The organism is Pseudomonas sp. D(2018), from assembly GCF_005502555.1.
GTDB lineage: Bacteria > Pseudomonadota > Gammaproteobacteria > Pseudomonadales > Pseudomonadaceae > Metapseudomonas > Metapseudomonas resinovorans.
On sequence record NZ_SCOK01000018.1, the window covers coordinates 1 to 56448 of the forward strand.

The window sequence follows — 56448 nt, forward strand, 5'->3', positions numbered from 1 at the left end:
GCCCTCGTCCATCCGCCCCGTTGGCTCACTGCCGCCCAGCTCCACCCCGCTCCGGCCGCCGGCGTCCGCGACTGGCTGTTCGACCAGGGATCGCTGACCCGCCGACTGACTGCCCTCTCGGACAACGCCTTCAGTGTCACGCCGCTGGAAGAGGGCTGGCAGACCCTGCGCGCCGACGAATGCGCGGCACTCGGCATCCCCGCCGGCGGCCAGGGCTGGGTACGCGAGGTCTACCTGCGCGGCCACGGCGAGGCCTGGGTGTTCGCCCGCAGCGTGGCGGCACGTGCCGCCCTGGAAGGCTCCGGGCTGGACCTGCACCAACTCGGTAGCCGCTCCCTCGGCGAACTGCTGTTCAGCGACCGCGCCTTTGACCGTGGCGCCATCGAAGTCACCCGTTATCCGGCCGCCCTGCTGCCGATGGCCGTGCGCGCCGATCGCCTGTGGGGACGGCGCTCGTGCTTCTCGCGGGGTGAACTGGGGGTCCTGGTGGCGGAGATCTTCCTCCCTGCGCTGTGGCGCCAGGCGGGCATCGAGGCCGTATAATCCGGCGCCGAGCCTGTTTACGATCTCGCGAGCTAGAGAAGAACAAGGCGGGAATGGCTGAAGGCGCGGAGTTTACGAGCTGTAAATGAGCAAGCCTGAAGCCATTCCCAACGCCGTTATTCCGACGCGCAGCAGATCAGATTCAGGCTCTTTCAAGGGAGAGCCGCCTGTGTACCTGACCCTGTTGCAATCGCTGAACCGCCTGCACCCGCGCGCCATGGACTTCATCCAGCTGACGCGCCTGGACAAGCCCATCGGCATCTACCTGCTGCTCTGGCCCACGCTCTGGGCCTTGTGGATCGCCGGTGAAGGCGGCCCCAGCCTGGCAAACCTGGTGATCTTCGTGCTTGGCGTGAACCTGATGCGCGCCGCCGGCTGCGTGATCAACGACTACGCCGACCGCAATTTCGACGGCCACGTCAGCCGCACCCGCGCGCGGCCCCTGGCCAGCGGTCGGGTCACCCCGCGTGAGGCGCTGGTGTTCTTCGTCATCCTGGTGGCCATCAGCTTCGTGCTGGTGCTCTTCACCAACGCCACCACCATCTGGCTGTCCTTCGGCGGCCTGGCACTGGCCGCCTGTTACCCCTTCATGAAGCGCTACACCTTCTACCCGCAGGTGGTGCTGGGCGCGGCTTTCTCCTGGGGCATGCCCATGGCCTTCACCGCCGAGACCGGCGAGCTGCCGGCGGCGGCCTGGCTGCTGTACATCGCCAACCTCCTGTGGACGGTGGCCTACGACACCTACTACGCCATGACCGACCGCGAGGACGACCTGAAGATCGGGGTCAAATCCACCGCCATCCTCTTCGGCGACGCCGATCGCCTGATCATCGCCACGCTGCAGGGCCTGGCACTGTTCTGCCTGGTGCTGGCAGGGAACCGCTTCGAACTGGGGCTGTGTTTCTACCTGGGCCTGCTGGCAGCGGCCGCGTGCTTCGCCTGGGAGTTCTACAGCACCCGCACGCGCGATCCGCAGGCCTGCTTCAAGGCCTTCCTGCACAACCACTGGGCGGGTCTGGCAATCTTTGCCGGTATCGTCGCCGACTACGCGCTGCGCTAGGGCGCAGCGCGCCCTCTCTCCTGGTCGGCTAGTAAGCTTCGGGCTTGACGATGTGCCAAACCCCCATCTTTCCGTCTCCGGTCACGTCACCGGCCTTCTTGTCCATGACGAAGGTGTACACCGGCTTGCCGTCATAGGCCCACTGCATGGAGCCATCGTCGCGCTTGATGACGCTCCACTCACCCTCGGCCTCGGCTGCCGCGTCGGCCATCAGCGGCGGCCAGTTCTGTGCGCACTGGCCGTTGCAGGCGGACTTGCCGTCAGCGTCCTTGTCGTAGGTGTAGAGCGTCATGCCGTTTTGATCCACCAGCATGCCGTTCTTCTCCATCGCCGGCTCGGCCGTCAGGCCCAACAATGGCCAACCCAGCAAGGCACCCGCTAGCAGCGGAACGAATCGGGGGGCAATTCTTCTCATTTTCTAACCTCTCCTCGGAATGAACAGCGACAGCCTGGCGGCAGCTGGATCACGGCTTGAGGTCACAGCAATACAGGACGGAAGGAGCCACGAACGCCCATCGTGCCGATGGGGTCCTGTGCCAGACTCCAGGCAGCCCCGCAATAGCGGCGGCCTCAATCAGCTTAGACGAGGCAGGTAGCGGAATCGTTCGGTGCGCTGTCGTGGCCGCAACGAAACCTCAGGGGGTGCCTAACGCTCCCGTGTCACATCCCTGCAATAATTCCGTTATCTAATGCGGCGCAATCAGTCATACACGCGACCTTTCCTGAGGCTTGAACATGGTTGGCAAGAACATCCTGATAGTCGACGACGAAGCGCCGATCCGCGAGATGATCGCCGTCGCCCTCGAGATGGCCGGCTACGACTGTCTGGAAGCTGAGAACACCCAGCAGGCCCACGCCATCATCGTCGACCGCAAACCCGATCTGATCCTCCTTGACTGGATGCTGCCCGGTACCTCCGGCATCGAGCTGGCCCGCCGCCTGAAGCGCGACGACCTGACCAGCGATATCCCGATCATCATGCTCACCGCCAAGGGTGAAGAGGACAACAAGATCCAGGGCCTGGAAGTTGGCGCCGACGACTACATCACCAAGCCCTTCTCCCCCCGTGAACTGGTGGCGCGCCTGAAGGCCGTATTGCGCCGTGCCGGTCCGAGTGACAGTGAAGCGCCCATCGCCATCGGCGGCCTGCTGCTGGACCCCATCAGCCACCGCGTGACCATCGACGGCAAACCCGCCGAGATGGGTCCCACCGAATACCGCCTGCTGCAGTTCTTCATGACTCACCAGGAGCGCGCCTACACCCGTGGTCAACTGCTGGACCAGGTCTGGGGCGGCAACGTCTATGTCGAGGAGCGCACCGTCGACGTGCACATCCGCCGCCTGCGCAAGGCCCTCGGCGAGGTATACGAAAATCTGGTTCAGACCGTTCGCGGCACCGGCTATCGTTTCTCCACCAAAAGCTGACCCGGGCCCGATGGGCCGACCACAAGGACGCGATAGGTGAATCAAGACTGGCGCGGCGTAGTCATCCGCCGCCTGCTGCTGCTGATCGGCGCCTGCCTGCTGGCGGGCCTGGTCACGGGCTATTACGCCTGGGCCCTGGTAATCGGCCTCGGCGCCTACCTGGGCTGGACCCTTGCGCAGCTGCTGCGCCTGTACAAATGGCTCAAAGAGCATCACCCGGACGAACCTCCACCGGACGGTTACGGCCTCTGGGGCGAAGTGTTCGACAGCATTTACCACCTCCAGCGCCGCGATCAGCGCGTGCGCGGCCGTCTGCAAGCAGTGATCGACCGCGTGCAGGAATCCACTGCCGCCCTGAAGGACGCCGTGGTGATGCTCGACAGCGACGGCAACCTCGACTGGTGGAACCGTGCCGCGGAAACCCTGCTGGGTCTGAAGACCCCCCAGGACAGTGGCCAGCCAGTGACCAACCTGATCCGCCATCCGCGCTTCAAGGAATACTTCGAGCAGGGCAAATACAACGAACCCCTGGACCTCCCCTCGCCGGTCAATGATCGCCTGCGCCTGCAGTTCCACATCACCCAGTACGGCAACAGCGAGCACTTGATGCTGGTACGCGATGTCACGCGCCTCCACCAGCTGGAGCAGATGCGCAAGGACTTCGTCGCCAACGTCTCCCACGAACTGCGCACGCCGCTGACGGTGATCGCCGGCTACCTGGAGACCCTGCTGGACAACGTCGAGGACGTGAACCCGCGCTGGACCCGCGCCTTGCAGCAGATGAGCCAGCAGGGCAAGCGCATGCAGAACCTGCTCAACGACCTGCTGCTGCTGGCCAAGCTGGAAGCCACCGACTACCCCTCGGACAACCAGCCAGTGGCGGTCGACCTGCTGCTGTTGCAGATCAAGGCGGACGCAATCGCCCTCTCCGGCAATCGCCACCACCGCATCAGCCTGGAAGCCGATCACAACTTCAGGTTGCGTGGCAGCGAGGCGGAACTGCGCAGCGCCTTCTCCAACCTGGTGTTCAACGCGGTGAAGTACACCCCGGACGAAGGCGAGATCCACATCCGCTGGTGGGGCGACGAAACCGCGGCGCACCTCAGCGTGCAGGACAGCGGCATCGGCATCGAGGCCAAGCACCTGCCGCGCCTGACCGAGCGCTTCTACCGGGTCGACTCCAGCCGCAACAGCAGCACCGGCGGCACCGGCCTGGGCCTGGCCATCGTCAAGCACGTGCTGATCCGCCATCGCGGCCGTCTCGACATCAGCTCCGTGCTCAACCACGGCAGCACATTCACCTGCCACTTCCCGGCCACCCAGGTGGTTCGCCGGACCTGATCGCCCGCGCACCCCGACTTGCAAACTCGGGGTGCAGCCTTCAACCTTAGCCGGTCATCCGTCAGCAAAAACCATCCATGGACCCTTCCCCTAGTTCCAACTTCTTCACGTACTTCGCCGATTTCGGCCTGATTCTCTTCGCCCTCTTCCTCGTGCTGCTCAACGGCTTCTTCGTGGCCGCCGAGTTCGCCATGGTCAAGCTGCGCTCCACTCGCGTCGAATCCATCGCCGGCAAGCACGGCTGGCGCGGCCGCATCCTGCGCACCGTACACAACCAGCTGGACGCCTACCTGTCGGCCTGCCAACTGGGCATCACCCTGGCCTCCCTGGGCCTCGGCTGGGTCGGTGAGCCGGCCTTCGCCCACCTGCTCGGCCCGGTGCTGAGCGCCGTCGGCATCGAGTCGGAGAAGTTGGTCCACGGCATCGCCTTCTTCACCGCCTTCTTCATCATTTCCTACCTGCACATCGTGGTCGGCGAGTTGGCGCCCAAATCCTGGGCCATCCGCAAGCCGGAGCTGCTGTCCCTCTGGACCGCCGCACCGCTCTATCTCTTCTACTGGCTGATGTACCCGGCCATCTGGCTGCTCAACGCCAGCGCCAACGCCATCCTGCGTATCGCAGGGCAAGGCGAGCCAGGCCCGCACCACGAACACCACTACAGCCGCGACGAGCTGAAGCTGATCCTGCACTCCAGCCGCGCCCGCGACCCCAGCGACCAGGACATGCGCGTGCTGGCCTCGGCCGTGGAAATGGGTGAACTGGAAGTGGTGGATTGGGCCAACTCACGGGAAGACCTGATCTTCCTCGAGCACGACGCGCCCCTGAGCGACATCCTCAGCGTGATTCGCCGCCACAAATACAGCCGCTACCCGGTGCATGACGACCAGAAGGGCGAGTTCATCGGGGTGCTGCACATCAAGGACCTGCTGCTGGCGCTGTCGGCCCTGGACAGCCTGCCGGAGTCCTTCGACCTCGCCGAGCTCACCCACCCGCTGGAGCGCGTGACCAAGCACATGCCGCTGTCGCGCCTGCTGGAGCAGTTCCGCCAGGGCGGTTCGCACTTCGCCGTGGTCGAGGAAGCCGACGGCAAGGTCGTGGGCTTCCTGACCATGGAAGACGTGCTGGAAGTCCTGGTGGGCGATATCCAGGACGAACACCGCAAGACCGAACGCGGCGTGCTCGCCTACCAGCCGGGCAAGCTGCTGGTGCGCGGCGACACTCCGCTGTTCAAGGTGGAACGCCTGCTCGGCATCGATCTCGACCACGTCGAAGCCGACACCCTCGCCGGCCTGATCTACGAAACCCTGAACCGGGTGCCGGAAGAGGAAGAAGTGTTGGAAACCGACGGCCTGCGCATCATCGTGAAGAAGATGAAAGGCCCGAAGATTATCCTGGCCAAGGTGCTCAAGCTGGACTGAATCCCCTTGCGCCCGTACCCGTATCTGATGGGTTTCGCGGGCTCGTAGAACGTCGCCCGCCCCATCCTACCGGTGCCTCACCTCCTCAGCCCCGTAGGATGGGTAGAGGAACGAAACCCATCAGGCCTTGCACAGCAAGCACGGATTCGCTCTACAGGGGAGATACAGCCTCTACTCCCCGCCCACCGCGAAATTCGGCAGGGTGTCCACCGGTTGGGCGAAGTCGAAGGGAATGGACTCCAGCGCCAGACCCATGTTGCGCTGGATGACGAAGTGCAGGTGCGGGCCGGTGCTGTTGCCGGTATTGCCGGAGCGGGCGATGCGCTCGCCGACGGCCACCTGCTGGCCCTCGCGCACCTGTACCGAGCCGCGCATCAGGTGCAGGTAGACGCCCATGGTGCCGTCGTCATGCAGGATGCGTACGAAGTTGCCGGAAGGGTTGTTGCCCCGGCCGCTCTGGTCGTTCTCGATCTTGATCACCATGCCGGGCCGCGCAGCCACGATGGGCGTGCCCTCGGGCATGGCGATATCCAGGGCATAGCGCCCCTTGGGCGTGAAGTGGCTGTAGCGGCCATTGGCGCCCTGGGTCAGGCGGAAGGGGCCACCGCGCCAGGGCAGCGGATAGCGATAGAGCACCGGCTGCAGGCGCGGGTCACCCATCGCGTAGCGCAGCTTGGGCTTGTAGCGCATTGGCCGGCTCGGGTCGGCCGGCGCCAGGGTGGCCATGCGCATGCTGCTGCGCGGCGCCAGCACCCAGCGAATCGGCTGGACCGGGACGCCGGACACATTCTCCGCCTGGTCGATGCGCAGCTCCACCTCCACCGGCGCGAACAGCTCATTGCGCAGCAGCAGGGTTTCGCCGGCGTCGTGCTTCTTGGTTTCCAGCTTCACCGACAGGTCCAGGCGCTCCACCATGCGGTCGCGGAAGACGAACACCTGGGCACCGGACACGGCCTTGTCGGTGTAGGTCACCACACCATTGGCGTCGGTGTACTTGTAGATGGTCAATGCAGCCGCCGGCAGGCTCGCGCCAAGCAACAGCAGCAGAGAAATGAATCGCCCCAGCATGTCGGCCCGTTGTTCTTCTGTGCTCCGTGTTGCCGAAGACTAGCAGCGCGAGTTGCGCGCGGCGAGATGTCGCCCGTCGGGCTGTGACGGGGTTGGCTGGACGGTCAGGCGCCGGGGACGAAATGCTTCTGCGCGGTACCGCGGGCGATCAGCCGGGACAGGTAATCAAGCTTCTGCGGATCACGGTCGACGAAGCGGAAGGTCAGCTGCAGCCACTCGCTATCCGGTTTGGGCTCCAGGGCCGCGACCGCATGCAGGTAGCCATTGAGCCGCGCCACTTCGCCACCTTCGCCCTGCTCCAGGTCGAGCACCGCGCTTTCCAGCACCTGCGGCAGGGGCTCGCCACGGCGCACCACCAGTTGCGCGTCCTTCAGGCTCAGGGCCTTGATCACACAGGCCAGCACGCCGGCCGGCAGACGCAGTTGGGCCTGGCCACGGCCACCGGGGGCCTGGGACGCGGACTTGGCCGACGCCGTCGGCGCGGCGGGCTTGGCTGCGGGCGCCGCCGGTGCCGGTGCAGCAGCGGGACGGACCACCTCGGCCTTGCCGCCGGTGAGCGCCGCCAGGGAGTCGTTGGCAAAGCCACCGGCGTTGGGCAGCCTGACCGGCGCACTGGTCATCAGCGCTTCGAGCTTGCCGGTACGCGCCAGCGCCTTCTTCACCTTGGTGACCAGTTGATCGTTGGAGAAGGGTTTACCGATGTAGTCGGAAACGCCGGCCTGGATGGCCTGGATGACGTTCTCCTTGTCGCCGCGGCTGGTGACCATGATGAAGGGCACGGTCTTGAGGTTGTCCTGTTCGCGGCACCAGGTGAGCAGCTCCAGGCCGGACATCTCGGGCATTTCCCAGTCGCAGAGGATCAGGTCGATAGCGGCGCGGGCGAGCAGCTGCTGGGCTTTGCGCCCATTGATCGCTTCCTCGATCTGGATGCCGGGGAAGTTGTCGCGCAGCCCCTTCTTCAGCATGTCGCGAATAAAGGACGCATCATCCACCACCAGCACATTGACCTTGCCCATCGGCTACTCCTTGGAAAACGGAGCTAAGAATAGCCTTGGCTGATAGCCAATTGCCAAGTCTGTTTGCGACGCCCGGGCTGCCTGCGACCGACGGGTCATGCATACCGGTCTTATCCGCAAAGCAGAGCGCCCGGCATGGGCCGGGCGTTCTGGGATCAAGCTGCGGGATCAGGCCTGGGGAGCTTCGTCGCTACCGTTGCCTTTCACTTCCTCAGCCATGCGCGCCAGGCCCAGGTGGCGGACGTCGGTGCCACGCACGAGGTAGATCACCAGCTCGGAGATGTTGCGCGCGTGATCGCCGATGCGCTCCAGGGAACGCAGGGCCCAGATGACGTTGAGCACGCGGCTGATGGCGCGCGGGTCTTCCATCATGTAGGTGACCAGTTCGCGCAGGGCGGTCTTGTACTCGCGGTCTATGGTCTTGTCGTACTGGGCCACGGACAGGGCCAGGTCGGCGTCGAAGCGGGCGAAGGCGTCCAGGGCTTCCTGGACCATCTTGCGCACCTGGTCGCCGATGTGGCGCACCTCGACGTAGCCGCGCGGGGCGACACCTTCCTCGCAAAGCTGGATAGCGCGACGGGCGATCTTCGAGGCTTCATCGCCAATGCGCTCCAGGTCGATCACCGACTTGGAGATGCTGATGATCAGGCGCAGGTCGGAGGCCGCCGGCTGGCGACGGGCGAGAATGCGCACGCATTCTTCGTCGATGTTGCGCTCCATCTGGTTGATCTGGTCGTCGATCTCGCGCACCTGCTGGGCGAGCCCCGAGTCGGCGTCGATCAGCGCGGTGACGGCGTCGTTGACCTGCTTCTCGACCAGGCCGCCCATCGCCAGGAGGTGGCTGCGCACTTCCTCCAGTTCGGCGTTGAACTGCTGGGAGATGTGATGGGTGAGGCTGTCTTTGTCGATCATTTTCTAACCCTTGTTTAACCGAATATTTTCCCAGGTTTCAGTGGCCTTCGACCAATCGTGCTGGGCAAGGAGGCTAAGCGCAGACAGTACGAGTAGTACGGCAAGCGTCGCCGACACAGTCCAGCGCGATTGGGGTTGGCCACTAGCCGTAGCGGCCGGTGATGTAGTCTTCGGTCTGCTTCTTGGCCGGGTTGGTGAACAGGGTATCGGTGTCGCCGAACTCGATCAGCTTGCCCATGTACATGAAGGCGGTGTAGTCGGAAACGCGCGCCGCCTGCTGCATGTTGTGGGTCACGATGACGATGGTGTACTTGCTCTTGAGCTCGTAGATCAGCTCTTCCACCTTCAGGGTGGAGATCGGGTCCAGCGCCGAGCAGGGCTCGTCGAGCAACAGCACTTCCGGCTCCACGGCGATGGTACGGGCGATCACCAGACGCTGCTGCTGGCCACCGGAGAGGCCGAGGGCGGATTCGTGCAGGCGGTCCTTCACTTCTTCCCACAGGGCGGCGCCCTTCAGCGCCCACTCCACGGCTTCGTCCAGTACACGCTTCTTGTTGATGCCCTGGATGCGCAAGCCGTACACCACGTTCTCGTAGATGCTCTTGGGGAACGGGTTCGGCTTCTGGAACACCATGCCCACGCGGCGGCGCAGTTCGGCGACTTCCTCGCCCTTGCGGTAGATGTTCTTGCCGTCGAGGAGGATCTCGCCGTCGACGCGGCAGCCGTCCACCAGGTCGTTCATGCGGTTGAAGCAGCGCAGCAGGGTCGACTTGCCGCAACCGGACGGCCCGATGAAGGCGGTCACGCGCTGTTTCGGGATGTTCATGCTGACGTTGTGCAGGGCCTGCTTCTCACCATAGAACAGGGAGAGGCCGGGCACTTCGAGGGCAACGGTTTCCTCGGCCAGGCGCAGGTTCTGCTTGTCGCGGCCGAGAGCGGCAATGTTGACGCCGTGGCTGTGGGTTTCGTGTTGCATGTCTTCACTCCGTTCGTAGCTTCGAGCTACAAGCTGTAAGCCTCAGGCAATTCGGTCGGCGGTGGACGATCAGCTGTCCAGCGCCTTGTATTTCTCGCGCAGGTGGTTCCGGATGGCGACGGCCGAGAAGTTCAGCAGGGCGATCACCAGCACCAGCAGCAACGCGGTGGCGTACACCAGCGGACGCGCGGCCTCGACGTTCGGGCTCTGGAAGCCGACGTCATAGATGTGGAAGCCCAGGTGCATGATCTTCTGGTCCAGGTGCAGGTACGGGTAGTTGCCATCCACCGGCAGGCTCGGTGCCAGCTTCACCACACCCACCAGCATCAGCGGTGCCACTTCGCCAGCGGCGCGGGCCACGGCGAGGATCAGGCCCGTCATCATGGCCGGGCTGGCCATCGGCAGGACCACCTTCCAAAGGGTTTCGGCCTTGGTTGCGCCGAGGGCCAGCGAGCCTTCACGCACGGCACGGGGAATACGCGCCAGGCCTTCCTCGGTGGCCACGATCACCACCGGTACCGCCAGGATCGCCAGGGTCAGGGAAGCCCAGAGCAGGCCCGGGGTGCCGAAGGTCGGCGCCGGGGCGGACTCGGGGAAGAACAGGCGGTCCAGCGAGCCACCCAGCACGTAGACGAAGAAGCCCAGGCCGAACACGCCGTAGACGATCGCCGGTACACCCGCCAGGTTGTTCACCGCGATACGGATGACGCGGGTCAGCACGCCCTGCTTGGCGTATTCGCGCAGGTAGATGGCAGCAATCACACCGAAGGGGGTGACGATTACAGCCATGATCAGGGTCATCATCACGGTGCCGAAGATGGCCGGGAAGATACCGCCCTCGGTGTTGGCCTCACGCGGGTCGTCCGCGAGGAACTCCCAAAGCTTGGCGAAGTAGAAACCGAGCTTGTCGAACAGACCCATGGCGTTCGGCTGGTAGGCGTGGACCACCTTGCCGAGGCTGATTTCCTGTTCCTTGCCGCCGGCTTCGCGGACGACCACGCTGTCGCGGTTGAACTCCTGGTGCAGGCTCATCAGCTGCGCTTCAAGGCCCTTGTAGCGCGTGTCCAGCTCGGCGCGCTCGGCGGCGATGTCAGCCTGGGCCTCGGGGGTCAGGGCGTCGTTCAGCTCCAGCTTGCGGGTCTGCAGGCGCAGGCGTTCGAGGCCATGGTTGATGGCACCGATGTCCTTTTTCTCCAGCTGGTAGAGCTTGGCGTAGAGGCCATTCACACGCTCCAGGCGCTTCTGCAGCTCGGCCATCACGGCATCGCCTTCAGCCACGACCTGGCCGTTTTCCTTCACCGCCACCAGGCGGCCGTAGAAGTTGCCCCACTCGCGACGCTCCAGCGCCACCAGTTCGGTCGGATACTTCTGCTCCTTCAGCCACTCGCCCACCACCCAGGTGAAGTCGCTGCCATAGACGTCGCGGTTGCCCACCTTGAGCAGTTCACGGGTCATGAACTCCGGGCCCTCGTCCGGCACCGGCAGACCGGCACCTTTCAGGCGCGCACGGGACACTTCCTCGATCTGCACCGCTTCGCCGATCACTGGCTTGGCCGCCTGGCCGGGGACGGCGTACTGCGCCTCGACCAGGTCGGCCGGCCAGAAGTGGGCCAGGCCGCGCACGGCAATCACCGAGAGCAGGCCGATGGTCATGATGACAGCGATGGAAACCGCACCGCCGCTCATCCAGACGCCCGGTGCGCCGCTCTTGAACCAGTATTTCAGGGAAACCTTTTTCACGGATTTCTCCACCGCTTGAGTCTTTCGGTTCCTCCCGCCAGGTGGCCGGAGGATTCATATTTCTGGGGGGAGCGGTTTTGGCACTCGGCCAACCATCCCTCACCCGGTCCTTCGGACCCCCCTCTCCCGGAGGGAGAGGGTGATCAGTTGCGACGCCCGGGGCGTCGCTCTTACAGAGATGCGTATTTCTTGCGCAGACGCTGTCGGATCAGCTCGGCCAGGGTGTTCATGATGAAGGTGAACGTCAGCAGCACCAGCGCCGAAAGGAACAGCACACGGTAGTGGGTACCACCGACCTCGGATTCCGGCATTTCCACGGCCACGTTGGCGGCCAGGGTGCGCATGCCTTCGAAGATGTTCGCTTCCATTACCGGGGTATTGCCGGTGGCCATCAGCACGATCATGGTTTCGCCCACGGCGCGGCCGAGGCCGATCATCAGGGCCGAGAAGATGCCCGGGCTGGCGGTCAGCAGAACGACGCGGGTCATGGTCTGCCAAGGCGTGGCGCCCAGGGCCAGCGAACCGTAAGTGAGGCTGCGCGGCACACTGAACACGGCGTCTTCGGCGATGGAGAAGATGTTCGGGATCACCGCAAAGCCCATGGCCAGGCCGACGATCAGGGCGTTGCGCTGGTCGTAGGTGATGCCGAGGTCATTGCTGATCCACAGGCGCATGTCACCACCGAAGAACCAGTTCTCCATCAGCGGACTCATGCCCAACGCGATCCAGGCGGTAAGACCCACCACCGGAATCAGGATGGCCGCTTCCCAGCCGTCCGGCACGCGCAGGCGGATCGACTCCGGCAGGCGGCTCCAGATGAAACCGGCCAGCAGAATGCCAATCGGGGTCAGCAACAACAGGCTGAAGATGCCCGGCAGGTGGCCTTCCACATAAGGCGCCAGGAACAGACCGGCGAAGAAGCCCAGGATCACGGTGGGCAGGGCTTCCATCAGCTCGATCACCGGCTTGACCTTGCGGCGCATGGCCGGGGCCATGAAGTAGGCGGTGTAGATGGCTGCCGCGATGGCAAGAGGAGCGGCCAGCAGCATGGCGTAGAAGGCGGCCTTCAAAGTACCGAAGGTCAACGGTGCCAGGCTCAGTTTGGGCTCGAAGTCGGTGTTGGCGGCGGTGGACTGCCAGACGTACTTGGGCTCTTCATAGCTCTCGTACCAGACCTTGCCCCACAGCGCGCTCCAGGAAACTTCCGGGTGCGGGTTGGCGAGGCGGAACGGCAGCAACTGGTTGCCTTCCTCGACCACGATGCGGTTGGCACGCGGCGACAGGGCCAGCGCACCGGCGCCATCGGTAACCTGCTCCACCAGCAGAGTGCGGTTGGCGGTACTGTGGAACACGCCGAGCTTGCCGGAGGAATCCAGGGCAACGAAGCCCTTGCGGCGCTCTTCGGCGGTAATTTGCACCACCGGCGCAGTGCCCATCTGGAAGCCACGGATGTGCTTCAGGCGCAAGGAACCGTCCGGATCGCGGGCCATGAACCACTGGGCGATGCCGCCCTTGGAATCCCCCAGTATCAGGGAGATGCCACCCAGCAACATGCCGCTGGCGGTGATTTCGCTCTCGCCGTCTTCGAGCAGTTTGTAGCGGCCGTTCAGGGCCTTTTCGCGAAGGCTGAAGACGTCGGCCTGGGCGCGACCATTGAGGACATAGAGCCACTGGTGGCGCGGATCGATGTAGATCGCCTTGATCGGCTCGACCATCTGCGGCAGCTCGATGCTGCTCTGCTCCTGGGTGGTTTCGCCGGTCAGCATGTTCTCTTCGCTGACCACCTGCTGCACGTGCAGCTGATTGCCGCTGGAGCCAGCCAGCACCAGGGTCTCATCATTGCTGCTGAGGGCGATGTGTTCGATGGCTCGACCCTGGGCATCCAGCACCATGGGAGCCTCGCCGTAGGGATAGCTGACCTGCGGCGCGATGGTCTTCTTGTTATCCGGGTAGGTGACCTTGTAGCTGTGCTTGAAGATCAACGCCTGGCCGTTGGACAGACCGAGCACCACCAGCGGGCTACCGGGCTGGTCCTGACCGATGGACACCACACTGGCGTCCGCCGGCAGCGGCAATTGCTGGCGCTGCAGCAGGCTGCCGTCCTTAGTCGAGAAGAACTGCACCTCGCCCTTGTCGGCGACGCGCATGCCCACCATGTTCTGTTCTTCCAGGGTCAACAGCAGCGGCTTGCCAGCGTCCTGCTGTTGCAACCAGGCCGGGCTCTGGGCCTTTCTGGCGGTCAGCTCGGCGCCTTTGAACAGCGGCAGCACCACGTAGGCCAGGTAGAAGAAGATCAGGGTAATGGCGCCAAGGACGGCAAGGCCACCCACCAGCACGTACCAATGGGTCAGTCGATCCTTCAGCGCGCGAATCTTCCGCTTGCGCTGCAGCGCCGGCGTATTGAAGTCGATGCGCTCGGGAGGGTTCTTCGAAGTAGTCAGGGAGTTGGCCAGGTCAGTCATGGATTCGGGCTCTTGCCACAGTCAGCGCGCATAGGCTTTTACGATGGGGGCACAGACTACGGGCTTCGTGTGACAGAAAGATTACAGCGAGTTGACGTGGCGAAGCCCGCCCGGAGGTGGCCTCGGGCGGGCTTCTGCGACAGGGGTCTCCCGTCGCCCTTGCGTCCTTGCGGAGCGGCGCGCACCAGGCCGCCGCTCCCTTATCCGGCCTGGATTACAGGCCCAGTTCCTTCAGGGTCTTCTCGGCGACTTTGGCCGGGAGCGGGATGTAGCCGTCCTTGACGACAACTTCCTGGCCCTGCTTGGACAGCACCATCTTCACGAACTCGGCTTCCAGGGGAGCCAGTGGCTTGTTCGGCGCCTTGTTGATGTAGACGAACAGGAAGCGGGACAGCGGGTAGCTGCCGTTCAGGGCGTTCTGCTCGTTGTCTTCAACGAACTCGCCGCCTTCCTTCTTGGCCAGGGGAACAGTCTTCACGCTGGAAGTCTTGTAGCCGATGCCGGAGTAGCCGATGCCGTTGACGGACTGGCTGATGGACTGAACAACGGAGGCGGAACCCGGCTGCTCGTTCACGTTGGCCTTGAAGTCGCCTTTGCACAGGGCTTCTTCCTTGAAGTAGCCATAGGTGCCGGACACGGAGTTACGACCGAACAGCTGAACCGGCTTGGAAGCCAGGTCGCCGGTCACGCCCAGGTCGCCCCAGGTCTTGACGTCGCTCTTGCCACCGCACAGGCGGTTGGCGGAGAAGATCGCGTCAACCTGCTGCATGGTCAGGCCCTTGATGGGGTTGTCCTTGTGCACGAAAACGGCCAGGGCATCGACGGCAACCGGAATGGCGGTCGGCTTGTAGCCATACTTCTCTTCGAAGGCCTGCAGCTCGACGTCCTTCATCTTGCGGCTCATCGGGCCCAGGTTAGCGGTGCCTTCGGTCAGAGCCGGCGGCGCGGTGGAAGAACCGGCAGCCTGGATCTGGATGTTCACGTTCGGGTATTCGCGCTTGTACGCCTCGGCCCACAGGGTCATCAGGTTGGCGAGGGTGTCCGAGCCAACGCTGGAGAGGTTGCCGGAGACGCCAGTGGTTTTCTGGTAGGCCGGAATGGCCGGATCGACAGCAGCGACCGCGCTGGCGGTAGCGACGCCGGCGGCGACGAAGGTCAGGGCCGCCATCAAACGCTTCAGTTTCATGCCTTGCTCCTAAGCAGGACGAGGGGGTTGAATGCAACGGGGGCCAGTATCGGGAGGCCGTATGACCACTCTATGAACTGATTGTGACAATTGGATGAATGGCCATCATCGCTTGTCCAAGGAGGGATCTCGCTCGAATCACCACCTGGAGACAGCCCCATGACGCGTCATCCCTTGCTGCCCGCCGCGCTGCTGGCGATCTGCACCGCGTGCAGCGAACAAGCCACCCTGCAGGTCGAGGACGGCACCGGCCCCAACCCGCAACTGCCGGCCCCCAACACGACCTTCATCCCCACCGTCAACATCGCGCCGGCCACGGGTTGGGCGCCAGGTACCACGCCCGTGGCCGCGGCAGGAACCAGGGTCAACGCCTTTGCCGAAGGCCTGCAACACCCGCGCTGGCTCTATGTACTGCCCAACGGTGACGTCCTGGTGGCGGAAAGCGCCGCGCCGAACGCCGACAAACCAGCGGGCATCAAGAGCTGGGTGGCTGACTGGTACATGAAGCGCGCCGGCGCCCAGGTGCCGAGCGCCAATCGCATATCCCTGCTGCGCGACATCAACGGCGATGGTGTGGCCGACCTGCGCAGTACCTTCCTCAGTGGCCTCAACTCGCCTTTCGGCATGGTGCTGGTGGGCAAGGACCTCTACGTCGCCAATGCCGATGCGCTGCTGCGCTTCCCCTATGTAAAGGGCGCCACCGAAATCAGCGAGCAGGGCAACAAGGTCACCGACCTTCCCGCCGGGCTCAATCATCACTGGACCAAGAACGTCATCGCCAGCCGCGACGGCCGCAAGCTCTATATAACGGTGGGCTCCAACAGCAACGTGGGCGAGAACGGCCTGGAGGCCGAAGAAGGCCGTGCGGCGATCTGGGTACTGGACCGCGACAGCGGCAGCAAGCGCCTCTATGCCACCGGCCTGCGCAACCCGGTGGGCCTGGCCTGGGAACCACAGACCGGCAAGCTGTGGACAGCGGTGAACGAGCGAGACGAACTGGGAAACGACCTGGTGCCGGACTACATCACCTCGGTGAAGGACGGTGGCTTCTATGGCTGGCCCTGGAGCTACTTCGGCCAGCATGTGGACGCGCGGGTCCAGCCGCAACGTCCGGATCTGGTGGCCAAGGCCCTGGTGCCCGACTACGCCCTCGGCCCGCACACCGCCTCCCTGGGCATCGCCTTCGCCAAAGGCAGCAAACTGCCGAAATTCCAGAATGGCCTCTTCGTCGGCCAGCATGGCTCGTGGAACCGCAAGCCCCACAGTGGCTACAAGGTGATCTACGTGCCGTTCAAGGGCGGCAAGCCGCACGGCCAGCCGATCGACGTACTCACCGGCTTCCTCGACGCCAAGGGCAACGCCCAGGGCCGCCCGGTGGATGTGAAGCTCGACAGCAAGGGCGCGCTGCTGGTGACCGACGACGTGGGCAATAAAGTGTGGCGGGTGAGTGCGGCGAAGAAGTGAAGCCCTCGTAGGATGGCGTAGAGCGGAGCGAAACCCATCATCGCGAATCGATGGGTTTCGCAGGCTCTACCCATCCTATGGACTGAGCGGGACGATCAGCGCTTCTTCGCGATCAGGAACAGGCCGATCAGCATCGCCACGCCGCACAGGGCCGCGACGTAGTAAGCCGGCCCCAGGCTGTCCCACTTCATCAGCAGCGATACCACCATCGGGGTCAAGCCGCCGAAGATGGCGTAGGCCAGGTTGTAGGAGAACGACAGGCCGGAGAAGCGCACCACCGGTGGGAAAGCCTTGACCATCACATAGGGCACCGCACCGATGGTGCCAACGAACAGGCCGGTAATCGCGTAGAGCGGGAACAGCCAGTCCGGATGGGCCTGGAGGCTGGTGTAGAAGGTCCAGGAGCTGATCGCCAGCAGCAGGCCACCCACCAGGAAGGTGCGTCCGGCGCCGATGCGGTCGGCAATCGCCCCGGAAGCCACGCAACCGATGGACAGCAGCACGATGGCCAGGCTGTTGGCCTTGAGCGCCGTCGCGGCGTCGAAACCGTAGACGGTCTGCAGCAGGGTCGGGGTCATCAGGATCACGACCACGATGCCGGCCGACAGTACCCAGGTCAGCAGCATGGACAGCACGATGGCACCGCGATGCTCGCGCAGCACCGTCTTCAGCGGCACTTCGTCGGCCAACGCCTTGCGCTGCTGCATCTCCGCGAATACCGGGGTTTCGTGCAGCCAGCGGCGCAGGTACACGGCAAACAGCCCGAACACACCGCCGATCAGGAACGGCAGGCGCCAGGCCCAGTCCAGCACTTCTGCCGGGGTGTAGAGGCTGTTGATCAGGGTCGCCATCAGCGAGCCCAGCAGGATGCCCGCGGTCAGGCCTGACGTCAGCGTGCCGCAGGCATAGCCGATGTAGCGCGACGGTACGTGCTCGGACACGAAGACCCAGGCGCCCGGCACTTCACCGCCGATGGCCGCGCCCTGAATCACGCGCATCGCCAGCAGCGCCAGGGGTGCCCAGATGCCGATCTGCTCGTAGGTGGGCAACAGGCCCATCACCAGGGTCGGCACCGCCATCAGGAAGATGCTCAGGGTGAACATGCGCTTGCGGCCCAGGAGATCGCCGAAGTGCGCCATGACGATACCGCCCAACGGGCGCGCCAGATAGCCGGCGGCGAAGATGCCGAAGGTCTGCAACTGGCGCAGCCATTCCGGCATTTCGGCGGGGAAGAACAGCTTGCCCACCACGGCGGCGAAGAACACGAAAATGATGAAGTCGTAGAACTCCAGGGCCCCGCCGAGCGCAGAAAGCGACAGGGTCTTGTAGTCGCTGCGGGTCAGCGGACGCGAGGCAGGCGCCTCGGGGGCGAGCACGGAAGACATGTGGGGGATTCTCGTCTGGGGGTGCAGTGCGTTTACCGCTGCTTTGGCGGCAAATCGCCAGGCAACATATCAAAAAGCGTCACATGTACACAGTCTCAGCCACAAAACCGCCGCTGATGCGCCACAACGGTCGTCTGGTGCCCTGCCGTACCTATATACTGCCCGCAGTTCAGCGCAGGTCGGCATGCAGTGGGTCGGCTGGCGCACAGGGAAGGAAGGGGCACCGCCCCTTTCCAGGCATTGGCGCCGCACACACGAAACAGGCAGTCCCGGCATGATCGAGATCGAAGAAGACGAGAACCTCACCCCGCAAGGCGATCTCGCCCTGCAGATCACCGCGCTCCCGCGGGAAACCAACGGCTTCGGCGACATCTATGGCGGCTGGCTGGTCTCCCAGATGGACCTGGCCGGCACCGCCATGGCCAGCAAGGCCGCCGCGGGCCGCGTGGCCACAGTGGCCATCGACCGCATGGCATTCCTGGTGCCCGTGGCCGTGGGCGCTCAGCTCTCTTTCTATACCCAGACCCTGGAGATCGGCCGCAGCTCCATCCAGATGCTCGTGGAAGTCTGGAGCGACGATCCGCTGTCCAGCGAATGGCGCAAGGTCACCGAAGCGGTGTTCGTCTTCGTCGCCATCGACGGCAGTGGCCGCACCCGCCCAGTCCCGCCGCGTCGGGGCTGACCGGCCATCGCAGAAGGGGTCGCGCAAGCGGCCCTTTTTCGTTTCCAGGGATCACGCCGACATCCGAGTAACCCTACAGGCGCAATGCATCCACCGGATGCAGCTTTGCCGCGCGTCGGGCCGGCGCCAGGCCCGCCGCAATGCCCACCACGGCCGACAGCAGCAGTGCCAGCAGCACCATCGGCGGGCTCAAGTTCAGCGGTAGTCCGGGCACCATCCAGTGCAGCGCCGCCAGCAACAGCCCCACCATCGCCAGCCCCAGCACACCTCCCAGCACCGAGAGCAGCGTCGCCTCGGCGAGGAACAGCGCCAGCACCTGGCGGGGTGCTGCGCCCACGGCGCGGAGCAGGCCGATTTCGGCGGTCCTTTCACCGACTGTGGTGGTCATGATGGTGAGAATGCCCACCGCACCCACCAACAGAGAAATCCCGCCCAGCGCCGCAATACCCAGGGTGATGGTGGCGAGGATGCGATTGAGGCTGCCCAGCAGGTCGCTCTGCGACGTCATGCGAAAGTCTTCGCGGCCATGGCGCTCCACCAACAGCCGGCGCACGCTGTCGGCGAAGGGTTCGGCCGGCGTGCGCTCGTCGAACAGTACATGGATCTTTACCAGCCCTTCGCGGTTGAACAGGTTCTCTGCCCAGTCCACCGGGATGTAGGCAATGTCGTCGAGGTCGAACCCCAGCAGGTTGCCCTTGCGCTCCATCACGCCGCTTACCCGGAAGCTCATGCCGCCCACCCGCACTCGCTGGCCCACGGGGTTGGCGCTGCCGAAAAGCTCCGTGCCCAGCTTTGCGCCCAGCACCACATAAGACGGGGTGCGACCATTGCGTGACGGCGGCAGGAACTGCCCCTGGGCCATGCGCACGCGCCAGGCGGACGCCAGCTGGGAGCCGGTGCCAAGAATGTCCACCCGCCGTTGCCGCCCACCCGCCTGGATGTCGCCGTTGCCCTGGATGATCGGCACCACGGCTTCGGCATGGGGCAGTCGCCCCAGGGCGTCGGCGTCAGCGATGGTCAACGGCCGCGCGCTGGCGAGAATCCCACCGATGCCGCCGGTGGGCAGGGTTCCGGGGCGCACCGTGACCACTCGCGTGCCGAACTGGGCGAAGCTGTCCAGCACGCGGTCGCGCAGCCCCTCCCCCATCGCCGTGAGCAGCGCCACGGCGGCGATACCGATGGCCACTCCGAGCAGGGTCAACAGGCTGCGCAGTGGCTGGCTGGACAAGGCCGAGCCACACAGGCCGAAGCCGTCGCGCCAGCGCATCAGAGGCTGCCTTGCGGGCGCAAGGCCTGCACCGGCACCTGAGCCGCGGCGTGGTTCGCCGGCAGCCAGGCGAACAGCAGCGCCGCCGCCAGGGCCAGGGACGGCGCACCCAGCCGCGCCCACCAGGGCGCATACAGCGGCAGGTCGCTGGCCATCCGTGCCACCCAGAGCAGCAGCTCACCCAGTGCCATCCCGCTGCCTGCTCCCAACAATGCCAATAGCGCCGCCTCACCCAGGAACAGCAGGCGCACCTGGGCCGAGCTGGCCCCGACGGCCTTGAGCAGGCCGATCTCGGCGGTGCGTTGCAGGACTGCGATCCAGGTGACGTTCATGATCAGGATGCCGGCCACCAGCAGGCTGATGGCCGCGATGCCCGCCAGCGCCAGGGTCAGACCACTGAGGATGCCGTCGAAGGCGGCGAGCATGGAGTCCTGGCTGAGCAGCGTGACATCTTCCTCTCCCTGGTGACGCTCGGTCAGGGTCGCCAGCACCTGGCGCCGCGCGCTGTCCAGGTAGCTGGGGCCGCGGGCCTCGACGAAGACGCGGTACAACCCTTCGCGGTTGAACAGTCCCTCGGCATTGGACACTGGGACGATCAACGCCTCGGAGAAATCCATCCCCAGAGACTCGCCGCGCTCGTCCAGCACGCCGATCACCCGGAAGCGCCGATCACCGGCGCGCAGCCACTGGCCCAGCGCCGGAGAGCTGCCGAACAGCGCCTGGCGCAGACGACTGCCGATCACACAGACGTCCTCCGCCTGGCCCGGCTCCAGTTCCGGCAGCGGTTGGCCCTGGGCGAGACGCAGCTGGCGAATGGCGAAGAAGGCGCGAGTGGTGCCCAGGGTCAGGGCTTCGCGATTGCGGTTGTCACGGCTGACTTCCAATTGCCCGGCATGCAGGGGCGCCACCCGGCGCACCGCTGGCAAGCGGCCGAGGGCGGCAGCATCCGCCTGGGTCAGGGACCGCGGGGCCATGCCGGTGATGGGCGGCATACCGCCGGCGGTTTCATTGCGGCCGGGCAGGACGATAAGAATGTCGCGCCCGAGCAGCGAGAACTCCCCCAACATGTACGTCCGCACGCCCTCCCCGAGACCGCCCAGCAGGGTCACGAAGAACACGCCCACGGCCATTGCCAGCAACAACATGACGCTGCGCGAGCCGTGCCCTCGCAGGGCGCCGAGCCAGAAACGGCAGGCGTCCAGCGGGTCCATCAGGCAAGCGCTCCGTGGCAGCGGTCGCTGAGGATACAGCCGTCACGCATCTGTATCTGACGATGGGCGCGGGCGGCGTGCTGGGCGTCGTGGGTCACCAGGATCAGGGTGAGACCCTCGGCATTCAGCTCTTCCAGCAGGGCCACCACCTCGGCGCCGGACTGGCTGTCGAGATTGCCGGTGGGCTCGTCGGCCAACAGCAGGCGCGGCCGCATCACCATCGCGCGGGCAATGGCCACCCGCTGACGCTGGCCACCGGAGAGCTCGGCCGGGTGATGCTGCAACCGCTCGGCCAAGCCCAGGCGCTCGGCCAGGTGCAGGCTGCGACGGCGACGCTCGGCGGGCTCGACGCCGGCCAGCAGCATGGGCAGCTCGATATTCTCCAGCGCAGTCAAACGCGGGATCAGGTGAAAGGACTGGAAGACAAAGCCGATCAGACGGCTACGCAGGCACGCGCGACGCTCTTCCCCCAGGCGGGCGGTGGGCTCCTCGTCCAGCCAGAACTCGCCACTGTCCGGTGCGTCCAGCAGGCCGAGGATGTTCAGCAAGGTGGACTTGCCCGAACCGGAGGCTCCGGTGATGGCCAGGTACTCGCCGTCTGCCACGTCCAGGTCGAGGTGGTCGAGACCACGCACCCGCTGTTCGCCCAGCTGGAAGCAGCGACTGACTTGATGCATGAGGATCACGGCGTCGCCTCCTCGGCCTCGCCACTGGGGCTGACCACGCTGCCATCGGCCAGGCCGTCATGCTGCAGGCTGGGCAGGATACGGTCTCCGGCGTCCAGCCCATCCTTCACCTCGCTCCAGCGCCAGTTGGTCAGGCCGATCTCCACCCGCTGCTCACGCAAATGGCCATTGCTCGGGTCGTAGCGCAGCACCTTGCCGCCTTCCAGCAGGCTTTCCGTCGGCACCCGCAGGGTCTGCTCGCGTTGCGCCAGGAGGATTTCCACGTCGGCGCTGTAGCCGCTGAGCAGGAGCAGGTCCGGCGGCACCCCCTCGAACTTCACCTCAACGTCCACAGTGCGCGCCTGTTTTTCCAGCTCACGGACAAAGGGCGCGATGCGGCTCACCCGCCCCTCGAAACTGCGTCCACGGAAAGCATCCAGGGTGATGCGCACGGGCATGCCGGGACGCACCAGGGCAGCATCCACCTCGTCTATGGGCGCCTCGACAAAGAGGCACTGGTCATCGATCAGATCCACGGCCGGCGGTGTCGGGATGCCCGGTGGCGACGGCGTCACCACTTCGCCCAGCTCTCCATTGATTTCGGCGACTATGCCGGCAAAGGGCGCCCGCAAGGTCGCCTGGTCCAACAGCGCCAGCTGCAGGTCGAGGCTGGCCACGGCTTCGCGGATCTTCGCATCGCCGCCACTGCACAGCAGTTGCGACAGCCGCGCGCGAGTGGTGCTCTGGTCCAGCAGGTCCTGGGAGGCCAGATTGCGCTCGGCCAGACGCTCGAGGCGCTGCTGGTCCCGCTGGTCCTGGCTGGCCTGGCGGCAACTCTGCTCACGCAGGTTGCGTTGGGCATCGAGCCGTGCGCGGGCTTCCTCCACTCGCGCCAGCAAGTCATCCTGGCGCAGGCGCATCAACACATCGCCAGCCTGCACGCGCTGCCCGGCGAGAATCAGCAATTCGCTGACCTGCCCTCCCGTCTTGAACGACAAATGTGCGCGTCGACACGCTTTCACCGTGCCCGCCCGGGTATTGGCGACCAGTGATTCCACCTCGCCCTTGGCCACCTCCACCAGTTGAACCGGTACCGGCTCGGGACGCGCCCAGAAACCGACTACCATCGCCAGGGAAGCTAAAATGGGAATAATTATCAATAGCTTGCGCATGGCCGTAACTCCACTTGCCAGCAGGTAATGCAGAGTCTAGGTCGGGATGGAGGAGCCACTTTTCGGGAGCCGGGGGCACCATGCCCCGAAGGCGGGGAAAAAACCCAGCCGATTCAAGGTGTGAGGAAAGCCGCGATGTCGGAGGTGGGTCGAAAGGCCACACTGGGCGTGCGACTACCCGTTGAAAAAAGCCGATGAAAGGACCCGCGAAGCGTCTTTCGGTGGGAGGATTCACCGAAGAAAATCCAGCGTTTTCAGGAAATACGCGATACCGATTCCAGAGTGGCCGGCCTGCGTCGTAAAAATGACGCACCACTAGAAGCAGGGCCGGCAGCCAATGGCCACCGGCCCGGACATCAGCCGCGGATGTTGTAGATCAGCTTCTCGTTCTCCTCGGCATAGACGCGCATGCGCGCCAGGTAGGCCTTCTGCTGCTGCCACACCTTGCTCGCCGCCGGATCAGCCGCGGCACTGGCCTCGACCACCTCGGCGGCCACTTCCTTGAGCCTGGCCAACACCGGCTCCGGCAGGCGACGAACCTCGACGCCCTCGGCCTTGAACTTCTCCATGGCCTCCATGTTGCGTGCGTTGTAGTCGTCCAGCATGTCGCCATTCACATCGCGGGCGGCTGCGCGGACGATGGCCTTGAGGTCAGCCGGCAGGGTTTCCCAGGCCTTGAGGTTGACGTCCAGTTCGAAGGTCACGTTGGGCTCCTGCCAACCCGGGGTGTAGTAGTACTTGGCGGCCTTGTGCAGGCCCAGGGCCAGATCGTTGTAAGGGCCAATCCACTCGGTAGCGTCGATGGCGCCGGTCTGCAGCGCGGTGAAGATCTCGCCCGCCGGCAGGTTGACCACAGTGCCACCCATCTTCGTCAGCACTTCGCCCCCCAGGCCCGGGGTACGCATCTTCAAGCCGTTGAAGTCCTCGACGCTGTTGATTTCCTTGTTGAACCAGCCGGCGGTCTGCACGCCGGTGGCGCCGCAGGCCATGGGCAACACGCCGAAGGGTTTGTACACCTCTTCCCAGAGTTCGATGCCACCGCCCTTGTGCAGCCAGGCATTCATCTCCTGGGCGTTGGGGCCGAAGGGCAGCGCGCAGAAGAACTGCGCGGCGGGTACCTTGCCCTTCCAGTAGTAGGGGGCGCCATGCCCCATCTCCGCGGTACCGCGGGATACCGCATCGAACACTTCCAGGGCCGGAACCAGTTCACCGGCGGCGTAAACCTTGATCTTCAGCCGGCCGTTGCTCATTTCCTCCACCAGCTTGGCGAAGTGCTCGGCACCCACGCCCACGCCAGGGAAGTTCTTCGGCCAGGAGGTGACCATCTTCCAGTTGAAGGTCTGCGCTTCAGCCTGCGGTCCGCCAGCGGCCTGCTCCTTCTTGTCACAACCGGCCAAAGCTGCGGCCGCAAGGCCCACCCCGGCCGCGGCGATGATTTCACGACGTTTCATGCTGTTTCTCCTTGTTCTTGTTGTGGTCGTTGCGGGTCGTGCATGACGCCCGACAGATTGCCTGAAGGTAAGCGCCAGATCAGCAACCAGCCTAGCCTGCTGGACTAAAGTTGTAGCGTCCTGTGCAAGCTTTTGCCGACCTGCTAGAACATTCAGCGTCTCGTCCCTCTTCCAATAACGACAAGGACCTGCAATGACCGCAAAGACACCCGCCTTGCTGGGCGTAGCGCACTCTCTAGACGCGCTCAACGCCCGATTCGGCCAGGCCTGCGCCTGGCTCACGCTCTTTCTCGTGCTCGGTACCGCAATTGTGGTAGTGCTGCGCTACGGCTTCGGCATCGGCGCCATCGCCCTGCAGGAATCGGTGATGTACGCCCACGCCCTGGTGTTCATGGGGGCCGCGGCCTGGACGCTGCACCGCAACGCCCATGTCCGCGTCGACATCTTCTACCAGAAGTTCTCCGGCCGCCGCCGCGCCGTCGTGGACATGCTGGGCACCCTGTTCTTCCTGATCCCGGTTTGCCTCTACCTCGGCTGGAACAGCTGGGACTACGTCAGCGCCTCCTGGTCGACCCTGGAGCGCTCCAGCGAGTCCGGCGGCCTGCCTCTGGTGTACCTGCAGAAGAGCATCATCCTCGTGATGGTGGTGAGCCTGCTGCTGCAGGGGCTGTCCATCCTGATCAAGTGCGGCTACCTGGCCAGCGGGCGGATCATCGACGAAGACGGGGAGGTGAAGCATGGCTGAGGTCATGGCAATCCTCCTCTTCGTCAGCATTTGCATCGCGCTGATGGCCGGCTACCCGGTCGCTTTCACCCTGGGCGGCATGGCGCTGATCTTCTCCGGCATCGGCGTACTCACCGGCACCTTCGATGCCAGCTTTCTCCATGCCCTGCCGAATCGCACCTTCGGCATCATGAACAACCAGACCCTGCTCGCCGTGCCACTGTTCGTGTTCATGGGCGTCATGCTGGAGAAAAGCCGCGTCGCGGAGGACCTGCTGGAATCCATGTCGCGATTGTTCGGCACCCTGCGCGGCGGCCTGGCGATTTCCGTCTGCGTAGTGGGCACCCTGCTCGCCGCCAGCACCGGCATCGTCGGCGCCACGGTGGTGACCATGGGCCTGCTGGCGCTGCCCACCATGCTGCGGCGCAACTACGACCCGGCCATCGCCACCGGCACCCTGGCCGCCACCGGCACCCTGGGTCAGATCATCCCGCCCTCCATCATCCTGGTGCTGCTGGGCGACGTGATGTCCAGCGCCTACCAGCAGGCGCAGCTGAAAATGGGCATCTACTCGCCCAAGACCGTCTCGGTGGGCGACCTCTTCGTCGGTGCGCTGATCCCCGGCCTCGTGCTGGTGGGGATGTACATCCTCTACCTGATAGCCGTGGCCATCCTGCAGCCGAAGAAGCTGCCGGCCCTGCCCAAGGAGGAGCTGGGCCCGATCGAGTGGGGCAAACTGGCCAAGGCCCTGATCCCGCCACTGGCGCTGATCGCCGCGGTGCTCGGTTCGATCCTGGCCGGTCTCGCCACCCCCACCGAGGCCGCCGCACTGGGCGCTGTAGGCGCCATGCTGCTGGCCCTGGCCAAGGGCAAGCTCAGCCTGTCGCAACTTCGCGAAGTGGCCTTTGGCACCACCGAGATCACCTCCATGGTGTTCCTGATCCTGATCGGCGCCTCGCTGTTCTCGTTGGTATTCCGCGGCTTCGGCGGCGAAGTGCTGATCGAGGACATGTTCGCGATGCTGCCCGGCGGCGTGCTTGGCGCGTTCTTCGTGGTGATGCTGGTGATCTTCCTGCTGGGCTTCATCCTCGACTTCATCGAGATCACCTTCGTGGTGGTGCCCATCGTCGGCCCGGTGCTGCTGGCCATGGGCCTGGACCCGGTATGGCTCGGGGTGATGATCGCCCTCAACCTGCAAACCTCCTTCCTCACCCCGCCCTTCGGCTTCTCGCTGTTCTACCTGCGCGGAGTGACACCCCCCTCGGTGCCCACCAGCACCATGTACCGTGGTGTGGTGCCCTTCATCTTCATCCAGTTGCTGATGCTGGTGATCGCCTACCTGTTCCCGCAGTTGATCACCTGGTTGCCCGAGCAGCTCTACGGCAGTTGATGCCCCTACCAGACGCCCGTCCCTGACGGGCGTCTCGCTTTCGGCTCTTGGAAAAACCGCCCTGGCGCGCTCCAATGGAGCCAATGCCCCACGGAGGAATTCCAGATGTCCAGTCCCCTGGTTGAACGCATCGAACTCGACGAACTCACCTGCTGGCGGGTACGCACCGAAGACGCCGAATTGCAGGTGGCGCAGCAGGGCGCCCAGATCCTTGGCTACCAGCGCGACGGCGAGCCGCCGCTGATTTGGCTCAGCAACCAGGCGGCCTATCAGAAAGGCAAGGCCGTGCGCGGCGGCGTGCCAGTGTGCTGGCCCTGGTTCGGCGACCTGCGACGCAACCCGGCCGAAGTTCAAGGCATGCACGAAGGTGGTCCGCTCTGCCCCGCCCACGGCCTGGTGCGTGAACTGGACTGGGAGCTGCTGAACATCGACACCAACGGCACGACCGTCCACATGGCCTTTGCCGTCGACAGCCGCAGTCCGTTGCTCCCCGGCTGGCCCCACGCCGCAAAGCTACGCCTGGACATCCGGCTCGGCGAAGCCCTGCAGGTGAGCCTCACCAGCCACAACCTCGGCGATACCCCGCTGGCCATCAGCCAGGCACTGCACAGCTACTTCGCCATCAGCGATATTCGCGAGGTGGAAGTGGAAGGCCTGGACGGCTGCCCCTACATCGAGACCCTGGAAGACTGGCAACTGCGCAAGCAGCAGGGAAATATCGCCTTCTCCGGCGAAACAGACCGCATCTACCTTAAAACGCCCAGCCGCATGAGCATCGTCGACCGCGCCTGGAAGCGCCGGATCCAGCTCGATGTCGAAGGTTCTGCCTCGGCGGTGGTGTGGAATCCCTGGGTCGGCAAAGCCAAGCGTCTGTCCCAGTTCGCCGAAGACGCCTGGCAGGGCATGCTCTGCATCGAGACGGCCCGGGTGATGGACGACATCCTGGTGCTCAAACCCGGCGAAGAGCAGCGCATGGTGCTCAACATCGCCAGCAAGCCGCTCTGATCCTATAGGGCGAATTCAGTCGCCTGGGCTCAAGGCAGATATTCCGTAGGATGGGTAGAGCCCGCGAAACCCATCTACCGGGGTCCGCACGAGTTTCGTTCCTCGACCCATCCCACGAATTTCGCCTCGTCGACCTACAGGTCGCTCTCTTCCACCAGCCGCACGCTGCCGGCCTCCATGGCATAGGCGGCATCGGCCAGATCATTGCTGACCTGCTCGACCTTCAGGATGCCGTCGACCCAGATGGGCGCGTAGATATCGTCGAGCTGGATGCCCTTGGGGTAGCGCACCAGCACGATCTGGTTTGGCGGCGGCGGCGGGACATGGATGCAGGCGCCGGGGTAAGGCACCAGGAAGAACAGAGTGCTGCGCCCCTGGGCATCGCTTTCCAGCGGCACCGGGTAGCCGCCGATATGGATCTGCTTGCCATTCAGGGCAGCCACCGTCTTGGCCGAATACATCACCGCCGGCAGGTCCTTCTGCTGCTTGAGGCCGCCCTTCTGGCCGAAGGTGCCATCGCCCTCGGGGCTGTCGTGGCTGATCTCCGGCATCTCCTCCAGGGCCTTGCGGTCCTCGGGTGGCATCAGCTCCAACCAGTCGGTTTCGGGGAGTTCGGCACGGGCAAGGGTGCAGCAGAACAGCAGGAGCAGACAGGCGAGACAGCGCATGGGAGGACTCGTGAAAGCGTGGGGCGGGAACATCACGCGCTAAGACTAACCGCGCGGCCTGGCGGTTCCCAGCCCCACCGACAACCTGCGCACTAACTCTTCTTGACGATGCCGTAGATCACCAGCAGCACCACCGCGCCCACCACCGCGCCGATGAAGCCCGCGACCTGTCCGGCCTGGTAAATGCCCACTGCCTGACCGCCATAGGTGGCCAGCAGCGAACCGCCAACACCGATCAGGATCGTCATGATCCAGCCCATGCTGTCGTCGCCGGGTTTGATGAAGCGTGCGATCAGACCAACGATCAGTCCGATGATGATGGTGCCGATGATGCCCATGCCATGCCCTCCGAAGGTAGTTGAGGCATGCCTGAGCCTAGATGGACGGCTGCTTTCCCGCCATCGACCGCCCCATCGCGGGGCGGTCGTGGGTGCATCAGGCCTGGTCGATCAGCGCTTCGACGGCCGCGATCTGGCGATCGAGGGTGGCACGATCGGCGCAACGCAGGGTCGCGTGACCCACCTTGCGCCCTGCCTTGAAGGCCTTGCCATAGTGGTGCAGGTGGCAGTCGGCGATGGAAATCACTTTATCCACAGCCGGCACTTCGCCGATGAAGTTGAGCATGGCGCTCTCGCCCAGCTTGGCGGTCGAGCCCAGCGGCAGGCCAGCGACGGCGCGCAGGTGGTTCTCGAACTGGCTGCACTCGGCGCCTTCGATGGTCCAGTGGCCGGAGTTATGCACGCGCGGGGCGATTTCGTTGGCCTTCAGGCCGCCGTCCACTTCGAAGAACTCGAAGGCCAGCACGCCGACGTAGTCCAGCTTGGTCAGCACGCGGCCGACGTAGTCCTCGGCCAGGGCCTGCAGCGGATGCTCGCTGCTGGCGACGGACAGGCGCAGGATGCCGTTCTCGTGGGTGTTGTGCACCAGCGGGTAGAAGCGGGTTTCGCCGTCACGGGCGCGTACCGCCACCAGGGACACTTCGCCGGTGAAGGGTACGAAGCCTTCGAGGATGCAGGGCACGCTACCCAGCTCGGCGAAGGCGCCCGTCACGTCCTCGGGCTTGCGCAGGACCTTCTGGCCCTTGCCGTCGTAACCCAGGGTGCGGGTCTTGAGCACGGCCGGCAGGCCAATGCTGGCGGCAGCGGCGTCGAGGTCGGACTGGGACTGGATATCCGCGAAATCCGGGGTCGGAATACCGAGGTCCTTGAACATCGACTTCTCGAACCAACGGTCGCGGGCGATGCGCAGCGCTTCAGCGCTGGGGTACACCGGCACGAACTGCGAGAGGAAAGCCACCGTTTCGGCCGGCACGCTCTCGAACTCGAAAGTCACCAGATCCACTTCATCGGCCAGTTGGCGCAGGTGATCCTGGTCGCCGTAGTCGGCGCGGATGTGTTCGCCGAGGGCCTGGGCGCAGGCATCCGGCGCCGGGTCGAGGAAGGCGAAGTTCATGCCCAGCGGAGTGCCCGCCAGGGCCATCATGCGACCCAGCTGGCCGCCACCGATAACGCCGATCTTCATGGGTCAGGCCTCACGCGGGTCCGGGTTGTCCAGGACCATATCGGTCTGCTCGCGACGGAAGTCCTTCAACGCAACGTGGTACTTCGGGTACTTGCCGCCGAGGATGCTGGCGGCCAGCAGGGCCGCGTTGATCGCGCCAGCCTTGCCGATGGCCAGGGTGGCAACCGGAATGCCAGCGGGCATCTGCACGATGGACAGCAGGGAGTCGACGCCCGAGAGCATGGACGACTGCACCGGCACGCCGAGTACCGGCAGGTGAGTCTTGGCGGCGCACATGCCCGGCAGGTGGGCGGCACCGCCGGCACCGGCGATGATCACCTCGATGCCACGGCCTTCGGCCTCTTCGGCGTACTGGAACAGGAGGTCCGGCGTGCGGTGGGCGGAAACCACCTTCACTTCATAAGGGATGCCCAGCTTGTCCAGCATCTCGGTGGTGTGGCTAAGGGTGCTCCAATCGGACTTGGAGCCCATGATCACGCCTACCAGTGCGCTCATCGTCGTGCCTCGTCAATGGTCGAAAAACCAACAAGCCACGCGATGGCGTGGCTTGTTATGCGAAGGGGGCCGTGCTGCGGGGCGCGCTGCCGGCCGAAGGCCGCGCAGTATAACGCAAAGCCACGCCCGGCGTGCATTTGCCCTTACCGCTCGTCCAGAGCCCCGCACCCTTCCCGGCCGATGCGGCTAAACCTTGCTCCAGGGCAATGCTGGCGCCCACCCGCCACGCAGAATCGGAAGCCCTACCAAGGAGGTGCACCCCATGAACCAGACCATGAAAGCGGCGGTAGTCCATGCCTTTGGCGAGCCACTGCGTATAGAGGAAGTGAAGGTTCCCCTGCCCGGCCCCGGGCAGATCCTGGTGAAGATCGAAGCCTCGGGCGTCTGCCATACCGACCTGCACGCCGCCGAAGGCGACTGGCCGGTAAAACCGAGCCTGCCATTCATTCCCGGCCATGAAGGCGTTGGTCATGTGGCTGCAGTGGGCGCGGGCGTCACCCGTATCAAGGAAGGCGACCGTGTCGGCGTGCCCTGGCTCTACACCGCCTGCGGCTGCTGCGAGCACTGCCTGACCGGCTGGGAAACCCTCTGCGAAAGCCAGCAAAACACCGGTTACTCGGTGAACGGCGGGTATGCCGAATACGTGCTGGCAGACCCTAACTTCGTGGGAATCCTGCCGAAGAGCGTCGAATTTGCCGAGATCGCACCGATTCTTTGCGCGGGCGTCACCGTCTACAAGGGTCTGAAGGTGACCGGCGCGCGGCCCGGCCAGTGGGTGGCGATTTCCGGCATCGGCGGCCTCGGCCATGTCGCTGTGCAATACGCCCGCGCCATGGGCCTGCACGTCGCCGCTATCGATGTCGACGACGCCAAGCTGGAACTGGCGCGCAAGCTGGGCGCCAGCCTGACCATCAACGCCCGCAACGAAAACCCTGCCGAAGTCATCCAGCGCGATATAGGCGGCGCCCACGGCGTGCTGGTTACCGCCGTTTCCAACAGCGCCTTCGGCCAGGCCATCGGCATGGCCCGGCGCCATGGCACCGTAGCCCTGGTGGGCCTGCCGCCAGGCGACTTCCCCACGCCGATATTCGATGTGGTGCTCAAAGCCATCAGCATCACCGGCTCCATCGTCGGCACCCGTGCCGACCTGCAGGAAGCCCTGGATTTCGCCGGCGAAGGCCTGGTGAAAGCCACCATCCACCGCGACAAGCTGGACAACATCAACGCCATCTTCGACCAGATGCGTGCCGGCAAGATCGAAGGGCGCATCGTGGTCGAGGTCTAGGCAATCGAACCTGTAGGAGCCAGCTTGCTGGCGAATGCGCCGGCAGGGTTCGCGAGCAAGCTCGCTCCTACACCTCCCCACCCACGCCACCTTCCAGCTTGCGCCAGAGCAGGCGTACCGCAGCCTTGCGCACCAAGGCGCAGCGGTACAGGCGGATTTCCAGAGGCACATGCCACTGGCTGCCCCCACAAACCACCAGATCCCCACGGGCCAGTTCGGCCTGGGCGCTGAAGCGCGGCACCCAGGCCACGCCCAACCCTTGCAGCGCCATGCTCTTCAGGCTGTCGGCCATGGCCGTTTCGTACACGGTGGTGGAACGCAGCGCGCGCTGGCGCAGGAGGATGTTCACCGAGCGGCCGAGGAAGGCGCCGGCGCTGTAGGCCAGCAGTGGCACGCTCTGTCCGCTGTCCAGCTCGTAGAGCGGCTTACCGTCGGCATCTACGGCGCAAACGGGCAGCATCTCGGTCCGACCCAGGTGCATGGAGGGGAAGATTTCCGGGTCCATCTGCAATGCCGCATCCGGGTCGTAGAAGGCCAGGATCAGGTCGCAGCCGCCCTCGCGCAGCGAATGCACCGCCTCGCCCACGTTGGTGGCGATCAGCCGGCTGGCGATGTTCAAGCCATCGGCCCGCAGCCGGGCGATCCACTGCGGGAAGAAGCCCAGTGCCAGGGAGTGGGCGGCGGCGAACTGCAGCACCTCGCCCTGCTGGCCTTCGAGGTGGTGCAGGTGGCGGACCACGTCGCCCAGTTGCTCCACCATGCTGCGCGCGGTGACCAGGAACAGTTGCCCGGACTCGGTGAGCTCGATCGGGGTGCGCGAGCGGTTGACCAGCGTCAGCCCCAGCGCCGCCTCCAGGCTGCGAATGCGTCGGCTGAACGCCGGCTGGGTGACGAAACGCCGCTCAGCGGCCTGGGAGAAGCTGCGGGTACTGGCCAGGGCGACGAAGTCTTCCAGCCATTTGGTTTCCAGGTTCATCGTGAATGTCCAGGATGCTCGATTTTGGTGCACACGCTCGCAGGCGAACCCGCGTCACTCGTACATTATGCCGATTGTGCATGACCCAGCGAATAACAGCATTGGCCGAAAAACAGCTAGAAGCCTAGATTATTGGGCATCGCGGCACTGGCCGTGTTCCCCCAGAGATGAATCGCATCATGTCCTCCGCTGCATCCTTCCGCATCGAAAAAGACCTGCTCGGCACCCTCGAAGTTTCTTCCGACGCCTACTACGGCATCCAGACCCTGCGTGCGGTCCACAACTTCCGCCTGTCCGGTGTGCCGCTGTCGCACTACCCGAAGCTGGTCGTCGCCCTGGCCATGGTCAAGCAGGCCGCTGCCGATGCCAACAAGGAACTCGGTCACCTCAGCGCCGAAAAGCACGCGGCCATCAGCGAAGCCTGTGCTCGCCTGATCCGCGGTGACTTCCACGACCAGTTCGTGGTGGACATGATCCAGGGTGGTGCCGGTACCTCCACCAACATGAACGCCAACGAGGTGATCGCCAACATCGCCCTCGAAGCCATGGGCAAGCAGAAGGGTGAGTACAAGTACCTGCACCCGAACAACGACGTGAACATGGCGCAGTCGACCAACGACGCTTACCCCACCGCCATTCGCCTCGGTCTGCTGCTGGGCCACGACGCCCTGCTGGCGAGCCTCGATAGCCTGATCCAGTCCTTCGCCGCCAAGGGTGAGGAGTTCTCCCACGTACTGAAGATGGGCCGCACCCAGCTGCAAGACGCGGTGCCCATGACCCTGGGCCAGGAATTCCGCGCCTTCGCCACCACCCTGGGTGAAGACCTCGACCGCCTGCGCCGCCTGGCGCCGGAGCTGCTGACCGAGGTGAACCTGGGCGGCACCGCCATCGGCACCGGCATCAACGCCGACCCGCGCTACCAGGCCCTGGCCGTCCAGCGCCTCGCCGCCATCAGCGGCCAGCCGGTCGTACCGGCCGCCGACCTGATCGAAGCCACCTCCGACATGGGCGCCTTCGTACTGTTCTCCGGCATGCTCAAGCGCACCGCAGTCAAGCTGTCGAAGATCTGCAACGACCTGCGCCTGCTCTCCAGTGGCCCGCGTACCGGCATCAACGAAATCAACCTGCCGCCGCGCCAGCCGGGCAGCTCGATCATGCCAGGCAAGGTCAACCCGGTAATCCCGGAAGCGGTGAACCAGGTGGCCTTCGAAGTCATCGGCAACGACCTGGCCCTGACCCTGGCAGCCGAAGGCGGCCAACTGCAGCTGAACGTGATGGAACCGCTGATCGCCTACAAGATCTTCGACTCGATCCGCCTGCTGCAACGCGCCATGGACATGCTGCGTGAGCATTGCATCAATGGCATCACCGCCAACGAAGAGCATTGCCGCCGCCTGATGGAAAACTCCATCGGCCTGATCACCGCGCTGAACCCGTACATCGGCTACGAGAACGCCACCCGCATCGCCAAGCAGGCCCTGGAAACCGGCCGCGGCGTGCTGGAACTGGTGCGTGAGGAGAAGCTGCTGGACGAATCCATGCTGGCCGACATCCTCCGCCCGGAAAACATGATCGCCCCGCGCCTTGTGCCGCTGAAGGCCTGATCAGGCAAACGAACTCACCAGGAGGGGCCTCGCCCCTTCATCCTTCGAGGATGGCGCCAGCCATCCTTTTTTTTGCCTGTGGAAAAGTGTCCCGAAGCCCCACCGTAGGATGGGTAGAGCGGAGCGAAACCCATCGTCCAGATCGATGGGTTTCGCTCCACCCATCCTACGCAGCAATATCCGGGCTACAGACACCACGCCCTGCGCAACATGCGGATGGCCTCGGCGATCTGCGCTTCCGGTACGGCGGCGAAGCCCAGCACCAGCCCCGCGCGGTTATCCACAGGCTCGGAACTGGTCTCCAACCAATATTCGCTAAGCCCGTTCATCTCCACTCCGACTGCACGAGCGGCGTCCACCAGCTGGCGTTCGCGTGCCAGGCTGTCCACCCGCACGCAGAGGTGCAGACCGGCATCCACCGATGGCATGGGCGCGCAGCCGGGAATCGCCTCCGGCCAGTCGCGCAACAGGGCATCACGGCGGGCGCGGGCGGCCAGGCGCATGCGCCGGACATGGCGCTGGAAGTGGCCGGCGGCGATGAACTCCGCCATCACCGCCTGGGTGCCGATCTCTGAATGGCGCATGTCCAGCGCGCGGCGCTGGGCGAAAGATTCGGCCAGCGCCGGTGGCAGCACCATGTAGCCCAGGCGCAGCGCCGGAAAGGTGATCTTGCAGAAGGTGCCGACGTAGATCACCCGCCCCTGCCGGTCCAACGAAGCCAGGGGCGCCAGCGGGGTTCCGCTGTAGCGGTACTCGCCGTCGTAGTCGTCTTCGACTATCCAGCCATCACGGCGCTCGGCCCACTCCAGCAGTTCCAGCCGCCGCGCCAGCGACAGGGTCACGCCCGTGGGGTACTGGTGCGAGGGCGTGACATACACCAGCCGGCAGTCTTCCACCTGCGCCAGCGCGGTGCTGTCCAGGCCATCGTTATCCACAGGCACGCCGCACAACTCGGCCCCCGCCACGGCAAAAGCATGGCCGGCGGCACGATAACCGGGATTCTCGATGGCCACCCGGTCGCCGGGCTGCACCAGCAACTGGGCGCACAGGCTGATGGCCTGCTGGGCACCACAGGTGATCACCACTTGCGCCGGGTCGCAGGACAGCCCGCGACTGCTGCGCAGGTAGGCGGCCACCAGCTCGCGCAGCGCCCAGTCCCCCGCGGGATCGCCATAGCCCAGGCGCGCCGGCGAGGGCTTGCGCCAGAAGCGCGCCTGCAGCCGCGCCCAGGTTTCGAAAGGGAACAGGTCGAAGGCCGGCACGCCGATACGGAACGCCCGTGGTGCGCCCGTCACCGGCGGCGGCAGATGGTGGCTCTGCAACCGCTGCAACGCCGGCCCCGGCTCTGGACCGGCCGGCGGCTGGGGCACGGGCCGCGCTGTGGATAACTCCGCCACATAGGTGCCGTCGCCCACCCGCCCTTCCACGTAGCCCTCGGCGTAGAGCTGGTCGAAGGCACGGGTCACGGTATTGCGCGAGATGCCCAGCAGCGCCGCCAGATCGCGGGTGGCCGGCAAGCGTGTGCGGCTGCCCAGGCGACCATCGAGAATGCGCTCGCGCAGGGCCTGGTAGAGCTGCCGCGACAGCCCCTGGCCGGGGTCGAGGCGGATACCGGAAAGGTCGACGGGAAGCGGTGGCGTGGCAGGCATGTTTCGCCCCCTGATTGGCTCTATCAAACTGGAAGGAAATGGCTCTTACAACAGGCCAATATCCTGCCTAGCATGAAGCCATTCCGCCAGGAGAAGTCTTCATGTACGTCCCTTCATCCTTCCGCCAGAACGACCTCACCCAACTCCATGACCAGATGCGGGCCACTGGCCTCGCCGTGCTCACCAGCTCGGGCAGCCAGGGCCTGCAAGCCAGCCACCTGCCCCTGCTGCTGGAGCCCGGTGAAGGGGAGTTCGGCACCCTCTACGGTCACTTCGCCCGCGCCAACCCGCACTGGCGCGACCTTGCCGAAGGCGCGGAAACGCTGGTGGTGTTCGCCGGCCCGGATGCTTACGTCACCCCTGGCTGGTACCCGGCCAAGGCCGAGCACGGCAAGGTGGTACCCACCTGGAACTACATCGCCGTGCATGCCTGGGGCCAGGCCGAGGTGTTCGACGACCCCGAGCGCCTGCTGCGTCTGGTGAGCCGTCTGAGTGACCGCCACGAAGCCGGCCGCCCGCAGCCCTGGGCGGTGGATGAAGCCCCGCGCGAGTACCTCGACAGCATGCTCCGCGCCATTGTCGGCTTCGCCCTGCCGATCCGTCGTCTGGAGGGCAAATGGAAGCTCGGCCAGAACCGCCCGGCCGCCGACCAGGCCGGGGTGCGCGAAGGCCTGGCCGCATCGAGCAACCCGCGCGACCGCGAACTGGCCGCGCGCATGACCGCTATCGACTGATCCACTAGAGGAAGGAACCCATGTCCGCATCGCTTGAAATCCGCCCGGTCAGCGCCGCCGACCACGCCGTCTGGCTGCCGCTCTGGCAGGGCTACCAGCGCTTCTACAAGACCGAGATCGCCGCCGAAACCACCGCCGTTACCTGGCAGCGCTTCCTTGACCCGGCCGAACCGATGCACGCGGCACTGGCCTGGCAGGACGGCAAGGTCGTGGGCCTGGTCCAATTCATCTACCACCGTAGTTGCTGGACCACCGGCGACTACTGCTACCTGCAGGACCTGTACGTAGCCGAAGGCCTGCGCGGCAGCGGCATTGGCCGCCAACTGATCGAACACGTTTATGCACAGGCCCGCGCCGCCGGCGCCTCGCGGGTGCATTGGCTGACCCACGAAACCAACACGGACGCCATGCAGCTCTACGACCGCATCGCCGACCGTTCCGGCTTCGTCCAGTACCGCAAGATCCTCTGACCGGAGAGCGCCATGACCACTCAAGACCTGAGCCACTGGCAGCCCCGCCCTGCCCCCGCCCACACCCCGCTGCCGGGCCGCTTCGTGCGCCTGGAGGCGCTGGACATCGCGCGCCACGGCGATGACCTCTGGGAAGCCTTGCAAGGGCCTGACCCAGCGCTCTGGGACTACCTGCCCTACGGCCCCTTTGCCAGCCGCGAGCCCTTCGATGCCTGGCTGGTGGGCAATGCCGAGAGCCGCGACCCGCTCTTCTACACGGTGATAGACCTCGCCAGCGGTCGCGCGCTCGGCATCCTCAGCTACCTGCGCATCGCCCCGAAGGACGGTGCCATCGAGATCGGCCACATCGCTTTCGGCAAGGCCATGCAGCGTACGCCGGGCTCGACAGAGGCCGTCTGGCTGCTGGCCCGGCATGCCTTTGACGACCTCGGCTACCGCCGCCTGGAATGGAAGTGCAACGCCAACAACGCCCGCTCCATGCGCGCCGCCGAGCGCCTGGGTTTCAGCTATGAAGGGCTGTTCCGCCAGCACATGATCGTCAAGGGCCAGAACCGTGACACCGCCTGGTTTTCCATCATCGACGGCGACTGGCCGACGTGCCGCGAGGCCTTCGAGCGCTGGCTGGCTGTGGATAACTTCGATAGCGAGGGGCGCCAGCGCCAATCGCTGGAAGAGCTCAGGAGCTAGGCCAGTCCCAAGGGTGGATAGCGCTTTTCTATCCACCGGCGCAGTCCATCCGAACCCCGATGGTGGACCGGTGGAGCGTGGCCCACCCTACAAAAGCGGCTCCAGTGCGCTCGGCGCACCCTGCCACTATCGTCACTCGATTTCGAACAACCCGTTCTTGAGCGGCGCCACATCCAGGCGCTGGCGCACGTCGTCGTCGATGCGCGGGTCGTCAGGGCGGTAGAGCTTCACCTGACGGTAGGCGGCGACGCGGTTGATTTCCGGGCCCAGGTATTCCCAGACCACGCGGGTGCAGGCCGGATTACGACGGTCGCCACTGGAGACGCCGGTCTTCAGGCCATTGAGGCGGGTGATGCGGCTCTTGTAGCTGGGGATGAGGATGGTCTGGCTCATCTCGTTCAGGGTGAGCGACTCGTAATCCATCAGGAACAGCCGGTCTTGCAACTGGAAGGCCGCGCCCAGGTAACGGCAGCGCACCCAATCTTCGGCCTGCACGTCGACACTGCCGACGCGCTCCTGGCGTTCCTGGCGCTCGAAGAGGAAGTTGCCGTCGTCTTCCCACAGGCGCACCAGGGAGAGCAGGACAGTGCCAGGCACCGACATGCAGTTGGAGTATTCGAAGTAGAAACCGCAGTAGCGCGACAGGTTGCCGGACTGCTCGCGCAGAGGGGCGAGCAGTTCCATCAGCGGGTCGGAGCGCCCGTCACCCGCCTGGCCGACCGGGCGTGTGCCCAGCAATCGGGAGAACTGCTCCGGCGGCAGGCCCAGTTCGTAGTCCTCAACGCCGAAGAAATCGCAGATGCGCTTGAGGTTGTAGGCAGTCGGCCGGCTCTGGCCGTTGAGGTACTTGTTGAACTGCGCCCGATTGATGCCCAGCTTGCGGCAAACCTCCGCAATAGAGCGGTAGTGGCTGCACAGAAGTTTCAAATTGTTGCCGAGATACTCTGCCATGCTGCCGCCCAAGTGGATGCGAGTGGCGCGATTATAGCGTCAAGTCGCGCCAATTAGGTGCAACCTGCGAAATTGCCCCGTGCCTTTCCTTGCACAAACATGCGCAACCCTCCCAGCAAAGCGGCGCTCCCGTCCTGGCCGCTGTGCTGATTGCCAACAACAACAACTGGATCAGGTGAATCGCCATGCTCGATTTCCTCAATGACCTCCTCTGGAGCAAATTGCTGATCGTAGTCCTCGTCGGACTCGGTCTTTTCTTCTCCGTCAGCTCCCGTTTCGTCCAGTTCCGCTACTTCAGCGACATGTTCCGCATCTTCGGCCAGGCGCTGCAGCGCAAGGAAGGCCAGTTGAGCGGCTTCCAGGCTCTGATGCTGTCGGTTGCCGGCCGCGTGGGCGCAGGCAACATCGCCGGTGTCGCGGTCGCCATCATGCTCGGCGGCCCGGGCGCGGTGTTCTGGATGTGGGTCGTGGCGCTGCTGGGCATGGCGACCAGCTACTTCGAGTGCTCCCTGGCCCAGCTCTACAAGCGTCGCGAAGCCGATGGCACCTACCGTGGCGGCCCGGCCTTCTACATCCTGCATGGCCTCGGCCAGCGCTGGCTGGCGGTGATCTTCTCGATCCTGCTGCTGGTGACCTTCGGCTTCGGTTTCAACGCCGTGCAGTCCTTCACCGTGGCCACCTCGCTGCATGACACCTTCGGTCTGCCGACCTGGATCAGCGGAGTCGCCCTGGTGGGTGTTATCGGCCTGATCGTATTCGGTGGCATCAAGCGCATCGCCGCCATGGCTGACGTCCTCGTGCCGATCATGGCGGGTACCTACATCCTGATGGCGCTGGTGGTAATCGGCATGAACTTCACCGAAGTGCCGGCGACCCTGGCCCTGATCGTGAAGAGTGCCTTTGGCCTGGAGCCTGCCTTTGCCGGCGGCGTGGGCGCGGCCATCCTGATGGGTGTGAAGCGCGGTCTGTTCTCCAACGAAGCGGGCCTGGGCAGCGCGCCCAACGTAGCCGCCGTAGCCGAGGTCAAGCACCCGGCCGCCCAAGGCATCGTGCAGTCCCTCAGCGTGTTCATCGACACCCTGCTGGTGTGCACCAGCACTGCACTGATCATCCTGCTCTCCGGCGTGTATCAGCCGGGCAGCGAGATGGCCGGCGTCGTGCTGACGCAAACCGCCCTGGCGGCGGAAGTCGGCGAGTGGGGCCGCATCTTCGTGAGCGTGGCGCTGCTGCTCTTCGTGTTCACCACCCTGGTGTACAACTACTACCTGGGTGAGAACGCCCTGAGCTTCTTCAGCACCAAGCGCATCCTGCTCCAGGCCTACCGCGTGCTGGTCATGGCCCTGGTGCTGTGGGGTTCCATGCAGGACCTGTCCACCGTGTTCGGCTTCGCCGACGTGACCATGGGTCTGCTGGCCCTGGTGAACCTGGTGGCCATCGCCCTGCTGTTCAAGATCGGCATGCGCCTGATGCACGACTACGACGCCCAGATTAAGGCCGGCGTGGAAGAGCCAGTGTTCGACGCCAGCAAGTTCGCCGACCTGGACATCGACCATGACGCCTGGAACAAAAAGGCGGAGACCTCCAGTACCGAAGCGGCAGGCAAACTGGCTCAGAGCCACCGCTGATTCGCTGTACCGGCAAGACCTGGTGCCGCTCCTCCGCTGACGCGGGGAGCGGCACTGTCGTATCTGCACCCTGATATTCCGAGTTATCCAGACCCATGAATGCTGTGAAGAACCTCTTCGTGCTTTACACCGGCGGCACCATCGGCATGCTGCAGACTCCCGAAGGCCTGGCCCCGGCCAGCGGCTTCGAAGCTCGCATGCGCGAGCAGCTGGACGGCCAGGGAACGGCAATGGAGTGGCACTTCAAGGAAATGCTGCCGCTGATCGACAGCGCCAACATGCGCCAGGCCAACTGGCTGGCCATGCGCGACGCGATTGTCGAGGCGGTGGATCGTGGCCACGATGGCGTGCTGCTGTTGCACGGCACCGACACCCTGGCCTACAGCGCGGCGGCCCTTGGCTTCCTGCTGCTCGGCCTGTCGGTACCGGTGGTACTGACTGGCGCCATGCTGCCGGCCGGCAGCGAAGGCAGCGATGCCTGGCCGAACCTGCTGGGCGCCATCAACGCGCTGCAGGCGGGAGTCGCCCCCGGCGTGCACCTCTTCTTCAATGGCGAACTGCTGCATGGCGCCCGCACCAGCAAGTTGCGCTCGGAGGCCTTCGACGCCTTCGCCGAGCTGCCGCGCCCGCGTGGCGGCAAGCACGCCGACTCCATTCCAGCCGGCGTCGATTACCGCACCCCGCGCCAGCCGGTGAACCTCGCGGTGCTACCGCTGTTCCCCGGCCTTGCGGCCAGCCATGTGGACGCGTTGCTCGGCAGCGGTGTGCAAGGCCTGGTGCTGGAATGCTACGGCAGCGGTACCGGTCCGTCGGACGACAAGGCCCTGCTGGACGTCCTGCGTGCCGCCCACCAGCGCGGAGTCGTGCTGGCCGCCACCAGCCAGTGCCCGGCCGGGCATGTGCAGGCGGGTGTCTACGCCGCCGGCAGCCAACTGCTGGCCACCGGCCTGGTACCTGCCGGCGGCATGACCCGCGAGGCGGCGCTGGGCAAGCTGTTCGCCCTGCTCGGTGCAGGCTTGCGGCAGGAAGAGGTGGAGCGGTGGTTTGCCGTGGACCTGTGCGGGGAAATGGCGGACTGAGCACAGGGCGGGAAGTGCTCAGTTGAACCTCGATGGTGGACCGATGAAGCGTGGTCCACCCTACGAAATCCTGCCCGAAACAGCGGATTCGCCGTCGGGTGGATGGCACTCTTCCATCCACCAACTCCGTCTGATGGGTTTCGCTTCGCTCAACCACATCCTACGCAGGGGTCGAGTGCAGCGCTGGAACGAAGGTGCATAGGGAGGACTCAGGCCACTTCGCCGCGGATGTACTGCTCCAGGTGCAGGATCAGGTCGTCCTGTTCGGCCATGGCCTCTTTCACCAGGTCGCCGATAGACAGCAGGCCGACCAACTCGCCGCCCTCCACCACCGGGAGGTGGCGCATGTGCTGGTCGGTCATCAGCGACATGCATTCGCGGATGCTCTGCTTCGGCGTCACCGTCAGTACCGGTTCGGTCATGAACTCGCGCACCACCGTCGCCACGGATGAGCGCCCTTGCAGCACGCCTTTGCGCGCATAGTCACGCTCACTGACGATACCCACCAGGCGCCGCCCTTCGATCACCGGCAGGGCGCCGATGTTCTGCCCGGCCATCAACCGCAGTGCCTCGAGCATCGGTGCGTCGGCATCGATGGTGTGAACGCTCTGTTGCGGCTTGGCGCGGAGCATCTGTGCGACGGTTTTCATGGTGGGGTCTCCTCTGCTGGCGTCGACTGGAAGGCCAGAGTGCGCGCGACCATGCAGCCAGCGCCAAGAAGCGATTTGCATGGCGGTGATTGAAAAATTCATTGAGCCGGCGAACCGCTGAACTCGCCTGCATCCACCCCCCCATGAAAATAGGCACCTTGCGGCTTCCCCACGGGACTATCGCAGGAGCAATGGGCTGACTGCCCTTGCAGGGCAGCCCATGTGGACCTACCGTTGAATTTGCTGTCCTTCGGCATGCCTTTGTGGGTTGTGAGCGAAAGCTCTGAGCAAGAAGTACTCCTGGAAGATCCCCAGTGAGGGAGGAGTCCGGGGCCGTGTGTGGTTCATGACTGGGCAACGAAGTGATTTCGTACTCTTGAACAGGAGGAGAATCATGATTGCCAAGAACGTCTTGACGGCCCTGGCGACCCTCGCCGTCGCCGCTGGCCTGCAGTGGGTATCGACGCCGACTTATGCCACCGAGCAGGCCGATCAACGCCAAGAATCGCGAGATACGAAGCAGGAGGGGCGCGACGCTGCAAGGGAAACGAAGGAAGAGTGCAAGGAGGGAGATGAAGCGAGCCGTGCAGAGTGCCGCCAGGACAAGCGCGACACCAAGCAGGAGACACGCGACACCGCTCGGGACATCAAGCAGCAATAGCCCGAGCAGCCCCCCGGTCTCTGCCAAAGTCCCCAAACGACTCCACCTTTCCAGCGGCCGGGTGCTTGCCGGCCGCGCCACAGGAGCGCGGCCTGGATAAGGGTCAGGCTACTGCGCCCTCTGTGGCCAAAGTGCCACGCGCCTGACCCAACTTACCGCCCAACTTCAATCCTGCTCACTGGCAATCAACCGGTACAGCAACGAACCGATCAGCGCACCGGCAATCGGTGCCAGCCAGAACAGCCACAGTTGGCTGACCGCCCAATCTCCGACGTAGAGCGCTACCGCCGTACTGCGCGCCGGGTTGACGGAAGTATTGGTCACAGGGATCGAGATCAGGTGAATCAGCGCCAGGCTGAAGCCAATGGCCAAGGGCGCAAATCCGGCCGGAGCCCGCTTGGATGTAGAGCCGAGAATGATCAGCAGGAAGAACGCCGTCATCACGACTTCGCAGATGGCCGCCGCAGTCAGCGAATAGCCGCCGGGGGAGTGCTCGGCATAACCGTTGGAGGCGAAGCCGGCCGACAGATCGAAACCAGCCTTGCCGGAGGCGATCAGATAAAGCACGCCGCCAGCCGCCAGGCCACCCAGCACTTGGGACACGATGTAGGGCAGCAACTTGGCCAACGGCAGACGGCCGCCAGCCCAGAGCCCGACCGAAACCGCCGGATTGAAATGCCCTCCGGAGATATGCCCCACCGCGTAGGCCATGGTCACCACCGTCAGGCCAAAGGCCAGCGACACACCCAGCAAACCAATCCCCAGCTCTGGAAAGGCGGCCGCCAGCACCGCGCTGCCACAGCCGCCCAACACCAACCAGAAGGTACCCAGAAACTCGGCTCCACATGCTTTCATATGCTGATTTCCTTTCAGGAAAACCAGACCGGCTGTCTGGCTCGACAGCATGCAGTGTAGGCGGCACATCAAGCTGCGCCCGGATCAGCGGCTCGCACCCGGCATCTTGCCTCAATAAAAAAGGGAGCCTTGCGGCTCCCTAGGGGACTCTCTTCAGAGCAATCAGGCGATTTCGATCAGGACTTCATCCGGGTTCACCCGGTCGCCCTTGGCAACGTGGACGGCCTTGACGGTGCCGTCGATGGGCGCCTGGACCTCGGTTTCCATCTTCATCGCCTCGGTGATCAGCACGGCCTGACCGGCTTTCACCTGATCGCCTTCCTTCACCAGCACGTCGACGATGTTGCCCGGCATAGTGGTGCTGACATCGCCCGGGGCGCTGGCGCTCTTGCGCTTGCTGCCGCTGCCTGCGACGAACTCGTTGAGCGGCTCGAATACCACTTCTTCCGGCATGCCATCGATGGACAGGTAGAAGTGACGTTTGCCGTCGCTCTTCACACCCACACCGGTAATGTCGACGCGGTAGCTCTCACCGTGCACGTCCACCACGAACTCGGTCGGTACGCCTTCGCCGCCGACCGGAGCTGCGCGCTGGCCATTGGGGATGGGCAGCAGCTCTTCAGGTTTCAGGGTGCCGGCTGCACGCTCTTCGAGGAACTTGCGGCCGATGTCGGGGAACATGGCATAGGTCAGCACGTCCTCTTCGGACTTGGCCAGGCTGCCGATGTCGGCGCGCAGCTTGTCCAGCTCAGGCTTGATCAGGTCGGCCGGACGCACGTCGATGACTTCTTCGTTGCCGATGGCCTGGCGGCGCAGTTGCTCGTTGATCTCGCCCGGCGCCTTGCCATAGCGGCCCTGCAGGTAGAGCTTCACCTCGTTGGTGATGGTCTTGTAGCGCTCACCGGCCAGCACGTTGAAGAAGGCCTGGGTGCCGACGATCTGCGAAGTCGGGGTCACCAGGGGCGGGAAGCCGAGGTCGGCGCGCACGCGCGGGATCTCTTCCAGCACTTCGGCCATGCGGTTGAGCGCGCCCTGCTCTTTCAGCTGGTTGGCCAGGTTGGAAATCATCCCACCCGGCACCTGGTTGACCTGCACGCGGGTATCCACGCCGGTGAATTCGCTCTCGAACTGGTGGTACTTCTTGCGCACGGCGTGGAAGTACATGCCGATTTCCTGGATCAGCTCAAGATCCAGGCCGGTGTCGTACGGGGTGTTGCGCAGAGCGGCGACCATGGACTCGGTGCCCGGGTGGCTGGTGCCCCAGGCCATGCTGGAGATGGCGGTGTCGATGCGGTCGGCGCCATTCTCGACGGCCTTCAGCTGGCACATGCTGGCCACGCCGGCGGTGTCGTGGGAGTGCACCACGATTTCCAGCGGCAGCGCATCCTTAAGGGCCTTCACCAGGTCACCGGTGGCGTACGGGGTCAGCAGGCCGGCCATGTCCTTGATGGCGATGGAGTCGACGCCCATGGCAGCCATGGTCTTGGCCTGATTCACGAAGGCGTCGATGGTGTGCACCGGACTGGTGGTGTACGCGATGGTGCCTTGGGCGTGCTTGCCGGCCGCCTTCACCGCTTCGATGGAGACGCGCAAGTTACGCACGTCGTTCATCGCGTCGAAGATGCGGAACACATCGATGCCGTTGACCGCGGCCTTGGCGACGAAGGCGCGTACCACGTCGTCACCGTAGTGGCGGTAGCCCAGCAGGTTCTGGCCGCGCAGGAGCATCTGCAGGCGGGTGTTGGGCAGGGCAGCCTTGAGCTTGCGCAGGCGCTCCCACGGGTCTTCCTTGAGGAAGCGTACGCAGGCGTCGAAGGTGGCGCCGCCCCAGACTTCCAGCGACCAGTAGCCGACCTTGTCGAGCTTGTCGCAGATCGGAAGCATGTCTTCGGTGCGCATGCGGGTGGCCAGCAGGGACTGGTGCGCATCGCGCAGGATGGTATCGGTGATGGAGATCTTCTTGCTCATGTTCTGAATCCTTCCCCTACAGGCCGGCGTGGGCGGCGATGGCGGTGGCGATGGCGATAGCCAGGTGCGACGGGTTGCGCTTGATCGAGTACTGGGTCAGCTCCGGATGGCTCTCGACGAAACTGGTGTTGAACTCGGCGCTGCGGAACTCGGGATTGCGCAGGATTTCCTGGTAGTAGGGCGCGGTGGTCCGCACACCCTGCACGCGCATGTCATCGAGGGCGCGCAGGCCGCGGTCCAGGGCCTCTTCCCAGGTCAGTGCCCAGACGATCAGCTTCAGGCACATGGAGTCGTAGTACGGCGGAATGGTGTAGCCGGTGTAGATCGCGGTGTCGGTGCGCACGCCGGGGCCGCCGGGGGCGTAGTAGCGGGTGATCTTGCCGAAGGACGGCAGGAAGTTGTTCTTCGGGTCCTCGGCATTGATGCGGAACTGCAGGGCGAAGCCGCGATGGATGATGTCGTCCTGCTTGACCGAGAGCTCCTGGCCCGAGGCAATGCGAATCTGCTCGCGGACGATGTCGATGCCGGTGATTTCCTCGGTGATGGTGTGTTCCACCTGCACGCGGGTGTTCATCTCCATGAAGTACACCTCGCCCTCGGCGAGCAGGAACTCCACGGTGCCGGCGTTCTCGTAGCCCACGGCCTTGGCCGCCCGCACCGAGAGGTCACCGATGTAGGCGCGCTGCTCGGGGGTGAGCTGCGGGCTGGGGGCGATCTCGATGAGCTTCTGGTTGCGGCGCTGGATCGAGCAGTCGCGCTCGAACAGGTGCACGGTGTTGCCGAAGGAGTCGGCCAGGATCTGCGCTTCGATGTGCTTCGGGTTGACGATGCACTTTTCGAGGAAGACTTCCGCCGAGCCGAAGGCCTTGGTGGCTTCGGAAATCACGCGCGGGTAGGCCTGTTCCAGCTCCTCGCGGCTGTTGCAGCGACGGATACCACGACCGCCACCACCGGAGGTGGCCTTGAGCATCACCGGGTAGCCGATGCGCTCGGCTTCACGCAGCGCTTCGGCGAGGTCGGCGACGTTGCCTTCGGTGCCGGGGGTGACCGGCACGCCGGCCTTGATCATGCTGCGGCGGGCTTCGGTCTTGTCGCCCATGCGGCGGATCACTTCGGCGCTCGGGCCGATGAACTTGATCCCGCGCTCGGCGCAGATGTCCGCCAGCTCGGCGTTTTCAGAGAGGAAGCCGTAGCCCGGGTGCAGGGCATCGCAGCCGGTCTCGACCGCCAGGTTCACCAGCTTGCGCGGGTTCAGGTACCCGGCCAGCGGGTCGTCACCAATGCTGTGGGCTTCGTCGGCACGTTTGACGTGCAGGGCGTGCCGGTCGGCATCGGAGTAGATGGCCACCGAGCGGATGCCCATTTCGGCGCAAGCGCGCACGATGCGGACGGCAATCTCACCACGGTTGGCGATCAGGATTTTCTTGATCACGAGCTTTCCCTCGACCAAGTGAACAGGCGAACGGCTGGGCCGGTCGTTGGGTGACCGCAGATCGTGTAGCGGTCGCGTCATTACCCTACGCCGCGAGCGGGAATAACCCCAATCAATAATTATTGGGGTATCCATTAGGTTGAGCTTATAGTCAGCAACCCTGCCCACCCCTCGAGGCCAAAATCGATGCGCAAGACCCTGCTGCGTATGACGCTGCGCCAGCTCCAGGTGTTCCGTGCCGTGTATGAAAGCCGCTCCTACAGCCGTGCGGCCGAGGAAATGGCACTGACTCAACCGGCCGTCAGCCTGCAGATCCGCCAGCTCGAAGAACTGGTGGGCCAGCCGCTGTTCGAGTACGTCGGCAAGAAGCTCTACGTGACCGACGCCGCCGAAGCGCTGATGCGCGCCAGCAGCGACATCTTCCAGCGCCTGGCCAGCCTCGACATGCAGCTCTCTGATCTGCAGGGCTCCCTGCAGGGCCAGTTGAACCTGGCGGTGGAATCGAGCGCCAAGTATTTCGTGCCGCACCTGTTCGCCGCCTTCCGCGAGCAGCATCCGGACGTCAGCCTGCACCTGGTGGTGACCAACCGCGCCCAGGTGATCAAGCGGCTCTCGGACAACCGCGACGATCTGGTGATCATGTCCCTGGTACCCCAGGACATGGCGCTGGAGTTCCTGCCCTTCCTGAACAACCCGATCGTTGCGGTGGCGCCGCCCGACCACCCGCTGTGCAACGCCGCCAAACTGACGCTGAAGGACCTGGAGCCCTACACCCTGCTGGTGCGAGAGGCCGGCTCAGGCACGCGCAAGGCCTGCGAGGAATACTTCCAGCAAAAGCGCGCGCACTTCGCCCAGACCATGGAAGTGGCCTCGCTGGATGCACAGAAGGAATGTGTGGTGGCCGACCTTGGCATCGCCCTGATCCCACGCCACGCAGTGAGCCTGGAACTGGCGACAGGGCTCTTGCGAGAGCTGCCGGTGGAGGAGTTGCCGCTCTATCGGAGCTGGTGCGCGGTACACGCCAAGGGCAAGCGGCTGTCGCCGGTCGCCCAGGCGTTTCTAGGCTTTATCCGCGAAGAACGCGCACAGATCAGCGCGCTTTCCCACCGCTTTTCCGGCGCACTGCCTTTGACGACAACAGGTAGTTAACGGCGATCAGCTCGGGGTAGGGGTAGTCCGAGCATTCCATCTGCAGGCGGCGCTGCTCGCAGCGGTCTTCGATTGCGCGACGGAATTGCATACGCCGCTGGTCCTCCAGTTTGCGCCGGGTCTTGCTGTCCAGATGGGCGGAATCATCGTGAAAGCGTTGCATGGCATCTCTCCCTGGGTGGGGTTCGGAAGCAGGCTGGTAGGCGCAGGATCACCCGCACCTGTGACGCTTTCGCGAAGGCTCGGTGAATCTGTGGTGAAGCAGAGATTTCAGGCTATCAGGCTGATAGCTGGACAGACCGGCACGAGCCGACTTTGCTCAGCTGTGTGCAGGTCATGCCGCTGGAGGACGCCATGAGCAATGCCGTCGAGTTCTTCCAACGCTTTCCGATCCAACGGGTGCGCGCCAGCATCCTTGATGACGTATTGGCCAGCGAACGCCAACGGCTGGTGCTGCTCTACCTCTGGCAGGACGACTGCCCGCTCTGCGATGTCGCCAAGCACGACCTGCTGCGCACCCAGGAGCGCTGCCAGTGGCCGCAGGTACGCTGGCTGCACGACGAAGTGGAAGAAGACCCGGCGCTGGCCCTGCGCTTCGGCCTGCACGGCGTGCCGACCTTTATCGCGCTGTACCACGGCCGGCCGCTGGGACGGATTACCAGTTGGCCGGGCAGCGGGCCCTTCATCGAAGCCATCGAGCGGTTGCTGGTACGCCAGGGGCTGGCTTGATTGGCTGCGCGTCGGAAGCCGTCGACTCGCTTGATCAGGTCCCGACTCAGTCCTCGGCGCTCTTCACCGATTTAGGCGATAGACGCAGGCTGCGCAGGCTTCGCTTCACACTCTTGAGGTGGTTGACCAGGGTCGGGCCACGGGCCATGGCGACGCCCATGGCGAGTACGTCGATCACCACCAGGTGGGCGATACGCGACGTCAGCGGGGTGTAGATTTCGGTGTCTTCCTGCACGTCAATGGCGAGGTTCACCGTGGCCAGGTCAGCCAGCGGGGTCTGGCTCGGGCAGAGGGTGATCAGCGTGGCGCCGGCTTCACGCACCAGGTTGGCGGTGATCAGCAGGTCCTTGGAGCGGCCCGACTGGGAGATGCAGATGGCCACGTCCGATGGCTTCAGGGTGACCGCCGACATCGCCTGCATATGCGGATCGGAGTAGGCCGCCGCCGTGAGCAGCAGGCGGAAGAACTTGTGCTGGGCATCGGCCGCCACCGCACCGGAAGCGCCGAAGCCGTAGAACTCCACGCGCTGCGCCTGGGCACAGGCGGCGATGGCACGCTGGAGGGCTTCCGGGTCGAGCTTCTCGCGGACTTCTATCAGGGTGTGCAGGGTGGTGTCGAAGATCTTCAGGCTGAAGTCGGCGACCGAGTCCTCTTCGTGAATGGCAAACTGGCCGAAGCTGGCACCAGCGGCCAGGCTCTGCGCCAGTTTCAGCTTCAGATCCTGGAAGCCGCCGCAGCCGATGGCCCGGCAGAAGCGCACGATGGTAGGTTCGCTGACCCCGACCCCCTGGGCCAGGTCGGCCATGGAGCTGTGCATGACCGCGGCGGGATCGAGCAGGACGTGGTCGGCGACTTTCAGTTCCGACTTGCGCAGCAGATGCCGCGACTGAGCGATATGTTGCAGCAGATTCACAGGGCAGGCTCTGTCTGGAATGGGGGTTTTGCCGGTTTCTTCCGTCATGCAACGGGCCTCGACTCGGTTATGATCGGCTGAACCAGGCTGTAGTGATCGTGTAGTTATACTACATGAGCCGCTTTTCCGCCCAGTTGAACGACCCTTTATCCGCGTGCAAGGAAGGGAGAGCGCATCCTTGACCAGCTCCTGCGACATGCTCGTCTTCGGCGGTACCGGCGATCTCGCGCTGCACAAACTGCTTCCGGCCCTCTATCACCTGCATCGCGAAGGGCGCCTGCATCCGCAGATGCGCATCCTCGCCCTGGCCCGCAACGCCCTTGACCGTGACGGCTACCGCGCCCTGGCCGAACGCCGTTGCCGTGCCCAGGTAGCCCGCGCCGACTTCACCACCGAGGCCTGGCGGGGCTTCTCCGAGCGTCTGGACTACTTCGCCATGGATGTATCCCAGAGCGCCGACTTCGGCCGCCTGGCCCGCTACCTCGGGCCTGACCCCGGCTGCGGGCGGGTGTACTACCTCGCTACCGCCCCCGACCTGTTCGAGGACGTCGCCGCACACCTGGCTGTCGCCCAGTTGGCTACCCCGCAATCGCGCATCGTGCTGGAGAAACCCATCGGCCACTCGCTGGAGTCGGCCAAGGCGATCAACGCCGCCATCGGCAAGGTGTTCGACGAATCCCAGGTGTTCCGCATCGACCACTACCTGGGCAAGGAAACCGTGCAGAACCTCATGGCCCTGCGCTTCGCCAACGGCCTGTTCGAGCCGATCTGGCGTGCCGGGCACATCGATCATGTGCAGATCAGCGTCTGCGAGACCCTCGGCGTGGAGAACCGCGGCGCCTACTACGACCGCTCCGGGGCCATGCGCGACATGGTGCAGAACCACCTGCTGCAACTGCTCTGCCTGGTGGCGATGGAGGCGCCGGTGCGCTTCGACGCCGAAGCGGTACGCAACGAGAAGGTGAAAATCCTCGAAGCGCTGAAACCCATCTCCGGGCAGGACGTGCGCGACAAGACCGTGCGCGGCCAGTACAGCGCCGGCAAGATCGGCGGCCAGGAAGTGCCGGCCTACTACTTCGAGAAGAACGTCGACAACGACAGCGACACCGAAACCTTCGTCGCCATGCAGGCGGAGATCGACAACTGGCGTTGGGCCGGCGTGCCTTTCTACCTGCGCACCGGCAAGCGCCTGGCGCGCAAGTACTCTGAGATCGTCATCCAGTTCAAGCCGGTGCCCCACCGCCTGTTCGCCGATGGCGAGGCCAACCGTCTGCTGATTCGCCTGCAGCCGGAAGAGCGCATCAGCCTGCAACTGATGGCCAAGTCGCCTGGCAAGGGCATGAACCTGGAGCCCGTGGAGCTGGACCTGAACCTGGCCAAGGCCTTCAGCCACCAGCGTCGCTGGGACGCCTACGAGCGCCTGTTGCTGGATGTGATCGAGGGTGATTCGACGCTGTTCATGCGCCGCGACGAGGTGGAAGCCGCCTGGAGCTGGGTCGACCCCATCCTCGAAGGCTGGCACGAGTACTACCAGAGCCCGCGCCCCTACCCCGCCGGCTCCACCGGGCCGGAACAGGCCCACAGCCTGCTGGAACTGCACGGCCGGCAGTGGCACGACTGACACGCGCGGCTGGCGAATAGAAAAGCGCTGTCCACCCTTCGCTCGGCCAGCATCCGCTGCGGTGGAAATCCACCGGGCGGATATCCACCGCGGCGGCACCGGCGCATTGCTCTGGAGCAATAAAGCGCCCTCGCCCCCTCCCTAGAATCGCGCGTCCATCGCCCACACACCGCGAGCCGCGCCATGCACAGCCCCGAACTGCTCTCCCCCGCCGGTACCCTCAAGGCCATGCGTCATGCCTTCGCCTATGGCGCCGATGCCGTGTATGCCGGCCAGCCGCGCTACAGCCTGCGGGTGCGCAACAACGAGTTCGACCACACCCACCTGGCCCTCGGTATTGCGGAAGCCCACGCGGCTGGCAAGCGCTTCTACGTGGTGGTGAACATCGCCCCGCACAACGCCAAATTACGAACCTTCCTCAAAGACCTGGAGCCCGTGATCGCCATGGGACCGGATGCGCTGATCATGTCCGATCCTGGCCTGATCATGCTGGTTCGCGAGCATTTCCCGCAGATGCCCATCCACCTCTCGGTGCAAGCCAATGCGGTGAACTGGGCCAGCGTAAAGTTCTGGCAGCAGCAGGGGCTGAGTCGGGTGATCCTGTCCCGCGAACTGTCCCTGGAGGAAATCGGCGAAATCCGCCAGCAGGTGCCCGGCATGGAACTGGAAGTCTTCGTCCACGGCGCCCTGTGCATGGCCTATTCGGGCCGCTGCCTGCTGTCCGGCTACCTCAATCATCGCGACCCCAACCAGGGCACCTGCACCAACGCCTGCCGCTGGCAGTACAACGCCCAACCAGCGCGCGAAGATGAGCTGGGCCAGGTAGTGCCGACCCTCGGCTGCGGCGCGAGCAGCGACCGGGTGTTCCTGCTGGAAGAAGCCAATCGCCCCGGCGAGCTGATGTCCGCCTGGGAGGATGAGCACGGCACCTACATCATGAATTCCAAGGACCTGCGCGCGGTGCATCACGTCGAGCGGCTGCTGCAGATGGGTGTGCACTCGTTGAAGATCGAGGGCCGCACCAAATCGCACTTCTATGTGGCGCGTACCGCCCAGGCCTACCGCAAGGCCATCGATGACGCCGTTGCCGGCCGCCCCTTCGGCCGCGCCCTGATGGACGACCTCGAGTCCCTGGCCAACCGCGGCTACACCGAGGGTTTCCTGCGCCGCCACGTACACGACGAGTACCAGAACTACGAACACGGCTACTCCCTGGCCGAGCGCCAGCAGTTCGTGGGCGAGCTGACCGGGGTGGTTCGCCAGGGCCTGGCGGAAGTACGGGTGAAGAATCACTTCGCGGTCGGCGACCGCCTGCAACTGATGACCCCACAGGGCAACCTGGATTTCCGCCTGGAAGCGCTGGAGAACCGCTTCGGCGAGCGCAAGGCCGTAGCACCGGGGGACGGCCACACGCTGTACGTGCCGCTGCCTGCGGACCTGCCCCTGGAGAACGCCCTGCTGCTGCGCTGGTTCAGCAGCGGCAACAGCCGTACCACTGCAAGCGCCTGACTCAGGCGCAGGCCCGAGGGTGGTCCACGCGTCAACGGTCCGCCATCGCGGTTCCGCCTGACTCCGCTGGTGGATATGAAAAGCGATATCCACCGGATCGACTCCCGCATGGGCGTACTGGCGCCAGCCTCAATGCCAGCCCCGTAGGATGGGTTGAGGAACGAAACCCATGCGGACCTCAGTTGATGGGTTTCGCGGGCTCGCGGAACGCCGCCCGCCCCATCCTACGGCCTGGCGCGAGCTGCGTCGGCGTCAGCGCCAGAGCGCGGTGGCCTGCTCCTTGAGCAGCCGTACGAACTGCGGTGCTTCCACTGGCGGGCTGATCAGGTAGCCCTGGATCTCGTCGCAGCGCTGGCTGCGCAGGAAGTTCAGTTGCTCCTGGTTTTCCACGCCCTCGGCGACCACTTTCAGCTCCAGGCTGTGGGCCATGGCGATGATCGCGCGGGTAATGGCGGCGTCCTCGCTACCGGCGGAGAGGTCGCGGATGAAGGTCTGGTCGATCTTCACGTAGTCCACCGGGAAGCGCTTGAGGTAGCTCAGGGATGAATAGCCGGTGCCGAAATCGTCGATGGCCAGCTTCACGCCGAGCTGACGCAACTGGTGGAAGGTGGCGATGACGTTCTCGACATTTTCCAGCAGGTGGCTTTCGGTCAGCTCCAGCTCCAGCAGGCGCGCCTGCAGACCAGTTTCCTCCAGCACCTGACGAATCAGGCTGACCAGGTTGCCCTGACGCAGCTGGTGCATCGACAGGTTCACCGAAACACGGATGTCCGCCAGGCCTTGGCGCTGCCACTCACGGGCCTGCTGGCAGGCCTGGCGCAACACGAATTCCCCGATGGGGGCGATCAGCCCGGTTTCTTCTGCCAGCCCGATGAAATCCCCGGGTGGCACCAGCCCCTGCTGCGGATGGCGCCAGCGCACCAGCGCCTCGGCGGCGTTCAGGCTGTTATCGGCCAGGCCCAGCTTCGGCTGGTAGAAAACTTCCAGCTGACCTTCCTCGATGGCCTTGCGCAGCTGGTTCTCCAGCTGCAGGCGCTCCAGGGTGCAGGCCTGCAGGTTGTCAGTGAAGAACTGGAAGGTGTTGCCGCCCAGGTGCTTGGCGTGCTGCATGGCCATGTTGGCCTGGCTGATGAGGGCGGAAATATCGCGGGCGTTGTCCGGCAGCAGGCTGATGCCAAGGGAGCCGCTGATCACCAGTTCGTGGCCGCCCACGGTCATCGGCATGCGCAGCTTGCCGAGCAGGCGACTGGCCTGGCGCGCCAGGCTGGCGACGCTGCCATAGGCGTCGAAGATCACAGCGAACTCATCGCCAGCCAGGCGTGCGATCGTGTCGGCTTCCGGCACCGCCTGGGTCAGGCGGCGGCTGACCTGGCGCAGCAGTTGGTCGGCCACTTCATGGCCGAGGCTATCGTTGAGCACCTTGAACCGGTCCAGGTCGATGTGCAGCAGCGCCAGGCTGCGGCCACTCTGGCGGGCACGCTGGCTGGCCTCGTGAAGGCGATCCTTGAACAGGGTGCGATTGGCCAGCCCGGTGAGTTCATCGTAGTTGGACAGGTAGCGCAGGCGCTCCTCCGCCTCGCGGCGGGCGGTGAGGTCGGCGAAGAAGCCGACGATATGGCTGACATTGCCCCGCGAGTCGCGTACCACGTTGAGCTGCAGCCACTGGGGGTAGAGCTCGCCGCTCTTGCGCGCATCCACCAGCTCGCCTTGCCAGCTGCCGCGCTGCTCCAGCTCTTCACGGATCAGGTGATAGCGGCGGCGCGCCTCGCGGCTGCCAATGAGGGTAGCGACGCTGCGCCCGATGACTTCTTCCTGGCGATAACCGGTGACTTGGCTGAAGGCCGCGTTGGCCTGAATCACCCGGTAGTCGGGATCGAGGATAACGATGCCCTCGCTGGCCGCCTCGAACACCGTGGCCGCCAGGCGTTGCTCTTCATCGCGGAGCTTGCGCGCCGTGATGTCGCGGCGGGTGCCGAGCATGCGCAGCACCTTGCCGTCGCCATCGCGCTCAACCACCCGACCGCGGTCCTCCACCCAGACCCAGTGGCCGTCGTTGTGGCGTACCCGGTAGTCGATGGAGTAGCCATCGGTGCGGCCCTTGAGGTGTTCGACCAGGGCCCGGCGCAACAGCGGCAAGTCGTCTGGGTGCAGGCGCGGCTTGAGGTCACTGAGCACACGGGTCACATCCTCGGCCTCAATGCCAAAAATGGCCTTGAGCTGGGAGTGATGGACCTCATCCGTTTCCAGGTTCCAGTCCCACAGCCCCAGCTCGCTGGCCTCCAGCGCCAGTGCCAGGCGCGCTTCGCTCTTGGAGAGTGCATGGCTGGCGTCCGCCAGCTCCAGGGTGCGCTGGGCCACGCGCATTTCCAGCTCAGCGTGGGTGCGGCGCAACTCGCGTTCGGCACGACGGCGCTGCTCCACCTCGCGGGCCAGCTCTTCATTGAGGCCTTCGGCGCGTCCCTTGGCTGCTTCCAGGTGACTGATCAGCGCCAGGTTCTGGAAGCGCTGCAGCAGGCTGCGCTGCACCAGCCGGTTGACCTGCCAGGCCACCACCATGAGCGAGGCGGCGAGTATCACCCCGAGCACGCCCCACCCGCGGAGCAGCGGCGTATCGCCCAGCAGCAGCCAGGTAATCGACGGCAGCAGGCAAGGCAAGGCGAAGGTCAGGAAGGCCGACAGGCTGACGGCGTAGGCGACGCTGGCGGAGAGAATGGCAGCGGCGATCAGGCCATAGACCAGGGCCTGCTGCACAAAGGCGTCCGGCGGCACCAGCGCCACGGCGGCGAAAGCCAGGGTCAGACCCGAAGCACCCGCGCCGAGGAGGAAGGCGCGGCGCCAGCGTGGGCAGGCCTGCTGGGCGGGCTGGGCTTTCTTGAAGGCAGCCACCTGGGTCAGGCGCAGGACGGCCAGCAACACCAGCCAGGCCAGCCAGCCACCGAGCAGCAGGCTGTTGCCCGGCGCCCAGAGCAGATAGGCGCAGGCCAGGCCGTTGAGCAGCATGAACAGGGTCGGAACCTGGGACCCCTGATAAAGGAGGCGCGTGCGTTCGGCCGCAATGTCGGTCGCGAACTGCTGGCGGATCTCGCGGTTGTCAGCCAGGGACAGGGCCGGGCCGACGGGCATTGAATTAGCGGTCATAGGCGCTTTTTTTGTAGTGGTCTGCCTAAGCGAGCCCGGAGCTTACCCGAGCGGGAAGAAGCTGCAATAGCTTTATGTGCGAGGTTCCAGACGAGCGTCCCCCAACTTTAGGAGGGTCTCTGGCACGGGGATCAGCGACCGCCCAGCTGACCATCCGGTCATCAGTTTGCCCTCCCCCGTCCACCTCCCTAGAATGCCGCGATGCGCGACGATCTCTCCCTCCTCCTGAACTCCCTCAACGACGCTCAACGCCAGGCCGTAGCGGCCCCGCTGGGGCGTCAACTGGTGCTTGCCGGCGCCGGTTCCGGCAAAACCCGCGTGCTGGTGCACCGCATCGCCTGGCTGATCCAGGTGGAGCAGGCTTCACCGCATTCGCTCCTGTCGGTGACCTTCACCAACAAGGCCGCCGCCGAGATGCGCCAGCGCATCGAGCAATTGCTGGGGATCAACCCGGCCGGCATGTGGGTCGGCACCTTCCACGGCCTGGCGCACCGCCTGTTGCGGGCCCATTGGCAG

The 56448-nt window shown here is 64.9% G+C and carries 51 protein-coding genes (1 of these 51 only partly in view); 23 read left to right on the forward strand and 28 right to left on the reverse strand.

Annotated elements, in window-relative coordinates; genetic code table 11:
• Positions 1–543 (forward strand): chorismate lyase (locus tag FFS60_RS13565; protein WP_137822263.1); only part of this gene is annotated, 543 nt, incomplete at its 5' end.
• 217 nt (positions 544–760) lie between these two features.
• The gene (gene ubiA / locus FFS60_RS13570) at positions 761–1603 is read left to right on the forward strand and encodes a 4-hydroxybenzoate octaprenyltransferase (RefSeq protein ID WP_371926423.1); all 843 of its coding nucleotides are present in this window, start codon (positions 761–763) and stop codon (positions 1601–1603) included.
• 28 nt (positions 1604–1631) lie between these two features.
• Here the strand turns inward: ubiA and FFS60_RS13575 are convergent, their stop codons facing one another.
• On the reverse strand, positions 1632–2018 hold the full coding sequence (locus tag FFS60_RS13575; RefSeq protein ID WP_137822265.1) for a hypothetical protein: 387 nt from the start codon (positions 2016–2018) through the stop codon (positions 1632–1634).
• A gap of 320 nt (positions 2019–2338) precedes the next feature.
• Between FFS60_RS13575 and phoB the strand changes: the two genes are divergently transcribed.
• The 3 genes from phoB to FFS60_RS13590 all read left to right on the forward strand — a co-directional run bounded on the left by phoB (position 2339) and on the right by FFS60_RS13590 (position 5787).
• On the forward strand, positions 2339–3028 hold the full coding sequence (gene phoB, locus FFS60_RS13580) for a phosphate regulon transcriptional regulator PhoB (protein ID WP_028626921.1): 690 nt from the start codon (positions 2339–2341) through the stop codon (positions 3026–3028).
• Between the two features lie 36 nt (positions 3029–3064).
• Entirely contained in the window at positions 3065–4369 is a 1305-nt protein-coding gene (gene phoR / locus FFS60_RS13585) for a phosphate regulon sensor histidine kinase PhoR (RefSeq protein WP_028626922.1), read from the forward strand.
• Positions 4370–4446: 77 nt separating this feature from the next.
• Positions 4447–5787 carry a hemolysin family protein gene (locus FFS60_RS13590; RefSeq protein WP_028626923.1) on the forward strand — a complete coding sequence of 447 codons (1341 nt, stop codon included), beginning with the start codon at positions 4447–4449 and terminating at the stop codon, positions 5785–5787.
• 171 nt (positions 5788–5958) lie between these two features.
• On the opposite strand, the gene FFS60_RS13595 is transcribed toward FFS60_RS13590, so the two are convergent.
• The 7 genes from FFS60_RS13595 to FFS60_RS13625 form a co-directional block, all read right to left on the reverse strand.
• Complete coding sequence (locus FFS60_RS13595) at positions 5959–6855, reverse strand: peptidoglycan DD-metalloendopeptidase family protein (RefSeq protein ID WP_137822266.1); 897 nt, start codon at positions 6853–6855, stop codon at positions 5959–5961.
• A 104-nt stretch (positions 6856–6959) separates the two neighbouring features.
• Positions 6960–7871, reverse strand: a complete 912-nt coding sequence (locus FFS60_RS13600; RefSeq protein ID WP_028626925.1) for a response regulator — start codon at positions 7869–7871, stop codon at positions 6960–6962.
• 168 nt (positions 7872–8039) lie between these two features.
• Entirely contained in the window at positions 8040–8783 is a 744-nt protein-coding gene (gene phoU, locus FFS60_RS13605) for a phosphate signaling complex protein PhoU (RefSeq protein WP_137822267.1), read from the reverse strand.
• Between the two features lie 142 nt (positions 8784–8925).
• On the reverse strand, positions 8926–9759 hold the full coding sequence (gene pstB / locus FFS60_RS13610) for a phosphate ABC transporter ATP-binding protein PstB (RefSeq protein ID WP_028626927.1): 834 nt from the start codon (positions 9757–9759) through the stop codon (positions 8926–8928).
• Positions 9760–9828: 69 nt separating this feature from the next.
• Positions 9829–11445 carry a phosphate ABC transporter permease PstA gene (gene pstA, locus FFS60_RS13615; RefSeq protein WP_137822311.1) on the reverse strand — a complete coding sequence of 539 codons (1617 nt, stop codon included), beginning with the start codon at positions 11443–11445 and terminating at the stop codon, positions 9829–9831.
• Between the two features lie 224 nt (positions 11446–11669).
• Positions 11670–13961: an ABC transporter permease subunit gene (locus tag FFS60_RS13620; protein ID WP_137822268.1), complete on the reverse strand. Its 2292-nt coding sequence runs from the start codon at positions 13959–13961 to the stop codon at positions 11670–11672.
• A 214-nt stretch (positions 13962–14175) separates the two neighbouring features.
• Positions 14176–15147 (reverse strand): phosphate ABC transporter substrate-binding protein PstS family protein, encoded by a 972-nt coding sequence (locus FFS60_RS13625; protein WP_028626930.1) that lies wholly within the window; start codon positions 15145–15147, stop codon positions 14176–14178.
• A 159-nt stretch (positions 15148–15306) separates the two neighbouring features.
• Between FFS60_RS13625 and FFS60_RS13630 the strand changes: the two genes are divergently transcribed.
• A complete protein-coding gene (locus FFS60_RS13630; RefSeq protein ID WP_137822269.1) occupies positions 15307–16611 on the forward strand; it encodes a sorbosone dehydrogenase family protein in 1305 nt (434 codons plus the stop codon).
• Positions 16612–16706: 95 nt separating this feature from the next.
• On the opposite strand, the gene FFS60_RS13635 is transcribed toward FFS60_RS13630, so the two are convergent.
• Positions 16707–17996: an MFS transporter gene (locus FFS60_RS13635; protein ID WP_137822270.1), complete on the reverse strand. Its 1290-nt coding sequence runs from the start codon at positions 17994–17996 to the stop codon at positions 16707–16709.
• A 274-nt stretch (positions 17997–18270) separates the two neighbouring features.
• On the opposite strand from FFS60_RS13635, the gene FFS60_RS13640 reads away from it, so the two are divergent.
• Positions 18271–18678: an acyl-CoA thioesterase gene (locus FFS60_RS13640; protein WP_137822271.1), complete on the forward strand. Its 408-nt coding sequence runs from the start codon at positions 18271–18273 to the stop codon at positions 18676–18678.
• Positions 18679–18751: 73 nt separating this feature from the next.
• Here the strand turns inward: FFS60_RS13640 and FFS60_RS13645 are convergent, their stop codons facing one another.
• The 5 genes from FFS60_RS13645 to FFS60_RS13665 form a co-directional block, all read right to left on the reverse strand.
• Entirely contained in the window at positions 18752–19945 is a 1194-nt protein-coding gene (locus FFS60_RS13645) for an ABC transporter permease (RefSeq protein WP_137822272.1), read from the reverse strand.
• Positions 19945–21156: an ABC transporter permease gene (locus tag FFS60_RS13650; protein ID WP_028626935.1), complete on the reverse strand. Its 1212-nt coding sequence runs from the start codon at positions 21154–21156 to the stop codon at positions 19945–19947. The genes FFS60_RS13645 and FFS60_RS13650 overlap by 1 nt, the downstream gene beginning before the upstream one ends.
• The gene (locus tag FFS60_RS13655; protein ID WP_028626936.1) at positions 21156–21842 is read right to left on the reverse strand and encodes an ABC transporter ATP-binding protein; all 687 of its coding nucleotides are present in this window, start codon (positions 21840–21842) and stop codon (positions 21156–21158) included. The genes FFS60_RS13650 and FFS60_RS13655 overlap by 1 nt, the downstream gene beginning before the upstream one ends.
• A complete protein-coding gene (locus FFS60_RS13660) occupies positions 21839–22993 on the reverse strand; it encodes an efflux RND transporter periplasmic adaptor subunit (RefSeq protein WP_137822273.1) in 1155 nt (384 codons plus the stop codon). The genes FFS60_RS13655 and FFS60_RS13660 overlap by 4 nt, the downstream gene beginning before the upstream one ends.
• 356 nt (positions 22994–23349) lie before the next feature.
• Positions 23350–24444, reverse strand: coding sequence for a TRAP transporter substrate-binding protein (locus FFS60_RS13665; RefSeq protein WP_028626938.1), 1095 nt, complete (start codon positions 24442–24444; stop codon positions 23350–23352).
• Positions 24445–24637: 193 nt separating this feature from the next.
• Here FFS60_RS13665 and FFS60_RS13670 point away from each other — a divergent pair, with 193 nt between their 5' ends.
• The 3 genes from FFS60_RS13670 to FFS60_RS13680 all read left to right on the forward strand — a co-directional run bounded on the left by FFS60_RS13670 (position 24638) and on the right by FFS60_RS13680 (position 27563).
• Positions 24638–25189, forward strand: a complete 552-nt coding sequence (locus FFS60_RS13670; protein WP_028626939.1) for a TRAP transporter small permease subunit — start codon at positions 24638–24640, stop codon at positions 25187–25189.
• The gene (locus FFS60_RS13675; RefSeq protein ID WP_137822274.1) at positions 25182–26558 is read left to right on the forward strand and encodes a TRAP transporter large permease subunit; all 1377 of its coding nucleotides are present in this window, start codon (positions 25182–25184) and stop codon (positions 26556–26558) included. Before FFS60_RS13670 ends, FFS60_RS13675 begins: the two co-directional genes overlap by 8 nt.
• Before the next feature lie 105 nt (positions 26559–26663).
• On the forward strand, positions 26664–27563 hold the full coding sequence (locus tag FFS60_RS13680) for a D-hexose-6-phosphate mutarotase (protein WP_137822275.1): 900 nt from the start codon (positions 26664–26666) through the stop codon (positions 27561–27563).
• A 134-nt stretch (positions 27564–27697) separates the two neighbouring features.
• Here the strand turns inward: FFS60_RS13680 and FFS60_RS13685 are convergent, their stop codons facing one another.
• The 4 genes from FFS60_RS13685 to purE all read right to left on the reverse strand — a co-directional run bounded on the left by FFS60_RS13685 (position 27698) and on the right by purE (position 30247).
• Entirely contained in the window at positions 27698–28231 is a 534-nt protein-coding gene (locus tag FFS60_RS13685; RefSeq protein WP_137822276.1) for a DUF3299 domain-containing protein, read from the reverse strand.
• Between the two features lie 92 nt (positions 28232–28323).
• Positions 28324–28569 (reverse strand): GlsB/YeaQ/YmgE family stress response membrane protein, encoded by a 246-nt coding sequence (locus tag FFS60_RS13690; protein ID WP_028626943.1) that lies wholly within the window; start codon positions 28567–28569, stop codon positions 28324–28326.
• A 97-nt stretch (positions 28570–28666) separates the two neighbouring features.
• Positions 28667–29752, reverse strand: a complete 1086-nt coding sequence (locus tag FFS60_RS13695) for a 5-(carboxyamino)imidazole ribonucleotide synthase (protein WP_137822277.1) — start codon at positions 29750–29752, stop codon at positions 28667–28669.
• 3 nt (positions 29753–29755) lie between these two features.
• A complete protein-coding gene (gene purE / locus FFS60_RS13700) occupies positions 29756–30247 on the reverse strand; it encodes a 5-(carboxyamino)imidazole ribonucleotide mutase (RefSeq protein ID WP_028626945.1) in 492 nt (163 codons plus the stop codon).
• Between the two features lie 262 nt (positions 30248–30509).
• On the opposite strand from purE, the gene adhP reads away from it, so the two are divergent.
• Positions 30510–31532, forward strand: coding sequence for an alcohol dehydrogenase AdhP (gene adhP, locus FFS60_RS13705; protein ID WP_137822278.1), 1023 nt, complete (start codon positions 30510–30512; stop codon positions 31530–31532).
• Positions 31533–31599: 67 nt separating this feature from the next.
• Here adhP and FFS60_RS13710 read toward each other — a convergent pair whose 3' ends face one another.
• Positions 31600–32508, reverse strand: coding sequence for a LysR substrate-binding domain-containing protein (locus FFS60_RS13710; RefSeq protein WP_028626947.1), 909 nt, complete (start codon positions 32506–32508; stop codon positions 31600–31602).
• Positions 32509–32687: 179 nt separating this feature from the next.
• On the opposite strand from FFS60_RS13710, the gene aspA reads away from it, so the two are divergent.
• On the forward strand, positions 32688–34112 hold the full coding sequence (gene aspA / locus FFS60_RS13715) for an aspartate ammonia-lyase (protein ID WP_137822279.1): 1425 nt from the start codon (positions 32688–32690) through the stop codon (positions 34110–34112).
• Positions 34113–34297: 185 nt separating this feature from the next.
• Here aspA and FFS60_RS13720 read toward each other — a convergent pair whose 3' ends face one another.
• Positions 34298–35761, reverse strand: coding sequence for a PLP-dependent aminotransferase family protein (locus FFS60_RS13720; protein WP_137822280.1), 1464 nt, complete (start codon positions 35759–35761; stop codon positions 34298–34300).
• A gap of 101 nt (positions 35762–35862) precedes the next feature.
• Between FFS60_RS13720 and FFS60_RS13725 the strand changes: the two genes are divergently transcribed.
• The 3 genes from FFS60_RS13725 to FFS60_RS13735 are packed head-to-tail and all read left to right on the forward strand — an operon-like array spanning position 35863 to position 37652.
• Positions 35863–36495 (forward strand): FMN-binding negative transcriptional regulator, encoded by a 633-nt coding sequence (locus FFS60_RS13725; RefSeq protein ID WP_137822281.1) that lies wholly within the window; start codon positions 35863–35865, stop codon positions 36493–36495.
• A gap of 20 nt (positions 36496–36515) precedes the next feature.
• Positions 36516–36965 (forward strand): GNAT family N-acetyltransferase, encoded by a 450-nt coding sequence (locus FFS60_RS13730; protein ID WP_137822282.1) that lies wholly within the window; start codon positions 36516–36518, stop codon positions 36963–36965.
• A 12-nt stretch (positions 36966–36977) separates the two neighbouring features.
• Entirely contained in the window at positions 36978–37652 is a 675-nt protein-coding gene (locus FFS60_RS13735; RefSeq protein WP_137822283.1) for a GNAT family N-acetyltransferase, read from the forward strand.
• A 132-nt stretch (positions 37653–37784) separates the two neighbouring features.
• Here FFS60_RS13735 and FFS60_RS13740 read toward each other — a convergent pair whose 3' ends face one another.
• Positions 37785–38603, reverse strand: a complete 819-nt coding sequence (locus FFS60_RS13740) for a helix-turn-helix transcriptional regulator (RefSeq protein WP_028626953.1) — start codon at positions 38601–38603, stop codon at positions 37785–37787.
• 185 nt (positions 38604–38788) lie between these two features.
• On the opposite strand from FFS60_RS13740, the gene FFS60_RS13745 reads away from it, so the two are divergent.
• Positions 38789–40228 carry a sodium:alanine symporter family protein gene (locus tag FFS60_RS13745; RefSeq protein WP_028626954.1) on the forward strand — a complete coding sequence of 480 codons (1440 nt, stop codon included), beginning with the start codon at positions 38789–38791 and terminating at the stop codon, positions 40226–40228.
• A 95-nt stretch (positions 40229–40323) separates the two neighbouring features.
• Entirely contained in the window at positions 40324–41307 is a 984-nt protein-coding gene (locus FFS60_RS13750) for an asparaginase (RefSeq protein ID WP_137822284.1), read from the forward strand.
• A 209-nt stretch (positions 41308–41516) separates the two neighbouring features.
• Here FFS60_RS13750 and FFS60_RS13755 read toward each other — a convergent pair whose 3' ends face one another.
• The gene (locus FFS60_RS13755; RefSeq protein ID WP_028626956.1) at positions 41517–41957 is read right to left on the reverse strand and encodes a CBS domain-containing protein; all 441 of its coding nucleotides are present in this window, start codon (positions 41955–41957) and stop codon (positions 41517–41519) included.
• A 394-nt stretch (positions 41958–42351) separates the two neighbouring features.
• Here FFS60_RS13755 and FFS60_RS13760 point away from each other — a divergent pair, with 394 nt between their 5' ends.
• On the forward strand, positions 42352–42618 hold the full coding sequence (locus FFS60_RS13760) for a hypothetical protein (RefSeq protein WP_137822285.1): 267 nt from the start codon (positions 42352–42354) through the stop codon (positions 42616–42618).
• Between the two features lie 165 nt (positions 42619–42783).
• Here FFS60_RS13760 and aqpZ read toward each other — a convergent pair whose 3' ends face one another.
• The 3 genes from aqpZ to FFS60_RS13775 all read right to left on the reverse strand — a co-directional run bounded on the left by aqpZ (position 42784) and on the right by FFS60_RS13775 (position 46873).
• Positions 42784–43473, reverse strand: a complete 690-nt coding sequence (gene aqpZ / locus FFS60_RS13765; RefSeq protein WP_028626958.1) for an aquaporin Z — start codon at positions 43471–43473, stop codon at positions 42784–42786.
• Positions 43474–43635: 162 nt separating this feature from the next.
• The gene (oadA, locus tag FFS60_RS13770) at positions 43636–45441 is read right to left on the reverse strand and encodes a sodium-extruding oxaloacetate decarboxylase subunit alpha (protein ID WP_137822286.1); all 1806 of its coding nucleotides are present in this window, start codon (positions 45439–45441) and stop codon (positions 43636–43638) included.
• 16 nt (positions 45442–45457) lie between these two features.
• Positions 45458–46873: an acetyl-CoA carboxylase biotin carboxylase subunit gene (locus FFS60_RS13775; RefSeq protein WP_028626960.1), complete on the reverse strand. Its 1416-nt coding sequence runs from the start codon at positions 46871–46873 to the stop codon at positions 45458–45460.
• Between the two features lie 201 nt (positions 46874–47074).
• Between FFS60_RS13775 and FFS60_RS13780 the strand changes: the two genes are divergently transcribed.
• Positions 47075–48022, forward strand: a complete 948-nt coding sequence (locus FFS60_RS13780; protein ID WP_162144802.1) for a LysR family transcriptional regulator — start codon at positions 47075–47077, stop codon at positions 48020–48022.
• Here the strand turns inward: FFS60_RS13780 and FFS60_RS13785 are convergent.
• Positions 47964–48185: a PA3496 family putative envelope integrity protein gene (locus tag FFS60_RS13785; RefSeq protein ID WP_081667902.1), complete on the reverse strand. Its 222-nt coding sequence runs from the start codon at positions 48183–48185 to the stop codon at positions 47964–47966. The two genes, FFS60_RS13780 and FFS60_RS13785, sit on opposite strands and share 59 nt — an antisense overlap.
• 191 nt (positions 48186–48376) lie before the next feature.
• Here FFS60_RS13785 and FFS60_RS13790 point away from each other — a divergent pair, with 191 nt between their 5' ends.
• A complete protein-coding gene (locus FFS60_RS13790) occupies positions 48377–48751 on the forward strand; it encodes a co-chaperone YbbN (RefSeq protein WP_028626962.1) in 375 nt (124 codons plus the stop codon).
• Between the two features lie 46 nt (positions 48752–48797).
• Here the strand turns inward: FFS60_RS13790 and hexR are convergent, their stop codons facing one another.
• Positions 48798–49664, reverse strand: a complete 867-nt coding sequence (gene hexR, locus FFS60_RS13795) for a transcriptional regulator HexR (RefSeq protein ID WP_028626963.1) — start codon at positions 49662–49664, stop codon at positions 48798–48800.
• A gap of 196 nt (positions 49665–49860) precedes the next feature.
• On the opposite strand from hexR, the gene zwf reads away from it, so the two are divergent.
• Positions 49861–51285 (forward strand): glucose-6-phosphate dehydrogenase, encoded by a 1425-nt coding sequence (gene zwf, locus FFS60_RS13800; protein ID WP_218570596.1) that lies wholly within the window; start codon positions 49861–49863, stop codon positions 51283–51285.
• 183 nt (positions 51286–51468) lie between these two features.
• The gene (yegQ, locus tag FFS60_RS13805; protein WP_137822287.1) at positions 51469–52794 is read left to right on the forward strand and encodes a tRNA 5-hydroxyuridine modification protein YegQ; all 1326 of its coding nucleotides are present in this window, start codon (positions 51469–51471) and stop codon (positions 52792–52794) included.
• A gap of 252 nt (positions 52795–53046) precedes the next feature.
• Here yegQ and FFS60_RS13810 read toward each other — a convergent pair whose 3' ends face one another.
• On the reverse strand, positions 53047–55917 hold the full coding sequence (locus tag FFS60_RS13810; RefSeq protein ID WP_371926424.1) for an EAL domain-containing protein: 2871 nt from the start codon (positions 55915–55917) through the stop codon (positions 53047–53049).
• Between the two features lie 216 nt (positions 55918–56133).
• On the opposite strand from FFS60_RS13810, the gene uvrD reads away from it, so the two are divergent.
• Positions 56134–56448: the 5' portion of a DNA helicase II gene (gene uvrD / locus FFS60_RS13815; RefSeq protein WP_137822289.1), read on the forward strand. Its footprint extends 1866 nt past the window's final position; 315 of the gene's 2181 nt are visible here — the first part of the coding sequence; it begins with the start codon at positions 56134–56136; its stop codon lies beyond the right edge, outside the window.

Bases quoted from the DNA above. Each gene is read 5' to 3' on its own strand.
- ubiA (WP_371926423.1), top strand. From the start codon at position 761: ATGGACTTCATCCAGCTGACGCGCCTGGACAAGCCCATCGGCATCTAC.
- FFS60_RS13575 (WP_137822265.1), bottom strand. From the start codon at position 2,018: ATGAGAAGAATTGCCCCCCGATTCGTTCCGCTGCTAGCGGGTGCCTTG.
- phoB (WP_028626921.1), top strand. From the start codon at position 2,339: ATGGTTGGCAAGAACATCCTGATAGTCGACGACGAAGCGCCGATCCGC.
- FFS60_RS13590 (WP_028626923.1), top strand. From the start codon at position 4,447: ATGGACCCTTCCCCTAGTTCCAACTTCTTCACGTACTTCGCCGATTTC.
- FFS60_RS13595 (WP_137822266.1), bottom strand. From the start codon at position 6,855: ATGCTGGGGCGATTCATTTCTCTGCTGCTGTTGCTTGGCGCGAGCCTG.
- FFS60_RS13600 (WP_028626925.1), bottom strand. From the start codon at position 7,871: ATGGGCAAGGTCAATGTGCTGGTGGTGGATGATGCGTCCTTTATTCGC.
- phoU (WP_137822267.1), bottom strand. From the start codon at position 8,783: ATGATCGACAAAGACAGCCTCACCCATCACATCTCCCAGCAGTTCAAC.
- pstB (WP_028626927.1), bottom strand. From the start codon at position 9,759: ATGCAACACGAAACCCACAGCCACGGCGTCAACATTGCCGCTCTCGGC.
- pstA (WP_137822311.1), bottom strand. From the start codon at position 11,445: ATGAGCGGCGGTGCGGTTTCCATCGCTGTCATCATGACCATCGGCCTG.
- FFS60_RS13620 (WP_137822268.1), bottom strand. From the start codon at position 13,961: ATGACTGACCTGGCCAACTCCCTGACTACTTCGAAGAACCCTCCCGAG.
- FFS60_RS13625 (WP_028626930.1), bottom strand. From the start codon at position 15,147: ATGAAACTGAAGCGTTTGATGGCGGCCCTGACCTTCGTCGCCGCCGGC.
- FFS60_RS13630 (WP_137822269.1), top strand. From the start codon at position 15,307: ATGACGCGTCATCCCTTGCTGCCCGCCGCGCTGCTGGCGATCTGCACC.
- FFS60_RS13635 (WP_137822270.1), bottom strand. From the start codon at position 17,996: ATGTCTTCCGTGCTCGCCCCCGAGGCGCCTGCCTCGCGTCCGCTGACC.
- FFS60_RS13640 (WP_137822271.1), top strand. From the start codon at position 18,271: ATGATCGAGATCGAAGAAGACGAGAACCTCACCCCGCAAGGCGATCTC.
- FFS60_RS13645 (WP_137822272.1), bottom strand. From the start codon at position 19,945: ATGCGCTGGCGCGACGGCTTCGGCCTGTGTGGCTCGGCCTTGTCCAGC.
- FFS60_RS13650 (WP_028626935.1), bottom strand. From the start codon at position 21,156: ATGGACCCGCTGGACGCCTGCCGTTTCTGGCTCGGCGCCCTGCGAGGG.
- FFS60_RS13660 (WP_137822273.1), bottom strand. From the start codon at position 22,993: ATGCGCAAGCTATTGATAATTATTCCCATTTTAGCTTCCCTGGCGATG.
- FFS60_RS13665 (WP_028626938.1), bottom strand. From the start codon at position 24,444: ATGAAACGTCGTGAAATCATCGCCGCGGCCGGGGTGGGCCTTGCGGCC.
- FFS60_RS13670 (WP_028626939.1), top strand. From the start codon at position 24,638: ATGACCGCAAAGACACCCGCCTTGCTGGGCGTAGCGCACTCTCTAGAC.
- FFS60_RS13675 (WP_137822274.1), top strand. From the start codon at position 25,182: ATGGCTGAGGTCATGGCAATCCTCCTCTTCGTCAGCATTTGCATCGCG.
- FFS60_RS13680 (WP_137822275.1), top strand. From the start codon at position 26,664: ATGTCCAGTCCCCTGGTTGAACGCATCGAACTCGACGAACTCACCTGC.
- FFS60_RS13685 (WP_137822276.1), bottom strand. From the start codon at position 28,231: ATGCGCTGTCTCGCCTGTCTGCTCCTGCTGTTCTGCTGCACCCTTGCC.
- FFS60_RS13690 (WP_028626943.1), bottom strand. From the start codon at position 28,569: ATGGGCATCATCGGCACCATCATCATCGGACTGATCGTTGGTCTGATC.
- FFS60_RS13695 (WP_137822277.1), bottom strand. From the start codon at position 29,752: ATGAAGATCGGCGTTATCGGTGGCGGCCAGCTGGGTCGCATGATGGCC.
- purE (WP_028626945.1), bottom strand. From the start codon at position 30,247: ATGAGCGCACTGGTAGGCGTGATCATGGGCTCCAAGTCCGATTGGAGC.
- adhP (WP_137822278.1), top strand. From the start codon at position 30,510: ATGAACCAGACCATGAAAGCGGCGGTAGTCCATGCCTTTGGCGAGCCA.
- FFS60_RS13710 (WP_028626947.1), bottom strand. From the start codon at position 32,508: ATGAACCTGGAAACCAAATGGCTGGAAGACTTCGTCGCCCTGGCCAGT.
- aspA (WP_137822279.1), top strand. From the start codon at position 32,688: ATGTCCTCCGCTGCATCCTTCCGCATCGAAAAAGACCTGCTCGGCACC.
- FFS60_RS13720 (WP_137822280.1), bottom strand. From the start codon at position 35,761: ATGCCTGCCACGCCACCGCTTCCCGTCGACCTTTCCGGTATCCGCCTC.
- FFS60_RS13725 (WP_137822281.1), top strand. From the start codon at position 35,863: ATGTACGTCCCTTCATCCTTCCGCCAGAACGACCTCACCCAACTCCAT.
- FFS60_RS13730 (WP_137822282.1), top strand. From the start codon at position 36,516: ATGTCCGCATCGCTTGAAATCCGCCCGGTCAGCGCCGCCGACCACGCC.
- FFS60_RS13735 (WP_137822283.1), top strand. From the start codon at position 36,978: ATGACCACTCAAGACCTGAGCCACTGGCAGCCCCGCCCTGCCCCCGCC.
- FFS60_RS13740 (WP_028626953.1), bottom strand. From the start codon at position 38,603: ATGGCAGAGTATCTCGGCAACAATTTGAAACTTCTGTGCAGCCACTAC.
- FFS60_RS13745 (WP_028626954.1), top strand. From the start codon at position 38,789: ATGCTCGATTTCCTCAATGACCTCCTCTGGAGCAAATTGCTGATCGTA.
- FFS60_RS13750 (WP_137822284.1), top strand. From the start codon at position 40,324: ATGAATGCTGTGAAGAACCTCTTCGTGCTTTACACCGGCGGCACCATC.
- FFS60_RS13755 (WP_028626956.1), bottom strand. From the start codon at position 41,957: ATGAAAACCGTCGCACAGATGCTCCGCGCCAAGCCGCAACAGAGCGTT.
- FFS60_RS13760 (WP_137822285.1), top strand. From the start codon at position 42,352: ATGATTGCCAAGAACGTCTTGACGGCCCTGGCGACCCTCGCCGTCGCC.
- aqpZ (WP_028626958.1), bottom strand. From the start codon at position 43,473: ATGAAAGCATGTGGAGCCGAGTTTCTGGGTACCTTCTGGTTGGTGTTG.
- oadA (WP_137822286.1), bottom strand. From the start codon at position 45,441: ATGAGCAAGAAGATCTCCATCACCGATACCATCCTGCGCGATGCGCAC.
- FFS60_RS13785 (WP_081667902.1), bottom strand. From the start codon at position 48,185: ATGCAACGCTTTCACGATGATTCCGCCCATCTGGACAGCAAGACCCGG.
- FFS60_RS13790 (WP_028626962.1), top strand. From the start codon at position 48,377: ATGAGCAATGCCGTCGAGTTCTTCCAACGCTTTCCGATCCAACGGGTG.
- zwf (WP_218570596.1), top strand. From the start codon at position 49,861: ATGCTCGTCTTCGGCGGTACCGGCGATCTCGCGCTGCACAAACTGCTT.
- yegQ (WP_137822287.1), top strand. From the start codon at position 51,469: ATGCACAGCCCCGAACTGCTCTCCCCCGCCGGTACCCTCAAGGCCATG.
- FFS60_RS13810 (WP_371926424.1), bottom strand. From the start codon at position 55,917: ATGCCCGTCGGCCCGGCCCTGTCCCTGGCTGACAACCGCGAGATCCGC.